This window comes from Acinetobacter sp. AB03, assembly GCF_058107045.1.
In genome coordinates, this window is sequence record NZ_JBUEBA010000002.1 from 2,278,041 (window position 1) to 2,335,711 (window position 57,671).

The 57,671-nt window shown below is 41.7% G+C and carries 50 protein-coding genes, 10 tRNA genes and 1 pseudogene (1 of these 61 only partly in view); 23 read left to right on the forward strand and 38 right to left on the reverse strand.

The genetic code is table 11. The features are described 5' to 3' along the window. A partial coding sequence (locus tag ACY3FQ_RS11550) for a YdcF family protein (RefSeq protein WP_489774082.1) occupies positions 1-708 on the forward strand: 708 nt, incomplete at its 5' end. A 17-nt stretch (positions 709-725) separates the two neighbouring features. Here the strand turns inward: ACY3FQ_RS11550 and ACY3FQ_RS11555 are convergent. From ACY3FQ_RS11555 to ACY3FQ_RS11615, 13 genes are all read right to left on the reverse strand, one after another. After that, positions 726-1,187, reverse strand: a complete 462-nt coding sequence (locus tag ACY3FQ_RS11555) for a DUF2750 domain-containing protein (RefSeq protein WP_004981136.1) — start codon at positions 1,185-1,187, stop codon at positions 726-728. A gap of 85 nt (positions 1,188-1,272) precedes the next feature. Next, positions 1,273-1,348 (reverse strand) — tRNA-Val (locus tag ACY3FQ_RS11560). An 88-nt stretch (positions 1,349-1,436) separates the two neighbouring features. Beyond that, a tRNA-Asp gene (locus ACY3FQ_RS11565) sits at positions 1,437-1,513 on the reverse strand. A 50-nt stretch (positions 1,514-1,563) separates the two neighbouring features. Beyond that, positions 1,564-1,639: transfer RNA gene (locus tag ACY3FQ_RS11570), tRNA-Val, on the reverse strand. Between the two features lie 63 nt (positions 1,640-1,702). Further along, a tRNA-Asp gene (locus tag ACY3FQ_RS11575) sits at positions 1,703-1,779 on the reverse strand. Between the two features lie 11 nt (positions 1,780-1,790). Further along, positions 1,791-1,866, reverse strand: a tRNA-Val gene (locus tag ACY3FQ_RS11580). A 68-nt stretch (positions 1,867-1,934) separates the two neighbouring features. Continuing rightward, a tRNA-Asp gene (locus tag ACY3FQ_RS11585) sits at positions 1,935-2,011 on the reverse strand. Positions 2,012-2,024: 13 nt separating this feature from the next. After that, positions 2,025-2,100: transfer RNA gene (locus ACY3FQ_RS11590), tRNA-Val, on the reverse strand. A 21-nt stretch (positions 2,101-2,121) separates the two neighbouring features. After that, a tRNA-Asp gene (locus tag ACY3FQ_RS11595) sits at positions 2,122-2,198 on the reverse strand. Positions 2,199-2,247: 49 nt separating this feature from the next. Next, positions 2,248-2,324 (reverse strand) — tRNA-Asp (locus tag ACY3FQ_RS11600). A 25-nt stretch (positions 2,325-2,349) separates the two neighbouring features. Next, a tRNA-Val gene (locus ACY3FQ_RS11605) sits at positions 2,350-2,425 on the reverse strand. 312 nt (positions 2,426-2,737) lie between these two features. Further along, positions 2,738-3,235 (reverse strand): cell wall-recycling L,D-carboxypeptidase ElsL, encoded by a 498-nt coding sequence (gene elsL, locus ACY3FQ_RS11610; RefSeq protein WP_010326245.1) that lies wholly within the window; start codon positions 3,233-3,235, stop codon positions 2,738-2,740. Continuing rightward, positions 3,235-3,627 (reverse strand): YbaN family protein, encoded by a 393-nt coding sequence (locus tag ACY3FQ_RS11615; RefSeq protein ID WP_058869166.1) that lies wholly within the window; start codon positions 3,625-3,627, stop codon positions 3,235-3,237. The genes elsL and ACY3FQ_RS11615 overlap by 1 nt, the downstream gene beginning before the upstream one ends. A gap of 97 nt (positions 3,628-3,724) precedes the next feature. Here ACY3FQ_RS11615 and ACY3FQ_RS11620 point away from each other — a divergent pair, with 97 nt between their 5' ends. From ACY3FQ_RS11620 to dapE, 3 genes are all read left to right on the forward strand, one after another. Continuing rightward, positions 3,725-4,603 carry a DUF1853 family protein gene (locus ACY3FQ_RS11620; RefSeq protein ID WP_078388414.1) on the forward strand — a complete coding sequence of 293 codons (879 nt, stop codon included), beginning with the start codon at positions 3,725-3,727 and terminating at the stop codon, positions 4,601-4,603. A 157-nt stretch (positions 4,604-4,760) separates the two neighbouring features. Further along, entirely contained in the window at positions 4,761-4,907 is a 147-nt protein-coding gene (locus ACY3FQ_RS11625) for an entericidin A/B family lipoprotein (RefSeq protein ID WP_010326244.1), read from the forward strand. 116 nt (positions 4,908-5,023) lie between these two features. Beyond that, positions 5,024-6,157: a succinyl-diaminopimelate desuccinylase gene (gene dapE, locus ACY3FQ_RS11630; protein ID WP_201950693.1), complete on the forward strand. Its 1,134-nt coding sequence runs from the start codon at positions 5,024-5,026 to the stop codon at positions 6,155-6,157. Between the two features lie 59 nt (positions 6,158-6,216). On the opposite strand, the gene ACY3FQ_RS11635 is transcribed toward dapE, so the two are convergent. From ACY3FQ_RS11635 to pilG, 6 genes and pseudogenes are all read right to left on the reverse strand, one after another. Continuing rightward, entirely contained in the window at positions 6,217-6,678 is a 462-nt protein-coding gene (locus ACY3FQ_RS11635; protein WP_201950678.1) for a hypothetical protein, read from the reverse strand. Positions 6,679-6,682: 4 nt separating this feature from the next. After that, complete coding sequence (locus ACY3FQ_RS11640; protein WP_201950676.1) at positions 6,683-11,161, reverse strand: hybrid sensor histidine kinase/response regulator; 4,479 nt, start codon at positions 11,159-11,161, stop codon at positions 6,683-6,685. Positions 11,162-11,326: 165 nt separating this feature from the next. Continuing rightward, a pseudogene (locus ACY3FQ_RS11645) lies at positions 11,327-13,397 on the reverse strand (methyl-accepting chemotaxis protein). Between the two features lie 50 nt (positions 13,398-13,447). Next, entirely contained in the window at positions 13,448-13,984 is a 537-nt protein-coding gene (locus ACY3FQ_RS11650) for a chemotaxis protein CheW (RefSeq protein ID WP_279691184.1), read from the reverse strand. Positions 13,985-13,989: 5 nt separating this feature from the next. Next, entirely contained in the window at positions 13,990-14,358 is a 369-nt protein-coding gene (locus tag ACY3FQ_RS11655) for a response regulator (RefSeq protein WP_004694491.1), read from the reverse strand. A 30-nt stretch (positions 14,359-14,388) separates the two neighbouring features. Further along, positions 14,389-14,772: a twitching motility response regulator PilG gene (pilG, locus tag ACY3FQ_RS11660; protein ID WP_004694493.1), complete on the reverse strand. Its 384-nt coding sequence runs from the start codon at positions 14,770-14,772 to the stop codon at positions 14,389-14,391. Between the two features lie 280 nt (positions 14,773-15,052). Here pilG and ACY3FQ_RS11665 point away from each other — a divergent pair, with 280 nt between their 5' ends. The 4 genes from ACY3FQ_RS11665 to ACY3FQ_RS11680 all read left to right on the forward strand — a co-directional run bounded on the left by ACY3FQ_RS11665 (position 15,053) and on the right by ACY3FQ_RS11680 (position 21,815). After that, positions 15,053-15,691, forward strand: coding sequence for a hypothetical protein (locus ACY3FQ_RS11665; protein ID WP_010326240.1), 639 nt, complete (start codon positions 15,053-15,055; stop codon positions 15,689-15,691). 57 nt (positions 15,692-15,748) lie between these two features. Beyond that, positions 15,749-16,876, forward strand: coding sequence for an efflux RND transporter periplasmic adaptor subunit (locus ACY3FQ_RS11670; protein WP_201950671.1), 1,128 nt, complete (start codon positions 15,749-15,751; stop codon positions 16,874-16,876). Positions 16,877-16,896: 20 nt separating this feature from the next. Next, positions 16,897-20,001 carry an efflux RND transporter permease subunit gene (locus ACY3FQ_RS11675; RefSeq protein WP_489774085.1) on the forward strand — a complete coding sequence of 1,035 codons (3,105 nt, stop codon included), beginning with the start codon at positions 16,897-16,899 and terminating at the stop codon, positions 19,999-20,001. A gap of 95 nt (positions 20,002-20,096) precedes the next feature. Then, entirely contained in the window at positions 20,097-21,815 is a 1,719-nt protein-coding gene (locus tag ACY3FQ_RS11680; protein ID WP_201950667.1) for a proline--tRNA ligase, read from the forward strand. 58 nt (positions 21,816-21,873) lie between these two features. Here the strand turns inward: ACY3FQ_RS11680 and ACY3FQ_RS11685 are convergent, their stop codons facing one another. The 6 genes from ACY3FQ_RS11685 to ACY3FQ_RS11710 form a co-directional block, all read right to left on the reverse strand. Then, positions 21,874-23,226 (reverse strand): hypothetical protein, encoded by a 1,353-nt coding sequence (locus ACY3FQ_RS11685; protein ID WP_201950663.1) that lies wholly within the window; start codon positions 23,224-23,226, stop codon positions 21,874-21,876. Positions 23,227-23,250: 24 nt separating this feature from the next. Continuing rightward, complete coding sequence (locus ACY3FQ_RS11690; protein ID WP_201950662.1) at positions 23,251-25,536, reverse strand: DUF6160 family protein; 2,286 nt, start codon at positions 25,534-25,536, stop codon at positions 23,251-23,253. A gap of 26 nt (positions 25,537-25,562) precedes the next feature. After that, positions 25,563-26,246 carry a hypothetical protein gene (locus ACY3FQ_RS11695; protein ID WP_078425392.1) on the reverse strand — a complete coding sequence of 228 codons (684 nt, stop codon included), beginning with the start codon at positions 26,244-26,246 and terminating at the stop codon, positions 25,563-25,565. A gap of 9 nt (positions 26,247-26,255) precedes the next feature. After that, a complete protein-coding gene (locus ACY3FQ_RS11700) occupies positions 26,256-27,698 on the reverse strand; it encodes a hypothetical protein (protein WP_201950659.1) in 1,443 nt (480 codons plus the stop codon). Between the two features lie 237 nt (positions 27,699-27,935). Further along, positions 27,936-28,505 carry a dCTP deaminase gene (gene dcd / locus ACY3FQ_RS11705; protein ID WP_004694514.1) on the reverse strand — a complete coding sequence of 190 codons (570 nt, stop codon included), beginning with the start codon at positions 28,503-28,505 and terminating at the stop codon, positions 27,936-27,938. A 114-nt stretch (positions 28,506-28,619) separates the two neighbouring features. Beyond that, positions 28,620-29,213 carry a LysE family translocator gene (locus tag ACY3FQ_RS11710; protein WP_201704000.1) on the reverse strand — a complete coding sequence of 198 codons (594 nt, stop codon included), beginning with the start codon at positions 29,211-29,213 and terminating at the stop codon, positions 28,620-28,622. A gap of 361 nt (positions 29,214-29,574) precedes the next feature. Between ACY3FQ_RS11710 and ACY3FQ_RS11715 the strand changes: the two genes are divergently transcribed. The 3 genes from ACY3FQ_RS11715 to ACY3FQ_RS11725 are packed head-to-tail and all read left to right on the forward strand — an operon-like array spanning position 29,575 to position 33,061. After that, positions 29,575-30,585 (forward strand): TAXI family TRAP transporter solute-binding subunit, encoded by a 1,011-nt coding sequence (locus ACY3FQ_RS11715; RefSeq protein WP_126035757.1) that lies wholly within the window; start codon positions 29,575-29,577, stop codon positions 30,583-30,585. Then, positions 30,582-31,055: a DUF1850 domain-containing protein gene (locus ACY3FQ_RS11720; RefSeq protein WP_201950657.1), complete on the forward strand. Its 474-nt coding sequence runs from the start codon at positions 30,582-30,584 to the stop codon at positions 31,053-31,055. Before ACY3FQ_RS11715 ends, ACY3FQ_RS11720 begins: the two co-directional genes overlap by 4 nt. Continuing rightward, positions 31,052-33,061 carry a TRAP transporter permease gene (locus tag ACY3FQ_RS11725; protein ID WP_201953877.1) on the forward strand — a complete coding sequence of 670 codons (2,010 nt, stop codon included), beginning with the start codon at positions 31,052-31,054 and terminating at the stop codon, positions 33,059-33,061. The genes ACY3FQ_RS11720 and ACY3FQ_RS11725 overlap by 4 nt, the downstream gene beginning before the upstream one ends. A gap of 55 nt (positions 33,062-33,116) precedes the next feature. Here ACY3FQ_RS11725 and apbC read toward each other — a convergent pair whose 3' ends face one another. Further along, positions 33,117-34,394 carry an iron-sulfur cluster carrier protein ApbC gene (gene apbC / locus ACY3FQ_RS11730; protein ID WP_201950655.1) on the reverse strand — a complete coding sequence of 426 codons (1,278 nt, stop codon included), beginning with the start codon at positions 34,392-34,394 and terminating at the stop codon, positions 33,117-33,119. A 316-nt stretch (positions 34,395-34,710) separates the two neighbouring features. On the opposite strand from apbC, the gene ACY3FQ_RS11735 reads away from it, so the two are divergent. Beyond that, positions 34,711-35,040, forward strand: a complete 330-nt coding sequence (locus tag ACY3FQ_RS11735; protein ID WP_201950646.1) for a hypothetical protein — start codon at positions 34,711-34,713, stop codon at positions 35,038-35,040. A 43-nt stretch (positions 35,041-35,083) separates the two neighbouring features. Here the strand turns inward: ACY3FQ_RS11735 and ACY3FQ_RS11740 are convergent, their stop codons facing one another. Both ACY3FQ_RS11740 and ACY3FQ_RS11745 read right to left on the reverse strand, forming a co-directional pair. Next, positions 35,084-35,548, reverse strand: a complete 465-nt coding sequence (locus ACY3FQ_RS11740) for a hypothetical protein (protein ID WP_201950644.1) — start codon at positions 35,546-35,548, stop codon at positions 35,084-35,086. A 149-nt stretch (positions 35,549-35,697) separates the two neighbouring features. Beyond that, the gene (locus tag ACY3FQ_RS11745) at positions 35,698-36,498 is read right to left on the reverse strand and encodes a hypothetical protein (protein ID WP_201950642.1); all 801 of its coding nucleotides are present in this window, start codon (positions 36,496-36,498) and stop codon (positions 35,698-35,700) included. Positions 36,499-36,838: 340 nt separating this feature from the next. Here ACY3FQ_RS11745 and metG point away from each other — a divergent pair, with 340 nt between their 5' ends. Then, on the forward strand, positions 36,839-38,896 hold the full coding sequence (gene metG, locus ACY3FQ_RS11750) for a methionine--tRNA ligase (protein WP_201950640.1): 2,058 nt from the start codon (positions 36,839-36,841) through the stop codon (positions 38,894-38,896). A 290-nt stretch (positions 38,897-39,186) separates the two neighbouring features. On the opposite strand, the gene ACY3FQ_RS11755 is transcribed toward metG, so the two are convergent. Further along, positions 39,187-39,864, reverse strand: coding sequence for a hypothetical protein (locus ACY3FQ_RS11755; RefSeq protein WP_489774088.1), 678 nt, complete (start codon positions 39,862-39,864; stop codon positions 39,187-39,189). Positions 39,865-40,209: 345 nt separating this feature from the next. Between ACY3FQ_RS11755 and ACY3FQ_RS11760 the strand changes: the two genes are divergently transcribed. Then, entirely contained in the window at positions 40,210-41,184 is a 975-nt protein-coding gene (locus ACY3FQ_RS11760; RefSeq protein ID WP_004694537.1) for an MBL fold metallo-hydrolase, read from the forward strand. Positions 41,185-41,292: 108 nt separating this feature from the next. Here the strand turns inward: ACY3FQ_RS11760 and ACY3FQ_RS11765 are convergent, their stop codons facing one another. From ACY3FQ_RS11765 to ACY3FQ_RS11780, 4 genes are all read right to left on the reverse strand, one after another. Then, positions 41,293-41,970 (reverse strand): DUF799 domain-containing protein, encoded by a 678-nt coding sequence (locus ACY3FQ_RS11765; RefSeq protein ID WP_078426404.1) that lies wholly within the window; start codon positions 41,968-41,970, stop codon positions 41,293-41,295. Continuing rightward, complete coding sequence (locus tag ACY3FQ_RS11770; protein WP_201950628.1) at positions 41,967-42,344, reverse strand: DUF4810 domain-containing protein; 378 nt, start codon at positions 42,342-42,344, stop codon at positions 41,967-41,969. The genes ACY3FQ_RS11765 and ACY3FQ_RS11770 overlap by 4 nt, the downstream gene beginning before the upstream one ends. A 13-nt stretch (positions 42,345-42,357) precedes the next feature. Continuing rightward, positions 42,358-43,029, reverse strand: a complete 672-nt coding sequence (locus ACY3FQ_RS11775; protein WP_201950626.1) for a CsgG/HfaB family protein — start codon at positions 43,027-43,029, stop codon at positions 42,358-42,360. A 111-nt stretch (positions 43,030-43,140) separates the two neighbouring features. After that, positions 43,141-43,764 (reverse strand): LysE family translocator, encoded by a 624-nt coding sequence (locus tag ACY3FQ_RS11780; RefSeq protein WP_078388386.1) that lies wholly within the window; start codon positions 43,762-43,764, stop codon positions 43,141-43,143. A 445-nt stretch (positions 43,765-44,209) separates the two neighbouring features. On the opposite strand from ACY3FQ_RS11780, the gene ACY3FQ_RS11785 reads away from it, so the two are divergent. Beyond that, positions 44,210-45,829 (forward strand): oleate hydratase, encoded by a 1,620-nt coding sequence (locus tag ACY3FQ_RS11785; RefSeq protein WP_419381071.1) that lies wholly within the window; start codon positions 44,210-44,212, stop codon positions 45,827-45,829. A gap of 470 nt (positions 45,830-46,299) precedes the next feature. Beyond that, the gene (locus ACY3FQ_RS11790) at positions 46,300-46,755 is read left to right on the forward strand and encodes a DIP1984 family protein (RefSeq protein WP_201950621.1); all 456 of its coding nucleotides are present in this window, start codon (positions 46,300-46,302) and stop codon (positions 46,753-46,755) included. Between the two features lie 207 nt (positions 46,756-46,962). Here ACY3FQ_RS11790 and ACY3FQ_RS11795 read toward each other — a convergent pair whose 3' ends face one another. After that, a complete protein-coding gene (locus ACY3FQ_RS11795) occupies positions 46,963-47,166 on the reverse strand; it encodes an NF038215 family lipoprotein (protein ID WP_010326228.1) in 204 nt (67 codons plus the stop codon). A gap of 546 nt (positions 47,167-47,712) precedes the next feature. Here ACY3FQ_RS11795 and ACY3FQ_RS11800 point away from each other — a divergent pair. From ACY3FQ_RS11800 to ACY3FQ_RS11820, 5 genes are all read left to right on the forward strand, one after another. Beyond that, on the forward strand, positions 47,713-48,261 hold the full coding sequence (locus tag ACY3FQ_RS11800; protein ID WP_058869137.1) for a TetR/AcrR family transcriptional regulator: 549 nt from the start codon (positions 47,713-47,715) through the stop codon (positions 48,259-48,261). Positions 48,262-48,273: 12 nt separating this feature from the next. Next, a complete protein-coding gene (locus ACY3FQ_RS11805) occupies positions 48,274-49,923 on the forward strand; it encodes an MFS transporter (protein ID WP_201950620.1) in 1,650 nt (549 codons plus the stop codon). A gap of 32 nt (positions 49,924-49,955) precedes the next feature. Then, entirely contained in the window at positions 49,956-51,116 is a 1,161-nt protein-coding gene (locus ACY3FQ_RS11810; protein ID WP_201950618.1) for an HlyD family secretion protein, read from the forward strand. A 63-nt stretch (positions 51,117-51,179) separates the two neighbouring features. Further along, positions 51,180-52,049, forward strand: a complete 870-nt coding sequence (locus ACY3FQ_RS11815) for a 1-aminocyclopropane-1-carboxylate deaminase/D-cysteine desulfhydrase (protein WP_201950615.1) — start codon at positions 51,180-51,182, stop codon at positions 52,047-52,049. 64 nt (positions 52,050-52,113) lie between these two features. Then, positions 52,114-53,313 carry a BaiN/RdsA family NAD(P)/FAD-dependent oxidoreductase gene (locus ACY3FQ_RS11820; protein WP_201950612.1) on the forward strand — a complete coding sequence of 400 codons (1,200 nt, stop codon included), beginning with the start codon at positions 52,114-52,116 and terminating at the stop codon, positions 53,311-53,313. Positions 53,314-53,334: 21 nt separating this feature from the next. Here the strand turns inward: ACY3FQ_RS11820 and ACY3FQ_RS11825 are convergent, their stop codons facing one another. The 4 genes from ACY3FQ_RS11825 to ACY3FQ_RS11840 all read right to left on the reverse strand — a co-directional run bounded on the left by ACY3FQ_RS11825 (position 53,335) and on the right by ACY3FQ_RS11840 (position 56,037). Continuing rightward, positions 53,335-53,487, reverse strand: coding sequence for a hypothetical protein (locus tag ACY3FQ_RS11825; RefSeq protein WP_201950611.1), 153 nt, complete (start codon positions 53,485-53,487; stop codon positions 53,335-53,337). A gap of 167 nt (positions 53,488-53,654) precedes the next feature. After that, positions 53,655-53,846 carry a hypothetical protein gene (locus tag ACY3FQ_RS11830; protein WP_201950610.1) on the reverse strand — a complete coding sequence of 64 codons (192 nt, stop codon included), beginning with the start codon at positions 53,844-53,846 and terminating at the stop codon, positions 53,655-53,657. A 60-nt stretch (positions 53,847-53,906) separates the two neighbouring features. Continuing rightward, positions 53,907-55,613, reverse strand: a complete 1,707-nt coding sequence (locus ACY3FQ_RS11835; RefSeq protein ID WP_201950609.1) for a mechanosensitive ion channel — start codon at positions 55,611-55,613, stop codon at positions 53,907-53,909. A 163-nt stretch (positions 55,614-55,776) separates the two neighbouring features. Next, positions 55,777-56,037, reverse strand: coding sequence for a hypothetical protein (locus ACY3FQ_RS11840; RefSeq protein WP_489774091.1), 261 nt, complete (start codon positions 56,035-56,037; stop codon positions 55,777-55,779). Positions 56,038-56,325: 288 nt separating this feature from the next. On the opposite strand from ACY3FQ_RS11840, the gene ACY3FQ_RS11845 reads away from it, so the two are divergent. Both ACY3FQ_RS11845 and ACY3FQ_RS11850 read left to right on the forward strand, forming a co-directional pair. Next, positions 56,326-56,748 carry a hypothetical protein gene (locus ACY3FQ_RS11845; RefSeq protein WP_004694572.1) on the forward strand — a complete coding sequence of 141 codons (423 nt, stop codon included), beginning with the start codon at positions 56,326-56,328 and terminating at the stop codon, positions 56,746-56,748. Between the two features lie 567 nt (positions 56,749-57,315). After that, positions 57,316-57,671: the start of a transporter substrate-binding domain-containing protein gene (locus ACY3FQ_RS11850; RefSeq protein ID WP_489774093.1), read on the forward strand. The gene runs 589 nt beyond the window's last position; 356 of the gene's 945 nt are visible here — the first part of the coding sequence; its start codon is at positions 57,316-57,318; its stop codon lies beyond the right edge, outside the window.

The window sequence follows — 57,671 nt, forward strand, 5'->3', positions numbered from 1 at the left end:
TTACAACTACGCTTTAATTTTGGCACGCTCCTGCCCTTATTGATTGGACTAGGTCTGATCATTTATGCACTGGCTTATCCTAAACTTATCGCCTATATTCAAAGCAATACAATCAGACAATCAATATGGCGTTGGGCTTGGGCGATTTTCTTTGTTTGGGTTTTTAGCTTAGTCATTTTCTTCGTCTTTTTAGGCTTTTCAAATCAACAAAATACCCCTCATGTCGCTGCACCCGCTATTGTAGTTCTTGGCAGTGGTCTGAAGCATGGAAAACCGAGTCCAACATTGGCCAGCCGTTTAGATCAAGCGGCAAACTATGCCAAGCTACATCCCAACAGCATTATGGTCGTCAGTGGTGGCCTATCTTTTCAGCAAAAAAATAGTGAAGCTGAAGCAATGCGGCAGTATCTGATTGATGTACACCATATCCCAGCACAGCGTATTTACACCGAAGATCAAAGCACCAGTACCGAGTTAAATCTGATCAATAGTAAAAAGATTTTAGCCAAGCAGCATATTTCCCTACAGCAACCGATTGCTATTGTGACCAGCGATTTTCATATCCCCCGTAGTCGTGCTATAGCCATACGTCAGGGTTATCAAACGCCTATCATGATCAGCGCTCAGACACCTCTTGCCACTCGCTATAATGCATGGTTACGTGAGTATTTTGCATATTGGAGTGGTTGGCTACTCAATGAATACTAAAATGAAATCCTCATGAATTAATGGAGGCGAATTGTCCGTGGCGATGGTAATTGTAATTGTTTAAATAATTCAGGCTTCTGCATTGAAAATTGATATAAATAGTTTTTGATATCTAATAATAATTTTTCTGGAGCAACCAAGACATTTTGCCCTTCGGGGCTTAAATTCATCGAGACCGTGGTTTTTTCTGCACGTAAGAATGGAATCACTTTTTCGACTAAATCGCTAAGACCAATACTCTGGATTTCGTAGCCCGCCCAATTATCTTTCACCAAAAGCTGTGCTAAACCTTTACTCTGCCACATCGCAAAGGAACGTTGACCGGTTGGCGTGGCACATAAAGCCCAGCCATCTTGATATAAGGCAATAACATGGCCTTGATGCACGATAGTTTCGATAAAAAGACGATAGATTTCAAGAGGATCGTAAGCAATATTTTGATTTTTAGACGCAGCTTTGCGTTGATATGGGTTTCTCATAAATCTGTCATATTTTAAAATTATTATTGCACAGAAGTGTATGAAAACAGCTTGAGATAAGCAAGGCTTTTACGATAAGGGAATATGGTGGGCGCTGACGGGATCGAACCGCCGACATTCTGCTTGTAAGGCAGACGCTCTACCAACTGAGCTAAGCGCCCTTGAGAAATAAAAATAGCGTCGCTATTTTTATGATGCAAGAAAGATATCTTGCTTGATTCCATTTACTAGCACAAGGGATCTAGAAAATGGCGCAGCGGACGGGGCTCGAACCCGCGACCCCCGGCGTGACAGGCCGGTATTCTAACCAACTGAACTACCGCTGCAACGGTAATTGCGAATGCAATTAGGGTCATTAAGCTTTACAGCTTGAATATGGTGGGCGCTGACGGGATCGAACCGCCGACATTCTGCTTGTAAGGCAGACGCTCTACCAACTGAGCTAAGCGCCCTGATTAAGATTGTCAATCTTAGTTTTCAAATTTAAGCTCAGGGACTTAAATTTATATTTTAAATGGCGCAGCGGACGGGGCTCGAACCCGCGACCCCCGGCGTGACAGGCCGGTATTCTAACCAACTGAACTACCGCTGCGTCGTAAAATATGGTGGGCGCTGACGGGATCGAACCGCCGACATTCTGCTTGTAAGGCAGACGCTCTACCAACTGAGCTAAGCGCCCTGATTAAGATTGTCAGTCTTAGTTTTTAAACTCAAGCTCAGGAACTTAAGTTTAATCGATTCTTTGAATGGCGCAGCGGACGGGGCTCGAACCCGCGACCCCCGGCGTGACAGGCCGGTATTCTAACCAACTGAACTACCGCTGCATCGCAAAAAATCTGGTGGGCGCTGACGGGATCGAACCGCCGACATTCTGCTTGTAAGGCAGACGCTCTACCAACTGAGCTAAGCGCCCTCATTAAGGATTCTGTATAAATGGCGCAGCGGACGGGGCTCGAACCCGCGACCCCCGGCGTGACAGGCCGGTATTCTAACCAACTGAACTACCGCTGCACTTACACAAAGTCACTAATGTGGTACAAACAATATTAAAAATCTTAAGTGGCGCAGCGGACGGGGCTCGAACCCGCGACCCCCGGCGTGACAGGCCGGTATTCTAACCAACTGAACTACCGCTGCACGTAAGATCTTTAACGTAAAGGCTTGGTGGGCGCTGACGGGATCGAACCGCCGACATTCTGCTTGTAAGGCAGACGCTCTACCAACTGAGCTAAGCGCCCTTAACGTCTTTATCGTTTGTGAGGTGCATTATAGAGAATCTTTACAGGCTGTCAAACGCTTTTCGGCTTGTTTTCACTTTTTTGCAATCGAGTGATTAAAAAATAGGTCAAATGGTATAAAAACAAGTATTTTCTGTATGTTATTTAACATATTTGCGAAAATTAAAATGATTATTCGCTAAATTTATTTTCCTCAAAATACACTTTTTCTATGATTAATCCCCTTCTTCTACTCAATATTCATATTTTAAATTACAGCGTTGAATACTCAATAAAATAAGCTTGCATATTTTTTAACAGCTATTTTTAGATTTAAAGTTTATGTTCGGAAATATAAACCAGTGCATTGCAATCAATTAGTTCAAATAACTCTATGACATCCGTATTACGCATACGAATACAGCCATGCGACATCGGCATCCCCATTGGTTCGCTATCAGGTGTTCCATGAATATAGATATAACGTTGATAGGTATCGCAGCCTTCCCCACGATTGAAGCCCTCTTCTAAACCACTCAGCCATAAAATCCGAGACAAAATCCAGTCCCGTTCAGGAAACTGGTTGGCTAAATCGGTGTCGTATACTTCCCCAGTAGGCTTTCGAGCAATAAAAACGGCATTTTGCGGTTGCTCAGCACCATGCTTTTCAGCAACCAGATGCCAACCTCGCGGCGTTTTACCACTATTTTCAGTTTCACCCATGCCATTTTTTCCCGATGAGATCAGATAAAATTTATTCTTTTTAGGCAGCGTTAAAGTTTGTTCAGCCAGATCAATCAAGACGTCTGCATCAGCAATTACATAAGACATCAGTTGTCCTCTATTTGTTTTTTATCTATTGATATATTGGGTTCTGGGCGTAACCATAACCATATTGCGACAAGCAGCATGGTGGTATTGGTAAATAATTTCACTAAAAATGGTGCATTGGTCAGTAGCATGATCATTCCACTGATCAACATCATGATACTGGCAAACCATTTCGCTTTACGTGGTACAGTTCCATTGGCACGCCATGCTCTTAACGTTGCACCATATTTAGGATGGTTGAGTAACCAAGCATCCATTTGTGGCCAACCTTTAGATGCAGCCCAAGCTGCCAAGATCAGAAAAACAGTTGTTGGCATACCCGGCAACAGTGCACCGATAAAGCCTAGGATGACAAAGATCACCACTAAACAACGCCAAAACAACGTTTTCATACCACTTTCCTGAGCACCGAATTGCGGTAGTATAAAGTGTTTTTTAATTTTATCCGTTGTCCTTCTGCATATTTAGCTTCTTTTTTAAGGCACTCACATGCATCTCATTTCACAGCATCAGTTGTTCGAACCTTGGCTCCAATTCAAACATCCATTGGTTCGCCAGTTAGCTTTTGCTGTAGCAAGTCCAAACATTTTGTCTGCGTTGCCATCAGAGCTCGATATACAACATACTTTTCATTTTCATCCCTCACAGATCTGGCAACAGCACTTTCAAACCTATTTACCTCGCCTTAAACAGCTCGATCAAGGCCCTAAAGAACTTGAAGACTTTATGGCTCAGTTGAAAAGTACCCGTCTAGGTCTACGCTTTGAAATGTTCATGTGGTTTTGGTTACGGGATCATCGCTATCATGCATATGAATTATTGGGGCATAGTATTCAAATCATTGATGGGGCACGGACTACAGGTGAGCTGGACTTTTTAATTAAAAATACCGAAACCAATCAAATCGAGCATTGGGAAGTCGCGTTGAAATATTATTTGGGTGAAACAGATCTGAGCTTAACCACATGGTATGGGTTGAATCGTACCGATACTTTAAACCGAAAACTAAAACACTTTACCCATAAACAGTTTCAATTCCAGCAAGCTTTAGACACAGACATTCAGACGCGCTTTTCCGTTTTAAAGGGGCAACTCTTTCTCCCTCTAACAAATGGTTTCACGGCAGTTGATGCTTTAAATCAATACTCCCTTCCCAATTGGCTCAATCCTGACCGTCGACTAGGTACTTGGGGTAACATCATTCCAACGACCGACTTAAATTACTATCGCCTACAGCGTCAAGAGTGGATTTGCCCAAATGCGGAAGTCAGCAGCGAAAATGCACATTGGTGGACCAATGGCCTGTACTTACAAAATCAAAACAATCAGTTTTATATGTACCGAAATCCAAATTTGATTTTAACTTGATTTTGCAGAAGTTAGTTTATACAAAAATACATAACGCAACATACGCTTACTCATCTCCTGTAAAACGATGCTATTGTTTAAAGTGTTTATTTTTTAATCTTAAACAACATCAGAACAAAATCATTTGATGAATACACTAAAAATTTTGGAGACAGCGATGAAAAAAATTGTTTTAAGTTCACTAGTGATGCTTTTTGTTTTAACAGGCTGTAATACCGTCAAAGGTATGGGTAAAGATGTCTCTTCAGCAGGTAATGCTGTATCACATACCGCTGAAAAAACCCAAGATGAAATCCGCAAGTAGTTAATATTTGCATAAAAACCTTATCAATAGATAAGGTTTTTTTATTGCTAAGTTTCGCATTCCAGAGATTAATCGCCTATTATAGTGCCGACTGTTTTATTGACTTTGAAATGCGCATGACCTCTTCTGCTACTCTCGATTTAAGCCTCCAACTTTTACGTCAGCCATCGGTTACACCTGTGGACCACAACTGTCAAAATATTATGGCTGAACGCTTAAAAAAAATTGGTTTCAACATTGAGTCTATGCGCTTTGATGATGTTGATAATCTATGGGCACGAAAAGGTACTGAAGCACCTGTATTCTGCTTTGCGGGTCATACCGATGTCGTTCCTACAGGTAATTTAGATGCTTGGAACTCAGACCCATTTGCCCCTGAAATTCGTGATGGCAAGCTTTATGGTCGTGGCAGCGCAGACATGAAAACTGCCTTGGCTGCAATGGTGGTTGCTTCTGAGCGCTTTGTTGCAAAACACCCAAATCATAAAGGCTCAATCGCCTTCCTCATCACCTCAGATGAAGAAGGTCCATCGATCAATGGCACAGTCAAAGTGATCGAAACACTCGAAGCCCGTAATGAAAAAATGAAGTGGTGTTTGGTAGGTGAACCTTCAAGTACCCATCAATTGGGTGATATTGTTAAAAATGGTCGTCGTGGTTCACTCAATGCAGTACTGACAGTGAAAGGAAAACAAGGTCACGTGGCTTATCCACATTTGGCTATTAACCCGATTCACATGGCGTCTAAAGCCGTTGCTGAACTTTGTGATACAGTTTGGGATCAAGGCAACGAATACTTCCCTGCAACCTCGTTCCAAGTGTCCAATATTCAAGCTGGCACAGGGGCAACCAATGTCGTCCCAGGTACCATGACCATGACTTTCAATTTCCGTTATTCAACTGAATTGACCGCTGAAGAATTAAAAGCACGTGTTTTAGAAATTTTGGATCGTCATGGTTTAGTCTACGACATTAAATGGACACATTCAGGCTTACCATTCCTAACACCAGTGGGTGAGTTGGTGAATGCGGCTAAAAATGCTATTCGTAATGTGACTGGTGTAGAAACTGAGCTTTCAACCTCAGGCGGAACATCTGATGGTCGCTTTATTGCTCCTACAGGTGCTCAAGTACTTGAACTTGGTGTTCTCAATGCCAGCATCCATCAAATTGATGAGCATGTGAATGTGGCTGATCTTGAACCGCTTGCTGAAATTTACGAACAAATTTTAGAAGGCCTTTTGGCATAAGCGTACAAACCCATATAAAAAAGGAACTCAATTGAGTTCCTTTTTTATTGCATTCAAACTTAAGTAGAAAGACCTAAACTCGCCTGAATTTTATTTAAATTCGGTATGTGGTAAGTCTCATCCCCCATACGCACTAGCTGGAAAATAGTGGGATCATTCACAGGACTTTCATCATCAACAATTTCAGAAATACGTAAACGAATCGACTTCGGCATTTCATTACACATCAAAGCAAAGCGCTGAGAAGCATCATCCCCTTCAATCACCAGCGCCACCCCTTCCATTTGGTCAGGACGGTTGATGGCATAAACAGGCAGATGAAGATCGTGCCATTCCACCGTTTTCACTTGCGTATCACTATCGAGCGCTGAAAGTACAATATTTTGAGGCAAGAGCATGGGTTTTTTACCATGACATTCAATGATATAAGCATCAATAAAACCCGTTGATACTGTAATCAGATATTGCAATTCTTGCTGACTGATTTGCTCATTCATGCTCTTTGAAACATTTGCATTCATTTATTTACCCCTGCTTTTCAGCCAATAACTGCTGAATGTTGGCAAGTAATTCTGCCTCTTGGAATGGTTTGCCCATGTAGTGTGTCACGCCCAAGCTGAAAGCACGTTCACGGTGTTTTTCACCCGTACGCGATGTAATCATAATAATCGGCAAGTTCTGGTGAATTTCGTGGTGACGAACCAAGTTCGTCACTTCGAAACCATCCATACGTGGCATTTCAATATCCAGTAACATCAAGTCTGGTTTAACGCTCTCAAGCTGCTCCATCGCATCGACACCGTCTTTAGCAGTCACAATATCAAAGCCTTGGCGCTCTAATAAGCGCGATGTGACCTTACGAACCGTGACCGAGTCATCCACAATCATCACTAAACGACGTGTATCCTGATGGCGACCAAAGTCACGGTGATCAGCTGCATGCGTCACACGCTTGGTACTTAAAATCTGACGTGCAATGTTCTGACCATCTAAAATCAAACACACATGGCCATCACCCAAAATCGTTGCACCAGCAATTGCACCAATGCTAGCAAACTGTTGTCCAACTGGCTTCACTACAATTTGCGCACGTGAACCAATCAGCTGATCGACCAACAATGCAATGGTTTGTCCACTATTGCCTTTAATCAATAGCACTGGCAATGAATGTCCAATATTACTCAAACGCGGAATCGGCTGATTGGATAAAAACTCAGATAAATAGCGCAGCTTATAACTCACGCCATCAATTTTGAATTGGTCATCCTTGCTGTGGAAATAGTGATCCAGTGCTGTTGGAGCAATACGCACAATACGATCAATCTGCGCCAATGGAATCGCATATTGTTGATCACCGGCTTTCACCATCAGGGCATCATTCACCGCCACCGTAGTCGGTACGCGAATAATGAAGGTTGTGCCGAATCCAATTTCCGATTCAACCGTGACATGTCCACCCAGTGCTTTAATTTCACTTTGCACCACATCAAGACCAACACCACGTCCAGAAATTTGCGTCACTTCTTTGGCCGTACTAAAACCTGGATGGAAAATAAACTGTAAAATTTCCTGTTTATCTAGTACTTGATCGGCTTTAATTAAACCTAAATTTAGCGCTTTCGCTTTAATCGTGCTTTCATCAATACCCTTACCATCATCTTTAAAGCTGACGATAACATCTGTACCTTGACGACTAATGTTCAGTTCAATTTGACCTGTCGCTGATTTTTTCGCAGCGCCACGTTGTTCCGCATCTTCAATACCGTGGTCGATTGCGTTACGTAGCATATGCTCAAACGGTGTAACCAAACGTTCAAGAATCGTACGATCCAATTCACCTTCGGTGTTATGGACGACCAGTTCTGTCGGACGGTTCAAGGTTGAGGCGGTCTGACGTACAATACGTTGCAAACGAGGCAGCATACGTGAGAACGGTACCAAACGTGTCCGCATTAAGCTTTCTTGAATCTCCGCTTGAATACGGGATTGTTGTAATAACAAGCCTTCCGCATCACGAATTTTCTCAGCCAAAGTGCTCTTGAAGTCGACCAAATCCGAAGCTGATTCGGCTAAGGATTTAGACAATTGATTTAGCGATGAATATTGGTCCATTTCCAAGGGGTCAAAGTCTGCGTAGCGCGAGTTTTCAGAACCATGCTTCGCAATAATTTGACTCTCAAGCTCGCCTTCCATTCGACGTAACTGATCCGCCAAACGCTTAATTGCAAGCTCCATCTCGTTCAACGTATTGCCGAGCTGACCTAAGTCCATCTCGATACGCGAACGGTTAATCGCATTTTCACCTGACAGGTCGATCATTTTTTCAACCAAATCAGCTGAGATACGGATCATCTCATTACCGCCATCCAAGTGAGTCGTTTCTTTCCACTCACCCAGCATTGCTGGCGGCTCCGTACCATCACCCTGCACAAACTCAAAACTTGGTACCGCATTGAGTAAATCAATTTGAGTTACACGCGTCGGTAATTGCGCAATCACATCCACATAATCAATAGATGCTAAGCTATTTTTCAAACCATCATAATTACTGAAATCACGTTTGAAGATGGCTTGTTTTAACCATTCAAATGCAGTTTGCAATAATGGGTCATACACGTTTGAACTGAAATTATGTACAGCAAATTGCTCAAATGTGGTTTCTAGTTCATAAGCAATCGCACCAACGGGTTCATTCTCCGCCATACGCGCGCCGCCTTTTAAGCTGTGCGCAGCACGTTGCAATTGTAGTAACACACTACGGTCACTACGTTGTTCAGTCCACTGTTTCAGTAAGCCATCCGTAGTCGCTAAAATTTCTTCAGCTTCTTCCAAGAAGGTTTCTTCAACAATTGATAAAAGACTAGCTGCTTCTTCAACAGCGTTGACTGCTTCTTCTTGGACAGGTGACGGAGTATCCAGCTGTTCAACGACAGTAACGTCAGTGTTATCAACTACACTCGGCTCTTCAATCGCAGTTGCTGACTCAACCGCAGCTGCCTCAGCTTCAATCGTTCTATCTATATTAGATAAAGGTTCTTCAACTGCCGCAACAAACGCTTCAACTAAAGGCTCGGATACTGTAGTTGTAACAGTCGTACCCTCAACTAAGCTCTGAATGTTATGCAGTACCTTAATGGTCGCTGTTGCTGGATAATCAACCTTCTCAGTACGAATAACCTGAATTCGGTCTGCGACGTCATCCTGTACTAAGCGAATAATGCTGATCAACTGTGGCGTTGTGGCTATTTGCTGACGAATCACACGTTCATAAATAGACTCTAATTCGTGTGCAATCGAACCAATAAAAGGTGCAGAAATCATATTGGCACCACCTTTTAAGGTGTGCAAATAACGCATTAAATTATTGAGCGCTGCGGTATCATTGCCATTTTTAGACCAAGTATTGAGATCCTGATCCATCCCCATCAATAATTCTTCGGCTTCTTCCAAGAAGATATCAAGCAAATCATCATCAAAATCGGTATTGGCCGTATTAGATTGCTGGTACTGATGATCCGATGCAATTTGCTGCGAAATCTGCGCAAGATCAAGGCTTGGTTGTAAAGTATTTCCAGAAACAATAGCCTCAGCAACAGGTTCAATTACCGTCGTCGAAGTCGATTCAACATCTTGCTGTACGAAGGCCATTAATTCATTCAGAACTTTATGCACTTCTTCAGTCAGAATGACACGCTGACCCGCAGCTAAAGTGTCAAATAAATGGATAAATTCTTGATGTGCCTGACCAAATAACTCATATGCATAGTCTACATTGAGTAATTCTGGCTTTTCCAGTAAGGCTTGATAACCCGCATATAGCTCAGAAGTAAAATCATGAATTCCTTGAGCAGCACGGTTATTGGTGAATTCCAGCAATTGTTTTGCTTGTTCACCTAAGTGCTGGATATAGTCTGGATATTCAACCTTAGCACGCTGATCAAACTCAAACTCGGCATCAAGCAGCAGATCAATATTTAACTCGATCAGCTTCGAGACCATACCTTGTGGGTTTAGCTCATCAGCTACGTCTTCAATACTGAAACCATAGTTATCCCAAGCCGTAGTGAACGTGGCGTAAATCACGTCAAGCTGTTCGTTCGTACCACGCCCAAGCACGTGTAAATAGTCACGTACAAATTCAGCATATTGGGTGAGTAACGAGATTTCCTTCGAGGTAGAAACGATCTCTTCTTGAACCAAGGTTTTAAATAGATTTTCGACTTTTGAGCTGGCATTAAAGACATGCTCAATTTGCGCCATAGACGAACTACCGCGCAATGTATGTAAAGCACGGATTAAACCATTGTAATCTTGTACTTTGGCTTCATCTGCATTTAAGAACCGATCGATAGTCGCTAAATGGTCTTCCGCTTCTTCAATGAAGATCGCTAAAGTTTCTTCAAGGACATCATGCACTTGATCATCCTGTTCAGAAGCAGCTGCAACTTGTGGCTCAGAGTCAACCACATCGATATCGATCAACTCTAATCCCGTCACGACATCATTACTATTTAGATGATTAGACAGTTGTAGCAACTCTTCTAGCGCCGGTTCTAAACTTTGATTTTGTTGTAATTGTTGTCCAATTAAAACCAGTGGACGAAGATCAAGATCAATTTCCTGCACCGCTTTAAATATCGAATACAGTTTAAATTGATACAGTTTGAATACCGTTTTAGCAAACTTTTGAACCGTTGCCGTGAGCGGCACAGCCCCTGAAATCACACGATTTAAGGTATCTTCAACCGCCCATGCTGTTTCACCTGCTGACTTTGCCCCCACCATACGACCAGAGCCTTTTAAGGTATGGAAGTGACGACGTATGCTCAACAAGGTTTCTTGATGGGTCGGTTCAGCGTACCACTTTTCAAATAATGGATCTAACTCAACGAAGATTTCTTCAATTTCTTCAACAAAAATTTCAAGAATTTCTGCATCTTGATCTAGATAACTATCTTCCGGAAGCGTTGTCGTTTCAACTAAATGTTTTAATATTTCTTTCATAGCTAAGGCTTCTTGCGTTGTCAGCTACCCAAAAAAGGTGCATAAACTTCATTATAACCATCATCCCAAACCAGCCTTTTGGCTCAAGCTAATTGAGTTGATGTGTATCCTGATTTTGGTATGCTACTCAAGCGATGAGCAGCATACCTCCCCCAAAGCAAGCGCTTAATCAGGCAGTTTAAAGTCTGTTACAGACTCACGTAACGCTTCCGCCATGTTCGCAAGTTCAGAGACTGAACGTGCTGTATCGAACGTCGCAGTGGTGGTTTGTGAGGTAATTTCTTGTACGACGTTCATCGTAGTGGCAATATGACCTGCAGACGCTGACTGTAGCTTTGCTGCATCCGAAATGTTTGCAATCAATTTCGCCAAATTACCTGATACGTTTTGAATCTCATCCAATGCAACACCCGCATCCTTAGATAAGTTCGCACCGCGTACAACCTCAGACGTGGTTTGTTCCATCGAAATTACAGCTTCGTTGGTGTCGGTCTGAATAGTTTTTACCAGTGTTTCAATCTGCTTGGTTGCTGAAGCTGAACGCTCTGCAAGACGCTGTACTTCATCTGCAACCACGGCGAAACCACGACCTGCTTCACCTGCCATCGATGCTTGGATCGCTGCGTTTAAAGCCAAGATGTTCGTTTGGTCGGCAATATCGTTAATCAAGGCAACGATGTTACCAATTTCTTGCGAAGATTCACCCAAACGTTTAATACGTTTAGAGGTTTCTTGAATCTGCTCACGAATGATATCCATACCTTCAATTGAACGGTTTACAACGTTCGCGCCATTTGCAGCAATTTTTACTGAACGTTCTGCTACCACCGCTGATTCTTCAGCGTTTGAAGATACTTGGTCAATTGACATTGCCATTTCGTTAATCGCGGCAGATGCACCCGCAATTTCTTGCGCTTGGTGTTCAGATGCCTCGGCTAACTGGTTGGTAATCCCCTGCGTACTTGCCGTATATTGTGCAACCTCTTGAGAGGTTTCAGTAATACGCGATACAAGGTCACGTAATTGGTCAATTGCGAAGTTAATCGAGTCGGCAATTGCACCCGTGAAGTCTTCAGATACCGTTGCATATGAACGTAAGTCACCATCTGCAAGATCGGCAATTTCATCCAGTAAACGTAAAATCGCGTTTTGGTTACGGTCATATTCATCTTGTAGACGAGATACACGTTTTTTATCAGATTCGCCACGAAGTACGAGTAATTTAAATACGCAGAATAAGAAAGCAATCAGGGCTAGAATTAGACCTAAGGCAGGAATTGCAATCGCTAAACCTGTACCACCTGACAATTTGTTCAAATTGCTTAACAAAGCATCCGACTGTTCAAAAATCGATGATGACGCTTGGCGTACTTTAACGATTTGTGATGAGTTCTTTAAGACGGTTGCTGCTGCTGACTTCAGTACATCATCATATTCAGATTGAATACTGGTTAAAGAGTCACGCATTTCAGGGTCATTAATACGCTCTACACCTAAATCCGCACTGCCATTTAACTGTGCGTTTAAGTATGACGCGAAGGTTTCTGTATCTGAGCTAAAGTCATCCGCAGATTCACGCGAGTTGTCTGAACCGGTTAATACCGAACCAATTGAACGTAAAATACGTTCCGCAATGAATACTTGGTTTTTTGCAATTACGACTTGGTTAGCTGGCACATTTTGACGTGCCATTTGGTCAACCATTAAGTTGTATTCGGCCTGAATCCCCGGAATACTTTCACTAATCGCAATGTTGGTATCGTAGAGTTGGTTAATGATTTTTTGTTGTGAAGCAATTAAATCAATATTTTCAGAAACTTTTTTCCACTGTGCATCTACTTCACGCAGTGCGTCTGTGCTCGCGTGAATATCTTTTACTGTTTCTAAATTTTCAGCAAAAGACTTGTGATTCTGTCAGTTTTTTAATGGCTTCTGGGGTACCTGATGCTGTTGCTTCAGTTGCCTGACGCGAAATCGTTTGTGATAAAAGACGTAAATCACCCAAGCTACGGGTGAATTCGTTATTTCGAGGTACACTATAGAATAGGTACAACAGTAAGAAAATTGCCAGTACGATACAAAATGCCGCACCCAAAATTAATGGCTTGGACTTTTCACTATCACCAAATACACGTGAAAACTGTTCCGTCTGTGATTGAAGTTTTGCTACTAAAGCATTTCCACCTGAGCGGTTACTGCTTCCATCCGTATTTTTCTTTTTAAGTTTAAAGCCCATGCAGCTTCTCCCCGATTTACGCCCTTATAATTTCGCGCGCGACAATGATATTAATTTATAAATTTTATAGATGCGTTCATATACTTTGGATTGTCTAATAAGCGACTGAATAAGAAAACATGCCATTGTTGGTTGTGTTGGTGAAAATACCCTTGGCAATATTCTTTTAAATTCCGATCTAAATCTTGATGTTTAGAAAAGAAACTTTTCTTATTAAAGTGCTGAATCCCCAGAACCTGATCTACAACTAAACCGACATAGTGGTCATTGTGACTAATACAGAGTACTTTTTGAGTTGGTGAATACGCACTGCGATGCCCTGATACATAGTGCGCTAAATCAGCAACAGAAAGTAAACGTCCCCGAATATTGGCCAAACCCACAACCCAAGGTTGAGTATTTGGCACTAAGGTATATTTTGGAGGATAAATCACCTCTGCAACTTCACCTAATGGCGCAACGAAATATTGCCCCATCATCTCAAAAGCAATGCCCGACCAGCGGTTTACCTCATTTTCGTTTGAAACGTAGTTTTTATTACCACGTTTAGCAAGTCGAAGTAATTCGATAAATCCATTTGCTGCCATAGAGCTTATCCTGCGTTCAGGTGTTGCTTAATCACATCAATCAGTTGGTTTTCATCAACAGGCTTGGTTAAATAATCACACGCACCTTGACGCTTACCCCATACACGGTCTGTAGCCTGATCTTTAGTACTGACGATCACTACGGGAATGTGTTTTGTTGTTGCGCCACGCGCAATTTGACGGGTTGCTTGAAAGCCATTAACGCCTGGCATCACCACATCCATCAAAACAAGATCAGGAAGTTCAGCTTGAGCCATGGTTACACCATCGGCACCATTCGACGCTTCAATCACTTCAAAACCGTGTTTCCCCAAAATTTCTTTAAAGCGGAATGTCTCTGTAGGTGAGTCATCCACAATTAAAATACGCGCCATAATTTTTTCCCCCAATTACACTTATATTATTTATGCTGAAACGTGATTACGAATCGCATTTAATAATTCATCTTTACTAAACGGCTTTGTTAAATATTCATCTGAACCGACAACACGCCCTTTGGCTTGGTCAAATAGACCATCTTTGCTAGAGAGCATTACGACAGGAATATTTTGATAATTTTGTGAATTTTTGATTAATGCACACGTTTGATAACCATCTAGTCGTGGCATCATAATGTCGACAAATACGATATCAGGATTGGCTTGAGCAATTTTTGACAATGCGTCAAAACCATCGACTGCAGTCACCACTTCACAACCTTCACGTTGCAATAATGTTTCAGCTGTGCGACGAATGGTTTTTGAATCATCAATGACCATTACTTTTAGATTCTGGAATTTATCGTCCATTTAATATGACCCTTCCCATTTTTAGAATGTTTGTAGAAACAGATTCGTAGACGCTTTACAAGTTACGTACACTTTTAACATATATTTACTTATATTTTCAACGAACAGTTTCCGCATAAAACCACACTTCATCTTCTTTTTAAGAACGGCTTCACACTTTCCTATACCCGTCGATTTTTTTTTGACTGATTATATTTTTTATTCCTAAATTTAGGACTAATATAGCACTATTTATTGCTTGTAAATAAGTAATTTAGTCAACTTTAAACTGGGGGTATCGATGCTTAGGGAGTTTAATCACAAACTTGCTTTGATCGTGAAAAAAAGGATGACTGCGAAAGTCATTTTGCTGGCTTTGCTAAGTTTGCAGACCATCTCGATTATGGCCGATCCACCTAAAGCGGTCTGGTATCGATATTACGACAGTAAAGGCATCGCGAACGTCAGTAGTAGTGTCACCCCCAACCATATTCGTTATGGTTATGAAGCACTCGATAGCAACATGCAAGTGATTCAACGGGCTCGTCCATACAACGCAGAAAAAGATGCGCAATATGCGCCGCAACGTGCAGCAGCAGCCAAGCAACGCGAGTCAGATCTTAAATTAAAACGCGCTTATACCAGCAGCCAAGTCGCCACTCAAAAACGCAATACTGCCCTTTCCTATATTTTAAAACAGATTAAGTTCCAGCAAGATGAATTAAAACAATTACAGAATGACCGTATTGGATTCTTACGCCAAGAAAAAGAGAACATGCGTAAAGGCAAAAGCAATCCGAAACCGCTCCAAGATATGATTGATTATAATTCCAAAAATATTGTGATGAAAAAAGAGCAAATACAATCGTTACAAAGTCACTATCGTAATACCAAGGCTGAATACGACAGAATTATTGCTCGTTTAAAAACACTTGAATAATCTGCGTCTTATTTACAGTGTGCTGACTTTCGCCGCTAGACCAAAGGATTTGACTCAATGCAGGCTGCACTACGTATAAAAAACAAATTAAGCCGCCAAGTGCTCCCTATTTTAAAACTCAGTCCGCTGTGTTTGTGCTTACTCCTCTCTGCCTGCCAAAAACAAGACGAGGCCACAGCTCCTACTTCGTCTACAGCTAAAATCGAGCTGATAGCAGAAGACTTAGTCCAGTTCCAAGAAGGGCCTTCTATCCAACGTACATCCTTTACTGGTACTATTCGCACCGTCAATCAAAGTTCCATTCAGGCTCAAGTGACAGCGACAGCAACCGCCGTCTCCGCTCAAGTTGGACAAGCCGTTCAAAAAGGGCAAGTGCTGGTTCGATTGAATAATCAAGATAATGCTGCGCGTCTTGCCCAAGCTCAAGCCAATCTTGCATCAACCCTAGCCCAAGCCAATCTTGCAAAAAGCATGGTTCAAAGGAAAAAACGTTTACTCGATCAGGGCTTTATTTCTAAAGTGGAATATGAACAAAGCCTTGTAGACTATCAAGCTCAATTAGAAAGTGTTCGCGCACAACAAGCCAATGTCGATATAGCCGAAAAAGCAGATCGCGATGGCACTATTGTAAGCCCGATTTCAGGGTTTATTACTCAACGTCAGGTAGAACCTGGACAAACAGTATCCGCAGGACAAACCCTATTTGAAATCATTGACCCGAGTCATTTAGAAATACAGGCCAAAATTCCAAGTGATCGACAAGCAGCTTTAAGTTTGGGAGAAAAAATTGAATATCGGCTGCAAGGCAATCCCCAAAAACTGACAGCCAAACTTATTCGTATTTCCCCAATTGCTGACCCCGCAAGCCGTCAAATTGAGTTTTTTGCTCAGCCAAATGAAAGTATTAACTCATTAAGTATTGGAACCTTTGTAGAGGGGGATCTCCTTGGTTCACAGTCCATCTCAGGGCAAATTATCCCGCTTGATACCATTCAGGATATACAAAACTCACCTTATGTTTGGGTGATTCGCCACAATAAAATTGAACGTGTTCATATAAAAGTATTGGAACAACACTATAGCAATAACAGCGCTGTGGTACAGGGACTACAAACCGGCGACCGCATCAGTCGTATAACGTTTAATGAAAAAGATTTGCATCAAATGGTGACAATCAATCCATAAAATAAGAAAAGGTTGTTGCTATGTGGTTAACCCGTATTAGTGTGAAATATCCTGTTTTTACCATCATGATGATGTTCTGTCTGATGGTTTTAGGCTTAGCCTCTTGGCAAAGAATGGGAGTTGAGGAGTTTCCTGATGTCGATTTCCCCTTCGTGGTGGTTTATACCACTTATCCAGGGGCATCGCCTGAAACAGTTGAGTCTGAAATCACCAAGAAAATGGAAGATCAAATCAATACTATTTCAGGTTTAAAACAGGTCATCTCTCAATCTAGCGAAGGCTTGTCGACCATTATTGCTGAATTTGATCTCGATGTTTCTTCCGCTATAGCCGCGCAAGATGTCCGTGATAAAATTGCACCGGTCACCGCTGAGTTTCGAGACGAAATTCAAGACCCAATTGTTGAACGTTACGACCCTTCTGCCAATGCCGTGATGTCAATTGTATTTGAATCACAAAACATGTCACTAAAAGAGCTCAGTTCTTATTTGGATCAGCGCATCGTTCCACAGTTTAGAACCGTTTCTGGTGTAGGGATAGTCAACTTATTGGGTGATGCCAAGCGACAAATTCGCATACAGATTGAACCCCACAAATTACAAAGTTTTGGGATTGGTATTGACCAGATCATCAACACGCTAAAAGCTGAAAATGTCGAGGTTCCGGGTGGAACGTTGAAACATGGTAACAGTGAACTTGTGGTCGAAATTAAGTCTAAAGTGATTCATCCTTTAGCCTTCGGCGATTTGGTGATTGCCAATAAAAATGGTGTACCGATTTATTTACGTCAAGTTGCAAGCATTTCAGACAGCCAAGCCGAACTTGAGTCAAGTGCCTATTTAGATGGTAAAACCGCGGTTGCGATTGATATTTTACGCAGTTCCGATTCAAATGTGATTGATGTAGTCGATGGTGCTTATGAGACCTTAGCAGATATCGAAAAACAGTTGCCTGAAGGCACCACAGCAAAAGTGGTGGTAGATTCATCCAAAGGCATTCGTAACAGCATCACCGATGTTGCACGTACAATTATTGAAGGTGCAGCACTTGCCGTTTTGATTGTCCTGCTGTTTTTAGGCTCGTTCCGTTCCACCGCCATTACAGGCATGACGTTACCAATTGCTCTCCTTGGCACTCTGACGTTTATTTGGATCTTTGGCTTTAGCATCAACATGATGACCTTACTGGCATTATCACTCAGTATTGGTCTACTGATTGATGATGCGATTGTGGTCCGTGAAAATATTGTGCGACATGCAGACATGGGCAAAGACCCTGTCACAGCAGCCCTTGATGGCACCAAAGAAATTGGACTCGCTGTTTTAGCCACCACCTTAACCATTGTTGCGGTGTTTTTACCTGTGGCATTTATGGGCGGTATTATCGGTCGCTTTTTCTATCAGTTTGGCGTAACCGTCAGTACTGCTGTGCTGATCTCCATGTTTGTCAGCTTTACTTTAGATCCAATGCTATCTGCACATTGGGCTGAACAGCATAATCCACATAAACCACCCAATCGAGTCAAACATTTCTTTAATTGGATTTCTGGCAAACTAGATAATCTCAGCCATGACTATGAGAAATTACTCAAGCTTGCTCTGCGCTTCCGATTCATCACCCTCATGATTGCTGTGGCTTCGCTATTCGGTGCATTAGGCTTATCTAAACTAATTGGAACAGAGTTTGTCCCTGTTCCAGATATAGGTGAGATTCGGATTAAGTTCGAAACACCTGTCGACGCCTCTTTGGAATATTCACAAGCCAAACTGCTGCAAGTCGATAAAATTATTCAGCAGCACCCTGACGTTCGAGCAACTTATGCGGTGATTAATGGCGTTACGGATCGTGGTAAAAACCATGTCAGTATTCGCGTAACCGTTACGCCACGCACAGAGCGTAAGAAAAGCTTAACCGACTTAAACAATGAGTTCCGCCAACGCCTACAACAAGTAGGTGGCATTACTGTGACCTCAATTGCCTCCGCAGATGAAACGGTATCGGGCGGACAAAAACCCGTGATGATTTCCATCAAAGGTCCAGACTTAGCCGAACTCCAGAAGATATCAGACCGCTTTATGACAGAAATTGCGCAAGTCAAAGGCATTGTCGACTTAGAAAGCTCACTTAAAGCCCCTAAACCGACTTTAGGCGTGCATATTAATCGGGTCTTAGCCAGCGATTTGGGCCTATCGGTCAACCAAATTGCCAATGTCATTCGCCCACTGATTGCAGGGGATGATGTCACCACATGGCAAGATGACAAAGGCGAAACCTATGACGTTAACCTGCGCTTAACTGAAAATGCGCGTAGCTTACCTAGTGATGTACAAAACCTTTACCTCACATCGCAAAAAACGGATGCCAATGGTCAAGCTTTATTGATTCCCCTTTCTAGCGTTGCGCATTTAGAGCAAAGTCTGGGGGCATCGCAGATTAATCGTCGCGATCTAGCACGGGAGGTTTTAGTCGAAGCCAACACCGCAGGTCGCCCTGCAGGCGATATTGGCGCCGATATTAAAAAAATTGAAGACAACTTTGACCTTCCAGCAGGTTATAGCTTTGACACGCAAGGTTCAAACAAAGACATGGCTGAATCTGCAGGTTATGCCATGACCGCAATCACCTTATCGATTGTGTTTATTTATATTGTGCTAGGTTCGCAGTTTAATAGTTTTATTCACCCTGCGGCGATTATGGCTTCCCTGCCACTATCATTGATTGGGGTGTTTTTAGCGCTCTTCTTATTTAACTCCACCATGAACTTGTTTTCTATTATCGGTATTATCATGTTGATGGGTCTGGTGACCAAGAATGCAATTCTATTGATCGATTTCATTAAAAAAACCATGGATCACGGCGTTGATCGTTATCAAGCGATTATTAATGCGGGTAAAACACGCTTACGACCTATTTTGATGACTACTAGCGCTATGGTAATGGGCATGGTACATCTGGCTTTAGGACTAGGTGAAGGAGGTGAACAAAGCGCACCGATGGCACATGCAGTGATCGGCGGTGTCATTACATCGACACTGCTGACCTTAGTGGTGGTTCCTGTGATCTTCACCTATTTAGATGACTTTAAGAACTTTATGCTGCGTCAAGTACGTAAAATCATGTCATAATAATCGACATTTTTCTGAGGTGGTGTCGACATGCCTCCTCATTTTTTATCGTATAATCTTTGACTTTCAAAGTTTAAAATTTTAGGACAGTTTCCATGCGCGCGAGTCGCTTTTTATTTGCAACGTTAAGAGAAACCCCAAATGACGCAGAAGTGATTTCACATCAACTAATGCTACGTGCTGGGATGATTCGTAAATTGGCTTCAGGTTTATATACTTGGCTGCCGATGGGCGTTCGCGTATTAAATAAAGTTGCAGCGATCGTTCATGAAGAAATGAACAATGCGGGTTCACTAGAAGTCCTGATGCCCGTAACTCAGCCAGCGTCTTTATGGGAAGAATCTGGTCGCTATGTCCAATACGGCCCTGAATTGCTTCGTTTCAAAGACCGCCATGGCAACCCTTTCGTACTTGGTCCTACCCACGAAGAAGTCATTACCGATCTTGCGCGCAATGAACTCAAAAGCTATAAACAATTGCCTGCAAACTTCTATCAAGTACAAACCAAATTCCGTGATGAAATTCGTCCACGTTTCGGTGTAATGCGTTCACGTGAATTTATTATGAAAGATGCTTATTCTTTCCACGCAAACCAAGAATCACTGCAAGAAACCTATGACATCATGTACGGCGCGTACTGCAAAATCTTTAGCCGTTTAGGTTTAGATTTCCGTCCAGTACAAGCCGATACAGGTTCAATTGGTGGTTCAGGCTCACATGAATTCCACGTGTTAGCATCAAGTGGTGAAGATGATATCGCCTTCTCGACTGAATCTGACTATGCGGCAAATATTGAAATGGCTGAGGCCATTTTAGTCGGTGAACGTGCAGCGCCAACCAAAGCTTTAGAAGTGGTCGATACACCAAATCAAAAAACCATTGCAGATGTCTCTAACTTCTTAAAATCTGATCCTGCACACTCTGTAAAAGCCTTGTTAGTGCAAGGTATTGCAGCCGAAGAAGGCCAAGCAACACCGGTAGTGGCATTGTTCTTACGTGGCGATCATGAGCTAAATGAAATTAAAGCCGAGAAGCATCCGCGCATTGCATCACCATTAACTTTTGCAACAGAAGAACAACTTGCTGCACTGGGTTTAACCGCTGGTTTCTGTGGACCACAAGGCTTGGTAGAAAAAGGCTTAACGGTCATTGTCGACCGTGCTGCATCAGTACTGTCTGACTTTGTTGCGGGTGCAAATGAGGTTGATAAACACGTGACTGGTCTAAACTGGGAACGTGATGCACAGTTCACCGAAGTTTATGACTTACGTAATGTGGTTGAGGGTGATCCATCTCCAGACGGTAAAGGTACGCTGCAAATTAAACGTGGTATCGAAGTGGGGCATATTTTCCAACTCGGTCAAAAATACTCAGAAGCTTTGGGCTGTAAAGTCCTAGGTGAAGATGGTAAACCATTTACGGTAACCATGGGTTGTTACGGTATTGGTGTAACACGTGTAGTTGCCTCTGCAATTGAGCAAAACTTTGACGAAAAAGGCATTATTTGGCCTATGGCAATTGCACCGTTTGAAGTTGCCATTGTGCCGATGAATGCACATAAGTCTCCACGCACTTTGGAAGCAGCTGAAGCACTGTACGTTGAACTTACGGCAGCAGGTTATGATGTTTTACTGGATGATCGTAACGAACGTCCAGGCGTGAAATTCTCAGACCTTGAGCTTACAGGTATTCCTCACCGTATTGTGATTGGTGAGAAAGGCTTGGATGCAGGTACTTTTGAATATAAAGGCCGTCGTGATGCTGAATCTGTAAACATTTCTAAAGAAGAGTTATTGGCGAAAATTGCAAAATAATTCATTTTAGATTAAAAAATCCCGCGTATATCGCGGGATTTTTTATTAGATCATATATCTAACAGAACTTTAAACCACCGTAGCAGTTTGATCTAAAGTTTTGCCCTTGTAAGCTTAAATTGGTCAGTGGAAAATCCAAAGTCGTCGTATTCATTGGAACATTCCCAACAACTAAGGCAGAACCACCGACACATCCTGTTAAAAGATTACCGCAATTTCGAGGATTGTCCGTTAGATCTTTATTAATACCCGCAATGGTTTGTTTTAATACTTCATTGGTAATTGCCACTTTGGTCGTTGGGCTTAAGCTACCCAGTTCGACTTCATCTTCCATTGCCAGCCACCAACCTTTATTCGCACCAACCGCAGCACCCGTCCATAGGATATCTTGTGATTGCAAAGATAATGATGCTGGGTTGTTTAAATACAGTGCATGAATTAAGCCTAAACTTTGGTTCACAGTGATATCTGTTTTAAGCCCAGTAATATTGCCGGACACCTGTTTATCTAAGTTTAAAAAACCGAGTACTTTAGCTGTTAATTGTCCACTAAAATCAATTTGCCCAACAGTACCCGTCCCTTTTAAAGTTACATCCTTCATTCGAGTCCCCGACACAACTGTCGAATTAATCGTAAAAGGCGCTGTAGTCGAAGATAAATTTAAATTATAAGTATCAGACGTATATGAAATATCATAACAAGGGTCTAAAAAACCACCTACACAAGTTGTCCCAGAACTACTTCCGAGTAATCGTCCTTGCACAATACCATTCATAGTTAATCCTGTATCCGCAAAGGTCATGCTACGAGCTGCTGTCACTGCAGTACCGGATGCAGTTTTGGTTTTCATATATCCACTAAAGGTATTAATTCCATTGGGTATCGCATTATTATTTGCATCTACATCATTATTGGTACCTAATGTCATCAAGCCTTTAATCTTTTCAGCACTCACACGAAAGCCTAACACCTCACGTGTTGCAGCTGAAGTCGGATTTTTAATCGCAAACTGAATAAATGGATTTGTGATTAATGCCGAAGTTGCTGCACGCTGATCCGATGTATAGTTTGGATCATCAGGTAGTCCACTTAAACCAATATGATCAATATCAATATCACAACTGTTGGCTCGAATGGAATTGTTGTCGCCACCACATCCCAATTGAAGCTTCTTAATATTGGCATTCAGCTCCAATTCTGCACTTAGGGCCAACTTATAAAAACCAATGTTTGATTGATTATATGTTTTCCCTTGTGCATCGGTTGTATTCGTCCCCTGCTGAAACTCTAGATTCATCAAAGATTGACCTTCAACTTCTGACAACTCCTCGTCATTTAAAGCGGTCATCGCATAACTTTGACTCAAGTCTAATGTTGCTGTGATTAGAATTGAAATTAAAGACTTATTCATTTTATTTATTCCTTGTCATTCTTTTTAACGCGGCGTAATCCCTAATGTGCTACGCATAGCCCCACCCGTAATAGCAATATCTGCAACCTTCTGCATGGTACCCGTTGGAGACAATGCAACTTCCGTTCTAAAGGCAGTTCCTTGTCCACCTGCTAATGCCTTATGGTTAAATTGCACTTGATTGTCTATGACAACTGAGTCCTTTTGCATATGAATTTTTCCATTCAAACCTAAGTGACCTTGCATTTTGTTTAAGTTAAAACTTGAGGTTTTTGTTGTTGTTCCATTGCTATCGGTATTACTGAGGCTAATAAAACTGCCTTTTTTACTTTCATTACTCAGGTCTGTACTACTCAACGTATTAAATTCAAAATTAGACTTAAATGAGAGGTAATTGCTTTGTGGTGTCCCACCTACAGCCTCAAGCCCTGGAATAATAAAGAGTTCGCCTTTACCATCTAACATAAAAGCAATCGATGCGAGAACATCATCTTTTTTTGCAAAGTTATTAATCGGCACGACTTCTTTGGCGCAGCTATCCACCCCTGCTGGACAGTTATATAGTGCACCCGGAAGCTGCCCGATTGCGATTTCCGCATTGGCAGCAAACAATAAGCTATCGGCTTTGATATAGATTTCATTTTCATTAAAACCAATCACACCATTGGCTTTAAAATATGAGTCAATATTACGTAAGCCTGTATAGTAGTTAACTTCTTCACCATGCTTACTCATCGCACCATCAATGACGATAATAGACGTTGTTTTAGGGTTGCCTTGACTATCTTCACCGTAACCATCAGTTGATACCGCGATGTCATAGCCCAACCCATCCTTCACTGTTCCAGCGGTATTGGTATATTTCTTGGCAAAAAATGCTGCATTGGCATTTAGGTTATAAATTGGAATACCTAAACCCCATGTTCCTTCGTTAGTATTGTTTACTGCAATCGAATTATCTGAAATAAAACGGGCTTTACGTGCAATAGCTTGAAAATCGAGCCCACGTACAGCAATAAAAGCCATATTTGAAGCATTGCCCGTTGGTGATGGGTTATAAATTAACTCATAGTTTTGTGCACCCAATATCGTCTTAATTTGGTCATTGACCACAAAACCCATTGAGTTAGTGCGAATGTTATTGATATAAATCTGGCCAAAATCAATATAAGCATTTTGACTGTTTATTGCTGAATTGGGGTCAGTAGAAGTACGTACATTGAGCGGTGATAAATTTGAAAACTCGATGGCGTAACTACCTGTACCAGTGTGTCCTAATTCAAACGTTGTTGGTGTGCTAGCACCAAGCAAACTATTCCCTGCACGGGTAAAGTCAGCCGATACATTTAAATGTAAGCCGCCCGCATTCTTAAAACCATAACCTGCAGATGCAACCACCTCATTTTCTTGAACATTACCGTTAACACGATTGACCGTATTAAACTTAGCAACACCAGTTTGGTCAGCATTCAACGCGATCTTGCCATTGGTTAATGCACCCGATGCCCCTATCCGAATTAAGTTCCGGTGAGTCGAGTTTACTGAGCCATAACGTAAATCGACGTTTAACCCGGGATTTGTGGCATTGCCTACACGGCTGTCATGTACATCAGTTTTATCTTCCACTCGACCTAAAACAACAATATTATCGCCAACACTGCCCTTTGAAGTGAGAACCACACCTTCCGTTTCATCGATATAAAGATATCCATCAGCAGATAAATTGAAATTGAAATCTTTTAGGGTTAAATCTTGATTATTCTGTCCATAACTAATACTAGCATTCTGCAATTTAAAATCTAAATGCACCTTTGAGTCGCGGTTAAACAGCCCATTCGTCGTTGTCAAGTACACTTCAAAAGGTGAAATAGTCGAAAGCTTAAAACTTCCTAAATTTTGATCCGTTTCACCCGTTGCACAATTTGGTGAACACATCAGCATGATTTGGGCAGCCGTTGCGGTAAAAGGTGACACACTGGCAGAGAGCTGAATGCCAACCCCTTGCGTACCATTGGCTAATTGTGTTGTTCCCACATCAAAATCGAGTTTGGTTTTAATGTTGTTATAACCAGTCGCCGTTTTAACGTCAATATTATGTAAACCCAGTTTAATCGGTGTTTTTCCGACTTCCGCTGGATCGACCCAATTCAATTGTTTAATGTCAACTTTTGAAGCTTCATGGGTAATTGAAATACCATCTTGACCCGTTACATCACTTAAAATCTGATCATTCAAAGCTTGTAATGCATAACTTTGATTCGCTGCACAGATACACAGTGTCAGAAGGTTTAGTTTTATTATTTTATGCATCTCAATATCCTTTTGAAACTATGTGTCTAACAGCGGCTACCCGCAGTGCCCGAGCAGTTATAGCTAAAGATTTTTAGATTTCCATCCAGATGTAAGTTTCCGTGAACATTTAAGCCCATAAAACCTTGTTCTTGACCTTTATCAAAAGTGGGTACAGTTTTACTCGTACCATAATTGTTATATGTTGAGGTATTGAAATATCCATTTTCACCACTTTCTACTGAAAGGCTGGCAAAACCTAAGTTACGAATTTTAAGGGGTTTATCATCGAAAAATTTTAACAGCATCGCAGTTTGTGGCTTACCTTCTTTATTCAGAATTGTGGTACCTTCCAGCGAAAATTTATCAATTTGCATGGTGCCTTGGAACTGTTTAAACACCAGCCATTTTCTTTGCCCATTTTCCTTATGATTATTTGGGGAAATGGCGATACGACACAGTTCTAATAAAGCGCAATCTTGATTTGCACGCATTTGATAATAGGCTTCAGTGACAATAGCTCGCCCATTTGCATCTACACCATTGGTCCTAGAAATCGTATTTAAACTCATATCATTGGCATATTGGTGGTTGATCGATAGGGTTAAGCTCAAATCTGCACCACCCTGTCCAGTCACACCGACCAGTTCCTTATTATCCAAATCTACCAAACCCGCTTGAGACAACATGGATACCGACATCAACATGGTTACACATAATTTTTTTATCATGTCAGTATCCTATAACCCTGTGGTCTTAATTTTTAAGTGTTGGATCAATACACCATCTATAGCAACTGAACCGAGATTCACAGGAACAGCTGTCCCAGTTCCCCGGAATACCACACCAGTAGATTGTGTTGCCGTATTGGCTTTGAGCGTATTAGTGGTCGGGTCTCGTGTCACGCTACCAATCGAAATACTGCTATGTGTTGCGTTATTCCCTTGGTACTGAATTGCGGTACTCCCTGTCCCAGTTTGAACAAAATTCGAACCACAATAGGCCACATTACAAGTTGATCCTTTATAGTCAGCATTGTTTCCACCTTGTACATCTGGATAGTAGGTATAAATCTGCTTATAAATCTCAGGCACATTCGGAATACGCGTGACTTCAAGAATAATATTGCGTCCTTCCGAACCTACAACAAAAGGCTGATACATATTACCCAAGACCAAGTTAATATTTGGGCTGTATAAATAAAGTCCCTCGCTAGCATCAAAAATTGGAGCCAATGAACGATCTAATGCGGGTGTGACTGCCGTACCGTCGTTGGTCGCAGCTGTGCTCAGTCGAAGGACTTTAGCATTCAATAGCGCTTTATTTGCGTCGTTGTTGGCATAGACCAATCCAGATGGATCATCATTGGTATTGATCCGAAGTAAGGCTGCCATCCCAAAGGTTTTATTTTGCTGGTCTAAGGTAGATGCTTGAGTTTGAAACATACGAACCTGTGAACCATTTAAACTCAATCCGTTGGCAACCGCTTGTAAACGTATTCTTTGATTTAAACTTAAATCAGGATCTGCTGCCGCGTTGGTTGTTGTTGGTGCACCAGTGATAGGGTCCACTTTATTTTGGGAGTTCCAACTTCGTGAAAAAGCATCCCACCATAGACCTAATTTAATATTATTATCTGCGTCACTGGCGAGAACGGTCGCTAAAGGCGCTTCAAGCCCCAGAAAACTTACATCTGAACTTGCATTCGACTGATGAAACTGTTTAATCCCCGTGACTGTACCAGCGCGAAATAACCAAGGGTTAACATCGCTGCCCCATGTAAAGCCCTGATTACTGAAACGACTGTTGGCATTATTATCAGACAGTGAAAGTGCTAAACCATAAATAAAGATGTCCGCTTTGGTTCGTTTCGTGCTCAGATCATCTGCGTCGGTATACTTGGAATAGTTCTCACCCACAGGAATAATACGAATAAAGCCCGTGTCGTATTGTTGTGGATTGGCCACGCCACGGTTGTAGCTAGATGCCGTGGAGAGATCATTGGCCCCTTGAAACACCATCTTGAAGTTTTCAGGAAGTAACGCAATGCCTTCACCCGTAGTATCCGCTAGATATTCATCGGAAAGTGACTCAAGGGCAAATGTAGGCTGCGCAAGCATGAGTCCGACAAGACTAGCTAAACAGGATTTTTTCAATCCTGCGGGATATATACGATTCGTCATCTCGACCATCCTTATTATTCGATGCTCCGCATCTTTATGTACTGCATCCTTTGCTTGGCATTCTACTCTGCGCACTATAATTTTTATTTGCGTCAACCAAAGCACTCTAATTCACAATTGATTATGCTGAAACTCAGCACAAATGCAAAACCAACTGTCCGATAATATTTATTTTCCGATGAATGAATTGACATAAAAAAAGCGGATCAATGATCCGCTTTTTTGAATATCAAAAACTTAGGTCTTTGGTAAAGTCACACCTGTTTGACCTTGGTACTTACCACCACGGTCTTTATAGGATGTTTCACATACTTCGTCAGATTCGAAGAACAACATTTGTGCAACACCCTCACCTGCATAAATACGTGCAGGTAGATTGGTTGTGTTCGAGAACTCTAAAGTGACATGACCTTCCCACTCAGGCTCAAGTGGTGTGACGTTTACGATAATACCGCAACGTGCATAAGTCGATTTACCCAAACACACAGTCAACACATTACGTGGAATACGGAAATATTCAACGGTACGTGCTAAAGCAAATGAGTTCGGCGGAATAATACAAACATCAGCTTCAATATCGATAAAACTTTTATCATCAAAGTTTTTTGGATCTACAATTGCCGAGTGAACATTGGTAAAAACTTTAAACTCACGTGCACAACGAACGTCATAACCATAGCTCGACACGCCATAAGAAATGAGTTTTTGACCATTTTCATCTAAACGAACTTGGTTTTCTGCATACGGTTCGATCATGCCGTGTTTTTCGCTCATTTCGCGAATCCAACGATCGGACTTAATAGCCATTTATTCTTTCCAAAAAAGCTTAATTTCAATAATTGCGTTGTACTTTAACTGAAATCGCTTTCAATGAAAATAAGCGCGTTTAAGTTCGCAAAATTTCTGTCTTTAATTACTAAATTAAAAGCTTAAAATCGCAGAATAGCTCAGCGGAATCGAAAAACTCATCAAAACCAGTGATGCTGTTTTTTGCAGGTTAGATTGGTTCAGCCAACGAATTTTATTGCTCGCTAAAATTGATCCGATAAAAGTCCAAAAGAAAGCAATTGGAACAATCAAAACCAAAAACAGCGACATATGTGACAGATAATAATCTAGTTTTGTCCACGCAATGGTTGGGAAAATGGCTGAAGCAAACAATAATGCTTTAGGGTTCAATAATGTTGCAAAAAACAGTTCACGTGCCCGAATAGTCGGTTGATTAAAACTCACTTCAGCATCGGCTGTACGCCATAATTTGATGGCCAAATAAATGATATAGCTTGCACTGAACAGTTTTAAAATAGTCGGCAATAAAGGCAAGTGTACGGACACTTTTCCAATAAGGAAGCCCCATGCCGTGATTGAAATGAGATAGCCAAAAGCTTCTGCTGGAATGAGACGCAAAGATTTACGAATACCGACTTGAATGCCCGAAGACGCAAGTAGGGTATTGGTTGGTCCTGGAGTTAAAAGAATGGTTATCACTAAACCAATAAAAAACCAAGTGACCATATTCACAGACCCACATATATATAGCTATAAGCGTAATGACTTGCCTTGCTGAAAGCAATCAAATTTAGTGAACCGTGATAACAGTTTTTTTAATTTTCATTCAATACTTAACATAAATAACGTATAAGACCCTTACCCAATCTAGCATTCATAAAAATGATGCCACATGCTTTATTCTTTTTTCAAATCAATGATTTTATAAATCAAATAGACATGCCTAATGAAAAAAAACTATTCAAATGATTTTTAATCAGTTACTTTTTAAAACATGCGTATTTTTATTCATCAATCTGATCACGCTAAGTCAAGGATAAAAGAGCCAAGTGAATGGCTTTGAAGATAATAAAACGAGGAAAAGTATATGAAAAAATGGACTCAACTCACGCTACTTTCAATTGCACTTGCAGGTCTAGGAGCATGCTCAAGTGATAATAAAACCGCAACTTCAGCCGATGCTCAAACCGAAACCAGTGCACAAGCATCCGACAAACTCCAAAGTAAATTTGTCAATATAGCGACAGGTGGTGCATCTGGGCCATACAACGTAATTGGCACCAGTTTGGCTGAAATTTATAATAAAACCTATGGTGTAAATTCAAAAACTCAAACCACAGGCGCATCAGTAGAAAATCTTAACTTACTCAAACAGAAAAAAGTTGAAATGGCTTTTGTCATGAGTGATAGCTTAACCGAAGCACTAAATGGCACAGGTAGTTTTGCCAGTGGGAAAATTGATAATGTCCAACAAGTGGCGGCACTTTACCCCAACTATGTGCAAATTGTGGCATCAAAAAAATCAGGCATTAAAAAGCTTGAAGACTTAAAAGGTAAACGCATTGCCGTCGGTGCGCAAAACTCAGGGGTTGAAGTTAATGCGCGCACCCTCTTAAATGGTTTTGGTATTACTTACAATGACGTGAAGGTCGATTATCTAGGCTATGCAGAAGCCGCGGATGCTTTAAAGGGTGGAAAAATTGATGCTGCATTCTTAACCAGTGGTATCCCCAACTCATCCTTGATGGAACTGCAACAAGGTTTCGATTTACAACTGGTCGGGATCGATCCTGAGAAAGTGAAACAAATCGCCAAAAACCAAACCTATTTCCTATCTCTGAATATTCCGAAAGGCACTTATGGTAATGCAGAAGATATTCCAACTGCGGCCATTATGAATGCTTTAGTGGTCCGTTCCGATCTTTCTGAAGATGATGTCTATAAACTGACTAAAACCTTCTTTGATAGTTTAGGACAGTTGGCCAACTCACATCAGGCAGCGACAGAAATTAATCTGGAAACGGCCCAAAAAGGCGTGGTTGCTCCGCTACACCCTGGGGCTAAGCGTTATTACGACGAACTCGCAGCGAAAAAATGAAGCTGAAAAAAAGTGCAGTGTTTACTGCACTTTTTCTACTCGGTTTATGCGGGCTGTTGTTCTTACCTGTTCGCTATAGCGAAGTGACTGTTGCTCACATGCAGTGCCGAATTTCAACAGCACAATTTAGTTTGCAGTGGAAACATTCAGTCGAAAAAACCCGTTGGATTGAAAACTATCAACGAGAGCAACAGCACTTTATATTGCGCTATACCGACCTGATTTCTTTCGGTGCAGGCACACCGAATGACTATCCCATCATCTTTCAAAAAGACGGTATAGTCAGAATGAAAGTTAATCGGCGAATTGATCAAATCAACTGGATCATTTCCAAGAATATGCAAGGCAGTATCATCATTCACCAGAGCGTCTGGCCTATTTTTCAACAATATCCAGATTACACCTTGGTTCAAATTACAGCACAACAACAGCCCTTGTTGAAAGCATGGCAGATCGGAGAATGCCGATGACTCAAAATGAAGACAAAGTTGCCCCTGAACAATTAGATGAGCAACAACAAGCCATTTTAGAAAAATTTGATCGTGAGTCAGTGACTCGTTCCCCAAGCAACAAGTCTGTGGCATGGTTCATAGCGGCGATTGCTATTTTCTATTCCTTATTTCATTTATTTATTACATTTAATCCACTACCCGAACTGATTCAACGTTCCGCCCATGTCGCTATTGGTTTGGTTTTAATCTTTCTACTTTATCCTGCGCGTCAGTCCAGTTCACGACAAAGCATCCCTTGGTTGGATTGGTTACTTGCCTTAGCCTCTTTAGCAACCTTTTTATACCTTTGGAAAGAATATCAAGCCATTATGACCACACGTGGGGGTATTCCAAACACTTTAGATATTGTTTTTGCCATTTTAGCCGTGGTGCTGGTGGTTGAAGGTGCTCGGCGGGTCATGGGATGGATGCTGCCTATTTTAGGTTTAGTCTTTCTGTCTTACCCGTTTTTTAGCCACTATGACTGGGTCCCAGATCGTTTATTGACGCGTCCATATAGTATTAGTGATATTTTCGGGCAAATGTATTTAAAAACCGAAGGGCTTTATTCTTCCGCAATTGGCGCTTCAGTCACTTTTATTTTCCTGTTTATTTTGTTTGGTGCTTTTCTGGCGAAATCAGGCATGGGCAAATTGTTTAATGATCTTGCGATGGCACTTGCGGGACATAAACAAGGTGGTCCTGCAAAAGTTGCCGTCATTTCCAGTGGATTTATGGGCAGTATTAATGGCACAGCGGTGGCCAATGTCGTAGGGACCGGTTCATTCACCATTCCCCTGATGAAAAAAATTGGCTACCACAAAAATTTTGCAGGTGCTGTTGAAGCCAGTGCCTCTGTAGGTGGACAAATTTTACCCCCGGTGATGGGAGCCAGTGCCTTCATTATGGCTGAAACCACGGGTGTCAGTTATGGCACCATTGCCCTTGCAGCCACCCTTCCAGCTTTACTCTACTATTTAGGTGTGATGGCGCAGGTTCATTTCCGTGCTGGTAAAGACAATTTAAAAGGTGTCCCGAAAGCGGATTTGCCACGGGTTAAAGATGTCCTAAAGGAACGAGGACACTTGCTTATTCCGATCGTAGCTTTGGTGTTTTTCCTCTTTCAATCCATTCCTGTCAGTTATGCCGCGGTCTATACCATTGTCTTAACTGTGGTCGTGGCGAGTTTCCGCAAATCGACCCGTATGGGCTTCAAAGAAATATTAGAAGCGCTCGCCGATGGTGCAAAACAATCCCTTTCGGTCATGGCAGCCTGTGCTGTGGTGGGGATTATTATTGGTGTAGTGAGCCTGACCAGCTTTGGCTCTGTCATGACCTCCTCGATTATGAGCATCGGTGCAGGCAGCCTATTTCTAACGCTATTCTTTACCATGATTGCATCGATGATTTTAGGTATGGGGCTTCCGTCGATTCCAGCCTATATCATTACCGCGACCATGGCTGCACCCGCTTTGGCAAACTTTGATATTCCCACACTGGTGGCGCATATGTTTGTGTTCTACTTTGGTCTGTTTGCCAATATTACGCCACCTGTCGCCTTAGCCGCGTTTGCAGGTGCGGGAATCGCAGGGGGTGATCCAATGCGCACAGGTTTCCAAGCCTTGAAACTTTCTTTGGCAGGTTTCATTGTCCCGTTCCTGTTCGTCTATAACCCTGCCATGCTGATGATTGATACGGCCAATGTCGCAGTCAATGCACGTGAGTTTGCTTTTCCTGCTTGGACGACTATTGTGAGTATTGTCTTTACCTCAGTGGTTGGGATTTTGGCACTGGGTGCTGCAGTTGAAGGTTACTTTAAAGTTAGTTTGAACTGGTTCTGGCGGATTTTCTTAGGTGCAGGTGCGTTATGTATGATTATCCCTGAAACTGTGACTGATATTATTGGGATTGTGATGGTGGTGATCGCCATCAGCATTAATATTATGCAAGCCAAAAAACAAAATCAGTCCTATTCACTGTCCTAAAAAAGCAAAAAAAGCCCAGCTTAATGTGTTGGGCTTTTTTTCATTTATGGCTGATTTAGAAAATACGGGTCTGATCTTTTTCAGCCGGAGGCAGTGCGGCTGCAATTTTTTCAGCAATTTGCATATAGCTGTCTGCTGCACTGTCTTCCACTAAAACAGAAGGCTTGCCCGCATCCGCATTTTCACGTATTTGTACATTTAAAGGTAAACGTCCCAAAAGCGGAATAGCATATTGCTCAGACAGTTTATCCCCACCGCCCGTACCAAAAATTTGCTCTTCAAATCCACAATTTGAGCAAATATGGGTCGACATATTTTCCACAACGCCCATGACTGGAATGTGTACGCGGTTAAATAGCTCAATGCCTTTGGTCGCATCCATAAGTGCCACGGTTTGCGGTGTGGTGACAATCACCGCACCTGTCACAGGAATACGCTGCGCAAGCGTCAACTGAATATCACCTGTACCCGGTGGCATATCAATCATCAATACATCTAAGTCAGGCCATAAGGTTTGATTGAACAGTTGCATCAACGCACCTGTCGCTTTCGGCCCACGCCAAGCCACAGGAGTATTATGATCACCTGTTAAATGCCCAATCGATAACACTGCCAAACCATAGGCATCTAAGGGTACAAAATTTTCCGCTTCAATCATCGGCGTTTTGCCCGCATTGCCCAACATGGTCGGAATACTTGGACCGTAAATGTCCGCATCTAAGACCCCAACTTTTAAGCCAAGCTTTTGCAAAGCAAGTGCAAGGTTTACCGTGGTGGTGGATTTGCCCACGCCCCCCTTGCCCGAGGACACCAAAATCACATTTTGAATACGCGGATGCTTCGGCACATCACGTTGTTGTGGCGCTGCTTTTTGGATGGGTGGATTGTTCAGATCAGTTTCAACGGCTTGTGCAGCAGCTTGGGGGGCTGAGCCTGAAGCATCAATCACTGGGGGTAAATTGTTTTTCGGTGCAGCCTCTTTTGCTTGGCTTGAACAGCTCTCACCTTCAGCATGCTGATGTCCACAGCCACCGGACTTTTCTTTATGTCCCGTTTTTTGTTGAATCACATGCATGTTTAATTCTTTGATACCGCATGCTTCAAGCGCAATCGCCAAATCATCATGAATCTGTTGTAAATCATCTGCTTCGGCAGGAAAAGTATTGATGGTAATTTGCAGAATATTGCCCTGCACATTCACTTGAGTAATGCGGTCTTTCAACGCATGGTTTGAATTGGGCAAGATATAGTTTTGCAGTACTGTTTGGATTTCTTCTTCCTTTACCTCCTGCGCAGGAGAAAAAACTGATTTAAGAGAAGAAAGCCACGACATATATGTACTCCAAATTCGAGTATTCAGCTGAATGCTATAGTTTAACCACAAAACGAACTTAGGTTAAGTTCAGTATTTATGGATTATGCCATGAAATTTAGTATTCCTAGCTTTTTAGTTGGTTTTATACGCTGAATATCAAAGGGCGAAGCTTAGTCGCTTAAGCTAACTGAAAAAATAAAATCGGTGAATTAGATCAAATTTGAACGTAAAGAATTGTAAGTACAATCCAATCTCCCCATTTAAGGTGATGTTATTGCATAGCAAAATATCTATATTCTGTTGTTCTATCTTTACGCGATTTGGGGAGAAAATAATGAAACTTTGGACCGTGGTTGTTTTGGCTTGCACCATATCTATCTTTAGTTTTGCAGGTACATCAACCAATTCATTTAAAACCCCTGCGGGTCAAACGGTAACTATCGGTGATCAAGTTCAAGACATGCAGAAAAAAATCGATTTATCGCCGATTTCTATGTCCTCTACCCCAATCAACAGTGCACCGAATAGCCCACTTGAGACGGTATATGTATATGAAATTGCAAACTATCGTTACACCATCCGCACCGTGAACAATCAAATTCAGAGCATCATGTGGTTTAACTTGGACGCAGACCCTGCACTCAGTACACAGTCTACGCCATAGTATTAGCGAACATTTAAGGCCGACATTCGCCATCTCGGACACATTAAGCTTGGTCGTCTTTTTTAAACTTTTGCAGTGTCTCTGTGGCTTTCTTTTTCAACTCGTCAAACTTTTCAGTGGCTTGCACTTTAAATTCTTCCAGTTTAATTTCAGCCTCATGCTTTAACTCTGTGGCTTTAAGTTTTGCCTCATCCAGTTTATGCCCTGCTTCAACTTTAAAATGATCCAATTTTTCCTGCGCGACTTGTTTCGCATGCTCGGCTTTGGCTTGTGCAGACTCCAACTTTTGCTCAAAAGCTGCATCGCCTTCGGCTTTACTTTCTGCTGCGTTCTGCTTTAAGTCAGTCAGCTGCTTTTCAGCATCAAGCTTGGCTTCAGTGGCCTGATGCTTAACATCTTCCAGTACTTTCTCGCCTTCGAGTTTTGCCTCTTGAGCTTTCAACTTCAAGTCTTCACCCAACTCAGTCGCTTTGGTTTTTAAATCATCGAGTTTATTGTCATTCGTCATGTCACAGCCCTCTTTCGTACTTAAAATTTTGCTTAACTAAGAGTTATACCTTGCTTTTTAAGTACTGACCTCATTTGCATCATTTGGAAACAATAGCTGTACAGGATGCAGCAATTTAAACACCATCCTGTACCACTCAACGGAAAAGACTAACGCTTTAACGTACTGATAAAGCTCATAACTGCAAACAGCCAAATAAACAAAATGAAGCTGCGTGCTTGAGTGAAATGGGTCACGTCTGCGCCATGTACCATGTTATGACGGCTGGCAGTGACACTTGAACTCGCATCCATTTTCAAGGCTTCAAGGCTCAGAAAATACGGATTGATTTCACTGGCAATTTTGACTTTATGCCATAGGCTTTTGACTTCATGGCCTTTCAAGCCTGGTACAATTTTATAGACATCGACAAACTTGGTTTGATTTTGCTGTAAATAACCATGCTCAATCAACGCATCAGTCAAAATTCCTTCAATTTGACCATAAAGAACCGTAATACAACCTGCATAACACTGCTGTTGATACAGTTTTAAGGTTTCTTCAATCACGCTGCGGCGTTGGGCTTGGAATGCCCCCAAATCCATCGCGTCGTAAGCGTCAAGCAAAGTCGCTTGAAAATAGTCTGTTTGGATTAAATCGGGCAACTGAAACTTAGATATATCTGCTTCTTTTTCATTGGCCGTTTGCCAGAAAAACAACAAATTGAGCACGTCATTGGCCATTGGTTCATCACTTTCATACTCAAGCTGATCGGCCATTATTGCAAAGTACGGGTCTTCAGACTCGAGCTGACGGAGCGACTCAACCAATTGTGCATGTGGTCGACTGCCCATTGAAGCAAGATATTGTTCAGCTTGTTGTAAAAGTCGATTGCCCAGTAGTTTAGTCGCTTGTGGATTTTGCGGAATTCGGGTCACGGGTTGGTCGAAATCAAAATCATCATCGATCATGGACGGCATACTCTTAAAAACGGGCTGAATGTACGTATTATCGCTGTTAATGGCGCATGAATATAGAGAAAATATGCATTAGTTTTAAGCTCCATGACTTGAGTTCTGAACAATCCCTTCAATCTTTCATTAAAAGATGAACAAGCTGCTTTAGACCATGCATTTCCCATGATTTTTTCAGTATTTTGCTCAAATTAGCGATGGATGCTCAATCTAGCGATCAATTCCTATGGGCTTTAGTCTCATTTGAAAACTTTTCACCGATTCACTTGTGCAAGTCGCGGCTATCTAAGGTAAAATCGTTGACCTTATATAAAATACGAATGAGAGAGTCATATCCGTGCGTAATATTTTAGTCACTAACGCCCTACCATACGCCAATGGCCCCATCCATATGGGACACTTACTCGGTTATATCCAAGCAGATATTTGGGTTCGTGCCATGCGTGCAATGGGACACGATGTGACTTATGTATGTGCGGATGATGCTCACGGTACAGCCATCATGCTACGTGCCGAAGCCAATGGTATTTCACCTGAAGATCAGATCGCCAATGTACAAAAAGAACACATCCGTGATTTTGACGGTTTCGGTGTGCATTTCGACCATTATGATTCAACCCATAGCGATGAAAACCGCTCTCGTGCCTCTGAAATTTATGTGAAAAACCGTGAAGCAGGTAATATTGCAATCCGTCCTGTCAACCAGCTTTTTGACCCTGAAAAAGGCATGTTCTTATCGGATCGTTTCATTAAAGGTACGTGCCCGAAATGTAAGTCGGAAGATCAATATGGCGATGCGTGTGAAGTCTGCGGTACAACCTACAATGCGACTGAGCTTTTAAACCCGAAATCGACTTTAAGTGGTGCGACGCCTGTAGAAAAATCTTCAGATCACTACTTCTTTAAACTGCCGAATTTCTCAGAATATCTACAAAAATGGACGCGTGACCAAGGTCGCTTACCTGTCTCAATTGCCAACAAACTGGATGAATGGTTTGAAGCGGGTTTGTCTGATTGGGATATTTCACGTGATGCACCGTATTTCGGTTTTGAAATTCCAGATGCACCCAACAAGTATTTCTACGTTTGGGTAGATGCGCCGATTGGCTATATGTCGAGTTTTGAAAACTATATCAAAGCTAAACGTCCTGATTTAAGTTTTGACGACTTTTGGAAGAAAGACTCTGAGAAAGAAGTCTATCACTTCATTGGTAAAGACATCGTTTACTTCCATGCGCTGTTCTGGCCTGCAATGCTTGAAGGTGCAAACTACCGTACGCCATCCGGTTTATTCGTCAATGGTTTCTTGACGGTGAACGGTCAGAAGATGTCGAAGTCTCGCGGTACATTCATCAAGGCTGAAACGTATTTAGAGCACTTAAACCCTGAATACTTACGTTATTACTTCGCGTCTAAACTGTCTGATAAAGTTGAAGACTCTGATCTGAACTTGGATGATTTCGTTCAGAAAGTAAACTCAGATTTGGTTGGTAAAGTGGTCAACATTGCCAGCCGTTGTGCAAAATTCATCAATACCAAGTTTGATAATAAATTATCAGCAACTTGTGCAGAGCCTGAATTGGTTCAAAGCTTTATTGATGCGGGCGACTCAATTGCGAAAGCCTATGAAGCACGTGAGTTCTCTGCCGCGATTCGTGAAATCATGGCGCTTGCAGATAAAGCGAATCAATATATCGATGAGAAAAAACCTTGGGCTTTAGCGAAAGTTGAAGGCGAAGAACAACAAGTGCATGACGTTTGTTCGGTGGGAATTAACCTATTCCGTCAATTGGCTGTGTACCTTGCACCTGTACTTCCAACTTTAGCAGCTCAAGTGCAAGAGTTCTTAAAACTAGACCGCTTTGACTTTGCTTCTGCTCAAACTGCATTGGTGGATCATGAAATTGCATTGTTCCAACCGTTAATGCAACGTGTAGACCCGAAAGCTGTTGCGGCAATGGTCGATGCATCTAAAGACTCTTTAGCGGCTGCAGCTGAACCTGTAAAAGTTGAGAAGAAAAAAGAAAAGAAAACTGAGAAAAAACCAGAACCAAAAGTTGGCGAGGCAGAAGTGATCGGCATTGAAGACTTTATGAAAGTTGACCTTCGTGTTGCTGAGGTTTTAGATGCAGCTCACGTTGAAGGCTCGGACAAACTTCTTCAATTGACTTTAAATGTCGGTGAAGCTGAACCGCGTAATGTATTCAGTGGTATTCGTGAGTTTTACCAACCAGAAGATCTTAAAGGTAAATTGGTGGTGATGGTGGCTAATCTTGCACCACGTAAAATGCGTTTTGGTATTTCAAACGGTATGGTACTCGCTGCGGGTAATGGCGAAGGTGTCTGGGTGATTTCACCTGAATCTGGTGCTAAAGCTGGTGATAAAGTATCTTAAGGTTTAATCATTAAAAGAAAAGCCTCTACGTTGTAGGGGCTTTTTTATTATTTGCTGTTTCTCCCCCCTCATCCTAGCTTTCTCCCTCAGGGAGAAGGAACTTTCATTAGGGAATAATTTAATTACACGCTCTCTTTTAATAAAAAAGATGAGAAAACCATTATCTAATCAAATGACCAGCGACATGGATGTCGCCCGTTCACTAGGGGGCACATGGATGTGCCCTCTAGTGAACAAAGGGGTTTTGTTACTTTTGCTCATTCAAAGGTAAAGGTAATTAAATAAACAAACTATTCTGCCATTACTTTTTCATATCTATTTCGACAAGCGCTACAGAACTTACTTTGAAAACTAATTTCATCTCCAGTTAAGCTAGACTCACATACATCACAAATCTGTTTTGCCTGATATTGACATGAAAAACAAAAACAACTTTCTATCGAGTAGGCATTCGTCCAACATGATGGACATGTGCAAAATACTTCGTTTAATGAGTCTCCAAACATTGAATCTCTTCTCTGTTGATAGTCAACTTCTTGCTCTATAGCGGAGACAATCAATTCGTGATAATCAGTTTCTTTAAAGCAAGATAAACATCTATATTCAATTTGATGGGAATTAGTATTGTTCTTCAGAGGTTTAATGACATCAAATCCACATTCTGAATAATTAGACTGTTTGATAAGCTCTAAAATCTTAAAGTTATAGTATGTATTTGAATCTAAATCATTAATACACTGGTTCCTTTCAATCTGATACACCCGATCTACTTCTATTAAGATCGACCAAATTTCTTCACCAAAAATTTCTATAGGATCTCGTTGTAAATATTTTCGAACAAAATCATTTATTACATTAAAGCTTACTGCTACTAAGCCTAAAATTATCAAAGGATTTTCATCGCTATATTTATGCTCAATATCATTTCTAATTTTTTGAATTTTTTCTAACTCACCCCATTCTATCAAAACTTGACTTTCATCTAATTTATCCTTGAGCTGCTTAAAGTCTAATGTTTTTTTCCTTCCCTTTTCTTTTGATTTTAAAGGTATATAAATTAAATCTGGGTTAACTGTGTATAGATTTAAAAAGTAACAAAATCCCTGAAAATAGATTTCTTGTACAGGAAATTAATCTTTTCGGATTTTCTTTAATTAACTCATAGTCTTCTATTCCAAGCTGAATTGAGTCAATTGCATTTTGTAGTATCGTCATTCAAAAGTTACCATTTTAATTTTTATAACGTTCATCTAGTCACTATACCAAGCTTATGCTAGAACAAACATATCACTATCAAATCTATAAGAATTCCTATGAAAAAATTGAAATCTAAACTCACCGTTCTAGGCTTATTAGCTACTGCATTTTCATCAACCTTCGCCCTTTCCCCACCTGCCCCCATCCCCCAACAAAAACAAGTCGCTGGCTATTATCAATACCAAGCGGGTGATGTACAAATCACGGCCCTGCTCGATGGCACCAATTTCATGTCGCCTAAACTCTTTCAAAACATTCCAGAAAAAGATGTGCATGAAATATTAAAGAAATACGCTGCCGACCAAGCCAAAGGCGTTCAAACCTCTGTCAATGCCTTCCTCGTGAATACAGGTCATTCACTGGTTTTGGTGGATAGTGGTGCTGCGAGCTGTTTTGGCGCACATTTAGGTTCAGTGTTAAGCAACTTAAAAGCATCAGGCTATCAACCAAAGCAAGTCGATACCATCTTACTGACGCACCTGCACCCAGACCATGTCTGTGGCATTAGTCAAAATGGCGTGGCAAACTTTCCAAATGCAACGGTTTATGTTTCGAACGATGAAGCAAACTATTGGCTAAACCCGAAACAGGTCGAAAAGCTCCCGAAAGAAAAGCAAGCAGGCTACTTAGGAACTGTTGAAAAAATTAAACAAGCCATTGCACCCTATCAAGCCAAAAACCGCTTCAAAACGTATCAATTGGGTGATCAAGTTCAGGGTTTTAAAGTCATTAATACCGCGGGGCATACGCCGGGACATTTTAGCTATGAGCTGAAAACCAAAGACGAAACGGTGATCTTTATTGGTGACATTGTGCACTCTCATACTGTGCAATTCGACAAGCCAGAAACCGCAATCGATTATGATATCGATCCGAAAAAAGCAGTTCAAACCCGCTTAAAGCAATTTGCTGAATATGCAAAAGGCGGGCAAACCATTGCAGCACCACACTTGCCATTCCCTGCTATTGGACATATCTATTCAGCAGATGGGAAAAGCTATCAATGGATTCCTGTGCATTTTAAGGATTAATTTATACGAAAATTACCTCTTCTTTGGGCTGAGAGTTAAAAGTCTCTTCAAAACAAATAGAAGTTTGTTAAATCATAAAAAATCCCCTCATTTGAGGGGATTTTTTTACTACTGTGGACTCATCGAGTTTTGTACAAAATGCGGAGAGCGAGGTCCATATAGCAACCCTTTTTGCTGCATCAACTGTGGAGCATACAACTGCGTACTCACACTGTTAGACAGCACATAGGCTTTGTCCGATAGGTGATTGGAAATTTGGTCAATCAAAGCACCGACTAACATCCCGACCAGACCCGCGTTGCTATTATTATTGGCTTGTTGGATTTTTTCCTGACCTTCCCATAATAATGCTCCAGTTTTTAAATCCACCAATTTTGCCTCGACCGCAACGGTCGAAACGGATTGAATCACCTGATACTTAGAACCATATTCTTTAACTTTGACATACAGTGCGGCATCCGCTCCAAAAATTTCATTGAGTTTCTGAATTGGAATTTGCTGCGCATCATAGCCGTTGGTTACGCCATTTTCTTTAAATAGCGTATCGACCACAGAAATGGGAAACACATAATAGCCCGCTTCTGCTACAGGTAAAGTCACTGTAGACCAATACCCATAGGTTGCCCGTGTATCGGGTGACTCATTCACAGGCGGCAACACCAAAATGGATTTTGGCATATTGGCATGATATGCAGATAGGTCACGATTGCTTTTTGGTGTCGTAGTACAACCTGTGAAGAGTGTCACAGCAAGGCCAAGTACGCATAGTTTTTTGAAATTTTTCACTTCACACTCCCTGCCGCAGACTGGGATGTCATTTTTTTCAAAAGACGATCCATTAATACTGTCGACTCTGGGTAGGTTTGACGTTCAAGTTCAAAATACTGAACAGCACGTGGCCCATTATTGATATTTAAATTCAACAAACCCAAATGTGCATACAATCCCGGAGGCACTGCTGCATTTTTGGCTTTGGCTTTTTCAATATCTTTTTCAAGTTTGCCAATCTGTTCTTGTGGAGAAGTCTTTTCTGGCAGACTCAACATCAGATAAGTTTGCTGTGGATATTCACCCCAGCTGTATAACGATTTTGGCGCTGAAACACAGCCCACCAAAGTCATGGTGCAGATCGCACCTAAAACCAATACGATTTTTTTCATTGATTCAAACCAATTACTGCGCAGACCACTTATTGGTTTGAATATCCAACACCAAATTATTAACCGCTTCACGCACAGCCAAATCTAGAACTTTACCGTTTAAAGTTGAATCATAAGAAGCGGTAGAACCAAAACCTAAGATTTCACGTTCACTGAGTGCATACTCGCCTGCGCCTTGCACAGAGTGAACAATTTCTGCTGTTTTTACATCGACAATATTTAAGTTCACTTTGGCATAAGCAATTTGGGTTTTACCACGGCCCAATATGCCAAATAGCTGGTGATCACCAACTTCTTTACGACCAAATTCAGACACGTCGCCAGTTAATACATAACGTGCACCTTTAATGGCTTGAGATGATTTGGTGAAACCTGCTTCTTGTTGTAATTCAGCAAGGTTGTCACGGTTTAGGACAGAGAAATAGCCCGATTGCTGTAAATGCGTTTCTAAAATGGTTTTTGCTTGACCACCTAAACGGTCAACATTGTCTGAGAAAATGCCACGCATGTAGCTCGAGCGGTTGTCAAATTTCCCTACAGAAACGGGCGTTTTAGTGCCAGCGTATTTAACTGTCGCCACTGCCGCTGTTACTTGCGGTGCTTGAATTGTTTTTGACGTTTCTGTTGTTGAACATGCAGATAATGCTAAGCTACTCAAAACGGCCAAAAATATAGATTTATTCAAAATTTATCCCTCAAATCTTTAATTTAAAAATCATTAAAAAAATCAAAGGGATTATAACCATTTAGCTTTTAGTTACCTATACAAAATCCAGTTTTGTTATTGTAACCCTTATCACTTCATTCCAAAAATCAGTTTTAAACCCAACACCGTCATCACCGCCCCTGCTGCGCGGTCAAATACTGCTTTAAACTTCAAATACACACGGCGCGGCTTTTCAGCAGACAATGCCACTGCAACCAACGAACACCAACCCGCATCAATAAAGAAACACAGGATAGGCAGTACATAATAGTAATAAGTTGGGATTTCTTTGGGTAAAAGTGCAGTAAAAATACTGGCTAGAACAATCGCAATTTTAGGGTTGGAGAGCTGAGTAATTAAACCAGTCATAAAGGCACGGCGTAAAGTCATTGCTTTCGAGCTGGAATGATCTGCCTCAATTGGCTCTTTGGCATGTTTAATAATTTTAAACGCGAGCCAAAGCAAATAGATCCCACCACAAATTTTTAAGGCCAAATACGCTGACGGCACTGCCAACAAAAAGGCTTGTAAACCAAGTACAGCCAACAGACCAAAAACAGCTGCGCCTGTTCCTGTCCCCAGTGCGGTAAAGAGGCCATGCTTTCGAGAAATCGCAATCGAATTTTTTGCTACATAAATCGACGTCGGTCCAGGGCTCATTGCGCCTAACATTAATGCAAAGGCAATCGAGCCCAAAATCCAAAATGATTCCAAGAGTGACCTCTAAATTGAGAGAATTTGATCAGCTGCGATTTTACGCTAAACAAAGTTTTTACGATATTCACTTTATCAGTTATTTTTCACATTTATATCGTGATCAAGCCACAGCTTGTACGCCCATTATATTTTTTAATGATAAATAAAAAAGCCTATTTTTAAGGAAATTTAGCATAGGCATAGTGAAAACAACAATAGAGCAATTACTCAACAATAAACTGCAACATCAGTTATTTAGATCATATTCAATTTTAATGAAAAGACAAATGTGTATTAAAAATAGCCATCATATGCTTATTTTTGATTACAAAATATAATGGGGGAGTTGCTTCCCTTTTCATACATTTTTCATATATAAAAAGACTTACTATTTATAAGGTTTTATTTCTCTAAACCACATTTTTAACTTCATAATTTTTAACATCATAATTAAAGGTGAACCATGCAAAATAAGAAGCGCACCCCATTAGACGCACAACAGTCCCATCTTTGGATCATTGGTGGTGGTATTGCAGGTATGGCTGCTGCTGCATTTGCGATCCGTGATGCCAAAGTCCCTGCCAAAAATATCCATATTTTAGAAGAACTCGATATTTCAGGCGGCTCGATGGATGGCGGACATACACCGCATGCCGCGCAAGCTTGGGTAACACGTGGTGGGCGGATGCTGACCGATGAAACCTATCTGTGCCTATGGGACTTATTTTCCAGTATTCCATCCTTGGAAAATCCAGACATTTCAGTGCGTGAAGAATGTCGTGAGTTTAATGAACAAGTGAAAACCCACGCCAATGCACGTTTAATTGATGCCAAACATGTCATTGCGGATGCGGCAAAGCTTGGTCTGAATACGCTACATCGTGCACAGATGCTGCGCCTATTGGCTTCAAAAGAAGAAAAAATTGGCAGCCGCCGCATTGATGAGTTTTTTGATGAGGCCTTTTTTGAAACCAATTTCTGGCGCATGTGGCGCACCACTTTCGCTTTTCAAAAATGGCACAGTGCAGCAGAGTTAAGACGCTATTTCTTGCGTTTTATTCAAGAATTGCCACGCATTCATACCTTAGCGGGTGTCAAACGGACCAAGTACAACCAATATGATTCGATGATCCTGCCCTTACAGCGTTGGCTAGTCGCACAAGGCGTCGATGTGCGTTTTGGACACTATGTCACAGATGCGGACTTCATTACCAATGCTGAAACTCAAGAACGCCATGCGTCGCGCCTATATGTACAACTGCCTGAAGGCGCAGAGCAAATTAATCTAAAAGCCAATGATTTAGCTATTTTCACTTTAGGTTCCATTACTGCGGACTCACGTTATGGCGGTAATCATGACGTGCCTGCCCTCGTTCGTAATCGTGAAGACCATGGCTGGACACTTTGGGAAACTTTGGCACAAAAAGCCCCAGACTTTGGCCGTCCAATGACTTTTTATGGCAATGTCGATGAACATAAGTGGGAATCTTTCACACTAACTATGAAAGATGACGTGCTGCTTAAACGTATTATTGACTATACGGGAAATGAACCAGGCACTGGCGCACTGATGACTTGGTATGAGTCGGGTTGGCATTTATCCATAGTGGTTCCCGCACAGCCGCACTTTGCCGACTTACCTGAAGGCCTGTATACCTTATGGGGCTATGGCTTCCAAATTGACCATATGGGCGATTACATCAAGAAACCAATGTCCGAAGCCACAGGGCAAGAAATCCTAACAGAACTGATTAAACAGCTCGGTTTTGACGACATTTTAGATCATGTTTTGGCAACCACCCATGTAACCACTGCCATGATGCCATATGCTTCTGCCCTGTTTGCCTGCCGTAAACCGGGGGATCGTCCACAGGTAATTCCACAAGGCTCACAAAACTTTGCCTTCCTTGGACAGTTTGTGGAAATTGAAGATGACGTGGTCTTTACTGTGGAATATTCAGTTCGTGGAGCGATGCTTGCCATTTATGAATTCTTTGGGGTCGAACGTGAAATCCCTGAAATTTACAACGGTCTGCTTGATCCAAAAGTCGGTTTGAAAGCTTTGGAAACCGTGTTCCACTAAGCTTTTAATCTATAGCGATAAAAGCACCTTTATGTCGCTACTATACATAGTTTAATTTAAGCACCGTTTAGATACGCGAGTGTGGCAAGGATGCCACACATTATCCATCATAATAGGGATGTTATGTATGGATAACAAAGGCTTTTGCTTACTTTTGGCCTATCAAAAGTAAGGGTATTGCCTACACAAACACCTTTTATACTTTATTGAAAGTTGAGGCCGTGTACGCACCTAATTTTAAATTGGATAAAAAGAAAAATTAGATAAAACTTTATACCTCATTAGTAAATAAATTGACTAATCAACATAGGAAAAACATCTCCACGTTTTAAATAAAATACCGAAACTGACTAAATGCTTTTCTATCATTTTCTCATGATTTTAGATTTCATAAAAATTACAAAACTCACTTGCAGCTTTGATTGCACAGATGCAACATAAGACTCATCTAAAACTTTAAAAATAAATCTATGAAACTAGCAGAAGCACTTTTATTGCGTAGTGACTTACAAACCAAACTCGCCTCTTTACAACAACGCATCAACAATAATGTGCTAATTCAAGAAGGCGATGAACTGAGTGAAGATCCGAATGCGCTGATGGGTGAGGCTTTTACTGTGAATACAGAGTTACATCATCTGATTGAAAAAATTCATGCGACCAATGCGCAAGCTAAAACTAGCACGGGCCAATCCATGCTCAGTGTTTTAAACACACGTGATTTGCTCACACAACAGCATCGTATTATTCAACAGGCCATCGACAGTTCACGACGTGAAAATGGTCGTTATAGTTCCAGTGAAATTCGCTGGGTAAAAACCATTACGGTTGCAGACTTGCAAAAACAAGCCGATGCAATTAGCCAGCAACTCAGGCAAAATAACTTAGAGATTCAAGCTTCAAATTGGCAAATCGAACTGATCTAGCCAATTTGAGCCACAACAGTTTGGGCATATTGGGCGAGTACAAGGCCTTTTATACGTTTGTAAGGCTTTAATTCAACAAACGTTTGCAGGAAGTAAGACGTCTACTTCACATTTTTACAAATCTGACGTAGCACAATGCATCTTTTATACTGCACATCGCACCTTGCACTACCATGTACTGACAATATGCCTCCCTATTTTCACCTATTAGTACGCATCAGCCTGTGTAGGCGTTTTCTGATTAAAAGCCATTTCTTGTGATGGAAGTTTATAGTCACGATCATGTACAGGAACACCACCAATAATCATGGTACGAGCCTCAGTTCTAGGCTGATTCAAATCCTTTTTTGCATCACATGCGGTCAGTTGAGTGAGCAATAAAACCAATACTAGGGTAGATAAGGTTTTCATCATATCCCCTCATTTATCATTATTGTGCTTTCAGCATAGCACTTTTATTTTTCCAATCCTATCGACTTTGTTACAACTCTTATCCATCTACATGAGGGTTCTCTGCGTATTTCCTTTATTAAAATAAATATCAATCATTCATAAATAAAACAATAACATGAATGATTTAAGTTAACCAAAATTCGATCTAAATATTTATTCGGCGTATTGAAAAAACTATCTTGGCGGAGTCTTATCTTGTTTTTTTCAATTTCTTCATCAGCCTGCGGCTCGCCCTACTTTTGTTTCGACAAAAGTAGGCAAAACCATTGTCATCTGCAAAACCTGTTCATTCCTTGGATTTATTCAAATATAGCGAATAAAACATTATCTTATTTACACCATGCAGGTTGCAGATGACGTTTCCGAGTCGCCTATTTCTTATCGAAATTAGATTAAATTAGAAAAAGACAACCTGATTTACAAAATCTTACAGGATTGAATATTTACAACGGACACTTTTGTCCGTTAAATAATAGCACCCCCAAATCAAATGAAATAATCACCATGACCAGTAGGCAACAGCGTGCTGCACAAAACCGTGAGGAATTGCTGGAAGCCGCAGTTCAGGTTTTTCGCACACATGGGATAAATGCGCCCTTACAACAGGTAATTGATGCCGCCAATGTCGGGCGGGCGACGTTTTATCGTAATTTTGATGACCGTCGTGCCTTGGTGATTGCACTCATGGAACAAGCTTTGGAACGTCTCGCAGTTCGTGCAGAAGCGTTTTCGCAGTATGAAGATGGTTTTATTCGTTTAATTGAAAACCATGTCTATAACTTACCGTATTTAACTGCGCTGATGGAATATTGGCGGGTGATTGAGCGGAATGACCCCGTCATGGTCGATATCTACGCACGCCGCGATGCGATTTTACAGCCTTTAATTGATCAAGCCATTCGACACGGCGTATGCCGCCCCGATTTGACCACTCAAGATTACGCCATGATTACGGCCATTTTAAGGACTTCATTCCAAGGGCTGACCGATATAGAGCAACAACAACTTGCACAACGTGCGATTGAGCTCTTACTCAATGGTATTCGGGCATAAAGGTCACCACTCATGACACAGCCACCGCGTTTACTCGAACCTGCACCAAACTGGACTGCTGAAGAAAAACCAACCCTACCCGGCTCTCCTGCCGTGATTGCGCACTCCACGCCTAAGCGCTTCATATATTTTTTTATTGGTTTATTTGTCGCACTGTCTGCAAGTCTCAGTAACGGTTTCATTACCGCAAATTTGCCCTTAATTCAGGGTGAATATGGACTAACACCCTCTGAGGTAGCATGGATTCCTGCGGCTTATGTGATGGCCAATGTCAGTGCGAACCTGATTCTATTTAAAGCCCGCCAGCAATACGGTCTACGTCTATTTTCTGAAATTGGCCTACTGATTTTTATTGTGGTTTTGGTTCTACACGTCTTTGTGCATACCTTTGAAATGGCGGTATTGGTACGTTTTATTAGCGGCATGGTTGCAGCACCACTTAGCTCTTTGGGCATGTATTACATTATGCAGGCCTTTAAGCGGGAAAATTTTGGTCGCAGTATCTATTTGGCTTTAGGCTTTCAGCAGCTTGGTATTCCCTTGGCATGGATCATTTCGCCTTATCTCATTGACGTCAATAACTGGAATGTCCTGTATACCTTTGAAATTGGTTTAGCGCTGTGCTGTTTCGCAATGGTGGTGTCGCTGAAGTTGCCCCGCAGCCTAAGAATTGCTGTTTTTGAAAAGCAAGACTTCTTCACCTTTGCCCTGCTTGCGCCCGGTTTTGCTTTTTTGTGTATTGTGCTGACCCAAGGGCCTATTTTGTGGTGGTTTGAAGTGAAATGGTTAGCCTATTTGCTCATTGCAGGGTTTAGCCTAATTGTGATTGGTTTGGTCTACGAGCATTATCGGGTCAATCCATTGATTATGACGCGTTGGCTGGGGACATCATCCACGCTTCGTTTTATCATCGGTGCCTTTGCAATTCGCTTCTTAATGTCGGAGCAAAGTTATGCTGCCGTGAGTTTTCTCAAAACTATGGGCATGGGCCCCGATCAATTTGTCCCACTCTATGTCGTGATCTTTTTAGGCATCGTGTCTGGTACCTTATTTAGTGCCATCACTTTTTCACGTGAACGGATTATTTGGCACTTACTATTAGCAGAAGCTTTGGTGTTGATTGCTTGCGGACTAGATTTTCACCTTACCAGCGATATTCGCCCTTCCAACTTCTACGGCAGTCAGTTTTTGGTGGGCTTTGCCAGTGGTATGTTTATTGGTCCACTCTTGATCACGGGTATCTTAAGCGCCATGCAAAAAGGCCCCACCCATATTGTCACGTTTATTGTTTTATTTTCAGCGACTCAAACATTTGGTGGCTTAGTCGGTTCATCGTTTTACTCCACCTATCAACAAGTCCGAACCCAAAACTATCGTGCTGAGATGATTCAACAACTTCCCGAAACCAATCCATTGATTGCACAGCGTCTTTTAGCGTATCAACAAAGTTCGCATACTTACACGCTCGATCAGCAGTTAGAGCAACAACAAGCCTTAAAAAATCTCAATCAAGTGGTGACTCGAGAGGCTCAAGTTCGTGCCTATAACGATGTGATTAGCTTTAATGGCGTTGTTGCTATGCTGCTGTTGCTGTGGGGGACATTCCTGATTGCGCGGAATCAATATCAACTGCGACAACAAGCGAAAATCGGTCCTGCCTAATGCCACTGTTCCCTATTTATTGAGAAATTGTTATGTCTGAAGATCAAAAACCAGTAGCACCCACTGAAACCACTGCAACGTCTGAAAATGCCTCTCAGCCTGAACAGCCCGTGGCAGCAGCAACACCGATTACGCCGCCTTCGAGTAAACTAATTCCAACAGCGAAACGTACGCTGATCTTGATGTTTATTGTGCTGATCATCGGTATTGGCATCATTTTATGGGCATGGAAAATTGGGCCCTTTGACAGTGCTATTGAGTCAACAGACAACAGCTATGTCAAAGGCAAAACTACAGTGCTTTCTTCGCAAATTAATGGCTATGTCAAAGATGTATTGGTCAGTGATTTTGATCATGTCAAAAAAGGACAGGTGTTGATGCATATTGATGCCACGACTTATGACCAAAAAGTCACTCAAGCAGAAGCTGGGGTTGATCAAGCGCAGAATGCTCTGTCTAATCAAAGCCAAAATATTGCACAGCGTAAAGCCGATATTGTGGCGGCAGAAGCCAAGGTCGAACAGGCTCGAGCAGCGTACCAACTGTCATTGGCACAACAGCAGCGCTATCAACAGTTGGGAGACTCTGGCGCAGCGTCTAAATCAGAACAAGACAAAGCCTTTGCCGATACCCAAAATAATTTAGCCTTACTGCAACAAGCACAGGCCAATGTATTGGTGGCAAAAGAAGCGCTCAAAACCGCGCAAGTGGCTGAAACAGGACTCAAAGCACAAGTGACCAATGCCGCTGCGCAACTGGATCAAGCCAAAACCACCAAAAATTACAGCAGCATTATCGCCCCGATGGATGGGCAACTGGGTGAAGTCAATCCACGTGTGGGACAATATGTGGCCGCAGGCACACAGTTGCTCTATCTGATTCCACAGCAGACTTGGGTCACCGCAAACTTTAAAGAAACTCAAATTGCCAACATGAAAATTGGGCAAAAAGCATGGTTCACGGTGGATGCCCTCAATCATCAGAAATTTACAGGTCATGTCGAGCAAATTTCCCCAGCGGCGGGTTCAGAGTTCAGCGTGCTTAAAGCTGATAATGCGACAGGTAACTTTACCAAAGTGGTACAACGCATTGCGGTACGGATTGCAATTGATCCGAATCAAACGGGCATAGAAAATTTACGTCCTGGCATGTCGGTGATTAGTTCGGTCGATACCCACTCTGCACAGCGTTAATTCTGTGCAGAAACCACGACTTTTCACTTACACTATGCCTTGAGCCAAATTGATAAAAATCCTATGTTTAACCAGATTGCCCAAACCATTCCTTATCAGCAAATTACTGTCGAAGGATTTGAGATCAGCATCAAACGTTTAGACCTAGTCCATCCGCAAATCTCAGGCAATAAATTTTTTAAACTCAAATATAATCTGTTAGCGGCACAGCAACAAGGCTATAAAAAACTGCTGACCTTCGGTGGCGCTTATTCCAATCATATTGCCGCAACGGCTTATGCAGCACAGTTATTTGATTTTGAGAGTCTGGGTATTATTCGAGGTGAAGAGCTGGCCAGCAAACCTTTAAACCTCACTCTAAATACGGCGCAACAATTTGGTATGCAGTTGCAGTTTGTAATGCGTGAAACCTATCGACAAAAGCAAAGCCCAGCATACTTAGCGCAGTTACAACAAGATTATCCTGAGTATTACGTCATTCCTGAAGGGGGAACCAATCCCCTTGCCATTCAAGGCTGTACAGAAATTCTCTCTGATGCGGATCGACAAAATTACGCTCTGATTTGTTGTGCCGTAGGAACGGGTGGCACCATTGCGGGTCTGATCGAAGCCAGTCATTCACAGCAGCAAGTTTTGGGTTTCTTTGCACTCAAGGGCGATTTTTTGTGCCGAGAGATCCAGCAACTGACTGAAAAACGAAATTGGCAAATTACCGATCAATATTGCTGTGGTGGTTATGCCAAAACTACTCCCGAACTCTTACAATTTATCCGTACCTTTGAGCAGCAATATAACATTCCACTGGAACAAATTTACACAGGTAAAATGCTGTTGGGCTTAATCGATTTAATTCAACAAGGTACATTCCCCAAAGATCATCGTATTTTGGTGATTCATTCAGGTGGGCTACAAGGTCGTTTAGCCACACTTTAGATAGTCCTGAAAAAGCAAAAAAGATGGTCTATAATGCCCTGCTTTATTCTCCCGTGAGTGTGTCATGTCCGCAAATCAATATGATGTCTTAGTTTTAGGTGCAGGTGCATCTGGCTTAATGACAGCCTATATGGCAGCTCAACGCGGACGAAAAGTGGTCATTGTAGAAAAAGCCAATAAAGTCGGCAAAAAAATTCTCATGTCGGGTGGGGGTAAATGTAACTTCACCAACCTCTATGTCGAACCAAGCAACTTTATTTCACATAATCCACACTTTGTGATTTCAGCCCTCACTCGCTATACCAATTGGGACTTTATTGGGATGGTTTGTGAATACGGGATCGAATATGAAGAGCGTAAACACGGACAGCTGTTCACCCTAAAAGGTGCCAAAGAAATTTTAGCTATGCTGTTGAGCGAGTGTGAAAAAACAGGTTTGGTCGACATTAAAACCAACTGTGAAGTAAAAGCCATTACCGCACTCGATGAGCAGAGTTTTCAAATTGACACGACACTAGGGTATTTTGAAGCCGAATCTGTGGTCATTGCGTCGGGTGGTTTATCTATTCCGACCTTAGGTGGCTCAGGGATTGGCTATGAAATTGCAAAGCAATTTGGGCATCATGTTTATCCAACCCGCGCGGGTTTGGTGCCTTTTACCTTCTCGGATAGCTTTAAAGAAGTGACCACACGCTTAAGTGGCAACGCGGTCGATGCAACTTTATCGAATGACTTAAACGCTTTCACCGAAGCCCTTTTATTTACTCATCGTGGGCTCAGTGGGCCAAGCTCGCTACAACTGTCGAATTATTGGGATGTAGGACAAAGCTTCAAAATTGACTTCTTGCCAAGTGTGGATTTGCACGACTATTTAAAAGCCAAGAAACACAGTCAACCCAAAGCCCTGCTTCGCACTTTACTTGGTGAACACTTTCCAAAAAGTGTGGTGGTTGAACTGCAAAACCTCATTTGGCCTGAACTGGCTGAAACAGCGATTGGCCAACTGTCAGATGAGAAACTGGAGCACATTGCCACGCGCTTACATGCGTTTGAAGTCAAACCATCAGGAACCGAAGGCTACCGTACTGCTGAGGTGACTTTAGGTGGTGTAGATACCACAGAAGTTTCATCGAAAACCATGGAAAGTAAAAAGCAAAAAGGCTTGTACTTTGTTGGCGAAATACTGGATGTCACAGGACATTTGGGCGGATTTAACTTCCAATGGGCATGGTCATCTGCACATGCCGCATCAGAATATGTCTAAGCCATCTGCTTAAATGATAAATTATTCTAAATAATCAGTGCGTAGCAGTACGCACTGCTTTTGCTTCTGCTGACGGGCAAGCGCTAAGTCCATTTTCGCAATGGCAATATGGACATGGCTCGGCTGAATCACTGAACGTTTCATCATCAATGTTTTTTTTAATATTTGCATCATCTGTTTTTTCCTTTTTAAATTGCAATTTATAAAAATAAATCGTGAAATGTCCATGCAGCTATCACAAAAGTATAGGCATGTAAGTATTTCTAATTTATGAAATATCCATATTCCACATGCATCAAACATACCAAATTAAAGTTCATTCCACACTATAGACTTTTGTATTATTTTTCATCAGATTCATCCGCATCACAACCTTCAATTGCCGCAGTCGGTATTCTTTCAGCATTAGCGTGTGTTGTTGTATCGATTTTCGGTTTTGCAAAGACAAATTTATAAGCACTCACAAAAAATCCAACCGTAATACCCGCGATGATGATTGGGGCAAAATATTTATTTGGGGCTTTTTTTGACATCAGTTTACTCCAATAAAAAACACCAACCGCCATCAGCGGTCGGTGTTTAGTGTGATTAATTTAGTCTGGATCTTTGGGGTGAACATCAATATCTTGTTCGGCCTCACCCGTTGAACCAAAAGGTTTATTTAAAGGTTTATGTGCAGGATCGACCTCTGCTGTAGTTGGAATATCATCTGCATGTTGATATTCCTCTGCAACCGTTGGTGTATCCATTTGCTCTTTCAGTGAGGCATGTTCTTCTTTGCCTTGTGCGGATTGCGTGCTTTCAGCTTTGGCCTGATAAAGTGGATTCGGTTGCGCACCTTCTTTTTTGGCTTTATCCAACAAATCGGTCAAAACCCGTTCCGCAGGTTGACGCCCACCGAGACCAAAAGCCAGTGCAAATGCAATGGCAACCGCACCCAGCGTTAAGCCAAAGGCCAAGTTTACGATTGAATCTGCGATACCCATTGCACGCAAGCCCATCGCCAACACCAAGCCAATGATCAAGACACGTACAATGTTCGCCACCCAACGAGAACTATTGTATTCACCACGCTCAATCACCTGTGCAACCAAGTTCGCCAACCAGAAGCCCACACCCAAAATGACTGCACCCAATAGGATGTTTGCACCAAACTGGATAAACATCGCAATCAAACCACTGATCTGTTCAAAGCCGAGTCGATTTGCTGCTTCAGAGACCGCAAATAACATGGTAAAGAACACAATGAAATAACCCACGACGCAAGACGCTTTGGTGTTTCCTAAGAAACGTTGCAAGCCAACTTTGTTTGGAATGTCATCTACACCTGTTCCCGACAAGACTTCAACCACAAGACTTGCGACAAAACGTGACACCACATAGGCCAAAATTAAAATTAATGCCGCTGCAATGATGTGCGGAATTGCATTCATGATTTCATACAGCATGGCCGTCGCTGGTTGAGAAATTGCATCAATGCCTAAAGCTTCAAACGCAATAATCAGCGCTGTGATAATAACCATTGCAAAAACAAAAGATCCGAGCACTTTAGCCAAATCTGAGTTTTTAAACAGTCCTACTTTTTCAACCTGTTTTTGTACATCTAGGCTTCTCAATAAGCCCTCAATAATGCCCCGTACAATTTTGGCTAGAATATAACCTGCAAAAACAATTACACCCGCAATAAAGATATTTGGTAGATACAGTACGGCTTCATTGACCATATTTTGGATCGGAAAGAGCAGCCCAGTCAGACCGAGTATCGACAAAACAATGGGTAAGAATAGTAATAAAATCAACCAATAGACAATTTCACTGATGTTTTGACTCAGCGTACTGACTCCGACATCCTGACTGAGTTTTTCATCTAACTGAGTTCGATCCAATCCTTTTTGTAAACCCACTTTGACCAGCTTTGCCACAATCCAGCCAATAAAGCCCACAGCAACAGCAGCCAACAATTGTGGTATAAACAACAAGAACTGTTGAACCATATTACTAAATGGCCCACTTACACTGGTGAGATTGAGAACATTAAGTGCACCGATCACCGCAATAATCAAGATGAGCCAAAACACAACTCGAGAAATAATATTTTCAATATTCGAGCGATGGCCAGTAGCACTGGAAAGTTTTTGGTTGGTCCCGAGTTTGGTTAAAACCTTTTTCACAGCACCTGCAATCAATAATGCAATAATCCAACCAATGATCAGGATGGCGATTGCGGACAGGATTGGGTGAAACTGGTCCCAATAATACATCGCATCAAATCGACCCTGATGCCCTACATAATCATTCATTTTGTTCTCCCTCTTGTTGTGTCTACATCACAGCGACCTTTGCTCAACTACAGATTTTAGTTTTGAAGTGATTGTCTGCCATGAGGTATGAATGAGAAATGGAATACCTTTTGATGACTGCTAAAGAAAAAACCCCTGTACATTACAAGGGCTTTAGTCACATTTAGCGGTCAGTTGCAGTCGCCGTATTGCCGTCACCTGCTGTTGCAGTGGTGCTATTATTCGGTGTTGCAGGCTCTGCGCTCGGATTCGGATGACCTGGAGGCGCCTCATTCGGATTTGGCTTGGTATCTGCAAACATATAAAATAATAATGCGATTAAGAAAATTCCGACCAATGCCAATATATACAAGGGCACGCGTTTTTTCTTCTGTCGCTCCTCTGGCGTTTGTACATGGGACGGTTTATTGAAATCATGTGGCATATGTTCCCCCTCAATTTTCTATTATCAAGTTGTCGAATTCTCATACTAACAACTGCTTGTGTAGCATTGTGTTTCAAAGCATAGTGAGATAGTAAACAAGCGCTTTATTTTAAGTTAAATTGTTATTTTTTATGGTTTTAAAAAAAGTCACTCTTCTGTCAAATCAATGTTAAAGGTCATATAAAAAGTATTTCATATAGGCGTAGACAAAAAGAGTCTGGCGAACAGCGCTCTTCAACTGAATTTGCGCTATAATTATGCACCTTGTTTTAGCTGTTTTTGGACTTTATGGCATATCGTCAACAAAGTGTAACGCTTGATTTAGACACTGATGTTACGCACCAATGTCATTTGCACTACACGCGAGACCAACATCTTATTGGTATTATTGAATTTTCTAAGCCTAGTTATATTCTAAAATGGGGCGATCTGGAGTTTTTCCGTCGTCGTACTGAAGAGTTTTCAGTGATGCCTTTTCCTGAATGTGTCAATGCCATGATTATTGACATTCGAAATGTGCAAGCCTTTTTAGACAATGAAACACCCATCATTCCTTGGCGCTTACTGGAAGAAGAATGTCCTGTGCGTTTAGTTGTACCTCAAGACCGTTTAGATCACTATATTGGACTGTTTGAGCCAACATGGCTGACGACGGATATTGAAACGGCTATTTCTGAAATCCGTGAATATATGGATATGTTTGTGCACTAAGCACTTCTTGATACACATCTGCTCATATCCTCTCATTGCGATTGTGCCCTATCATTTGTTCATAACGTACAGTCGCTTTTATTTTTTAGTTTTTAATCCCCTGCGGAAAGTGTAGGACAGTAAACCGAATCTAACTGACCTTTATATACTGCGTCATAAAACGGATCATCTTCAAAATAAAGCACTTTTCTTTGCTATTGCAGTTTTAGCATATTCTACACGAAAAAAATCCATTCTGTCATGCATCCATAACGAAACGCATAGCCAACCCTGTGGCATTAGACATTAGCCTAATAAAATGAATTAGAAAACTTGAAATGGCACGCATTATGCATAATTTTCTTTTTAATATCAGAGGAATATAGCGATGCACTTATTTAAAGCATTATTAACAAAATATTAAAAATCCCTCTTGAGCAGCAAAAGCAATCTCGATTAAGATGCAGACTAAGCTGTAAAAAAATACCATAAAAAGAACATCTTTTGCACAGAATAAAGCTTTAACCCGATTCTGACGTTTTTGATAAAAACAATGCAATTGATGCTGCAAACAAAAGGAGTTTGTACATGACCATGCAACGTAATCTTTCTGCCCTATTTTGTGCAAGTGCACTTGCGCTGAGCCTCAGTGCATGTAGCGACAACAAAGCACCTGCAACGGATGCAGCTAGCACTGGCGCAGATGCTTCACAGTCAGGCACTTTAGATAAGATTAAAAAATCAGGAACCATTGTTTTAGGTTACCGTGACTCCTCTATTCCATTCTCCTATATCGCAGACAATCCAAATCAACCTGTCGGTTATGCACATGATTTACAGCTCAAAGTGGTTGAAGCTGTTAAACAAAAGCTGAATATGCCTGATTTAAAAGTTCGCTATAACTTAGTCACCAGCCAAAACCGTATTCCATTGGTTTCAAATGG

Bases quoted from the DNA above. Each gene is read 5' to 3' on its own strand.
- ACY3FQ_RS11555 (WP_004981136.1), bottom strand. From the start codon at position 1,187: ATGAGAAACCCATATCAACGCAAAGCTGCGTCTAAAAATCAAAATATT.
- elsL (WP_010326245.1), bottom strand. From the start codon at position 3,235: ATGTCTTATGTAATTGCTGATGCAGACGTCTTGATTGATCTGGCTGAA.
- ACY3FQ_RS11615 (WP_058869166.1), bottom strand. From the start codon at position 3,627: ATGAAAACGTTGTTTTGGCGTTGTTTAGTGGTGATCTTTGTCATCCTA.
- ACY3FQ_RS11620 (WP_078388414.1), top strand. From the start codon at position 3,725: ATGCATCTCATTTCACAGCATCAGTTGTTCGAACCTTGGCTCCAATTC.
- ACY3FQ_RS11625 (WP_010326244.1), top strand. From the start codon at position 4,761: ATGAAAAAAATTGTTTTAAGTTCACTAGTGATGCTTTTTGTTTTAACA.
- dapE (WP_201950693.1), top strand. From the start codon at position 5,024: ATGACCTCTTCTGCTACTCTCGATTTAAGCCTCCAACTTTTACGTCAG.
- ACY3FQ_RS11635 (WP_201950678.1), bottom strand. From the start codon at position 6,678: ATGAATGCAAATGTTTCAAAGAGCATGAATGAGCAAATCAGTCAGCAA.
- ACY3FQ_RS11640 (WP_201950676.1), bottom strand. From the start codon at position 11,161: ATGAAAGAAATATTAAAACATTTAGTTGAAACGACAACGCTTCCGGAA.
- ACY3FQ_RS11650 (WP_279691184.1), bottom strand. From the start codon at position 13,984: ATGGCAGCAAATGGATTTATCGAATTACTTCGACTTGCTAAACGTGGT.
- ACY3FQ_RS11655 (WP_004694491.1), bottom strand. From the start codon at position 14,358: ATGGCGCGTATTTTAATTGTGGATGACTCACCTACAGAGACATTCCGC.
- pilG (WP_004694493.1), bottom strand. From the start codon at position 14,772: ATGGACGATAAATTCCAGAATCTAAAAGTAATGGTCATTGATGATTCA.
- ACY3FQ_RS11665 (WP_010326240.1), top strand. From the start codon at position 15,053: ATGCTTAGGGAGTTTAATCACAAACTTGCTTTGATCGTGAAAAAAAGG.
- ACY3FQ_RS11670 (WP_201950671.1), top strand. From the start codon at position 15,749: ATGCAGGCTGCACTACGTATAAAAAACAAATTAAGCCGCCAAGTGCTC.
- ACY3FQ_RS11675 (WP_489774085.1), top strand. From the start codon at position 16,897: ATGTGGTTAACCCGTATTAGTGTGAAATATCCTGTTTTTACCATCATG.
- ACY3FQ_RS11680 (WP_201950667.1), top strand. From the start codon at position 20,097: ATGCGCGCGAGTCGCTTTTTATTTGCAACGTTAAGAGAAACCCCAAAT.
- ACY3FQ_RS11685 (WP_201950663.1), bottom strand. From the start codon at position 23,226: ATGAATAAGTCTTTAATTTCAATTCTAATCACAGCAACATTAGACTTG.
- ACY3FQ_RS11690 (WP_201950662.1), bottom strand. From the start codon at position 25,536: ATGCATAAAATAATAAAACTAAACCTTCTGACACTGTGTATCTGTGCA.
- ACY3FQ_RS11695 (WP_078425392.1), bottom strand. From the start codon at position 26,246: ATGATAAAAAAATTATGTGTAACCATGTTGATGTCGGTATCCATGTTG.
- ACY3FQ_RS11700 (WP_201950659.1), bottom strand. From the start codon at position 27,698: ATGACGAATCGTATATATCCCGCAGGATTGAAAAAATCCTGTTTAGCT.
- dcd (WP_004694514.1), bottom strand. From the start codon at position 28,505: ATGGCTATTAAGTCCGATCGTTGGATTCGCGAAATGAGCGAAAAACAC.
- ACY3FQ_RS11710 (WP_201704000.1), bottom strand. From the start codon at position 29,213: ATGGTCACTTGGTTTTTTATTGGTTTAGTGATAACCATTCTTTTAACT.
- ACY3FQ_RS11715 (WP_126035757.1), top strand. From the start codon at position 29,575: ATGAAAAAATGGACTCAACTCACGCTACTTTCAATTGCACTTGCAGGT.
- ACY3FQ_RS11720 (WP_201950657.1), top strand. From the start codon at position 30,582: ATGAAGCTGAAAAAAAGTGCAGTGTTTACTGCACTTTTTCTACTCGGT.
- ACY3FQ_RS11725 (WP_201953877.1), top strand. From the start codon at position 31,052: ATGACTCAAAATGAAGACAAAGTTGCCCCTGAACAATTAGATGAGCAA.
- apbC (WP_201950655.1), bottom strand. From the start codon at position 34,394: ATGTCGTGGCTTTCTTCTCTTAAATCAGTTTTTTCTCCTGCGCAGGAG.
- ACY3FQ_RS11735 (WP_201950646.1), top strand. From the start codon at position 34,711: ATGAAACTTTGGACCGTGGTTGTTTTGGCTTGCACCATATCTATCTTT.
- ACY3FQ_RS11740 (WP_201950644.1), bottom strand. From the start codon at position 35,548: ATGACGAATGACAATAAACTCGATGATTTAAAAACCAAAGCGACTGAG.
- ACY3FQ_RS11745 (WP_201950642.1), bottom strand. From the start codon at position 36,498: ATGATCGATGATGATTTTGATTTCGACCAACCCGTGACCCGAATTCCG.
- ACY3FQ_RS11760 (WP_004694537.1), top strand. From the start codon at position 40,210: ATGAAAAAATTGAAATCTAAACTCACCGTTCTAGGCTTATTAGCTACT.
- ACY3FQ_RS11770 (WP_201950628.1), bottom strand. From the start codon at position 42,344: ATGAAAAAAATCGTATTGGTTTTAGGTGCGATCTGCACCATGACTTTG.
- ACY3FQ_RS11785 (WP_419381071.1), top strand. From the start codon at position 44,210: ATGCAAAATAAGAAGCGCACCCCATTAGACGCACAACAGTCCCATCTT.
- ACY3FQ_RS11790 (WP_201950621.1), top strand. From the start codon at position 46,300: ATGAAACTAGCAGAAGCACTTTTATTGCGTAGTGACTTACAAACCAAA.
- ACY3FQ_RS11795 (WP_010326228.1), bottom strand. From the start codon at position 47,166: ATGAAAACCTTATCTACCCTAGTATTGGTTTTATTGCTCACTCAACTG.
- ACY3FQ_RS11800 (WP_058869137.1), top strand. From the start codon at position 47,713: ATGACCAGTAGGCAACAGCGTGCTGCACAAAACCGTGAGGAATTGCTG.
- ACY3FQ_RS11805 (WP_201950620.1), top strand. From the start codon at position 48,274: ATGACACAGCCACCGCGTTTACTCGAACCTGCACCAAACTGGACTGCT.
- ACY3FQ_RS11810 (WP_201950618.1), top strand. From the start codon at position 49,956: ATGTCTGAAGATCAAAAACCAGTAGCACCCACTGAAACCACTGCAACG.
- ACY3FQ_RS11815 (WP_201950615.1), top strand. From the start codon at position 51,180: ATGTTTAACCAGATTGCCCAAACCATTCCTTATCAGCAAATTACTGTC.
- ACY3FQ_RS11820 (WP_201950612.1), top strand. From the start codon at position 52,114: ATGTCCGCAAATCAATATGATGTCTTAGTTTTAGGTGCAGGTGCATCT.
- ACY3FQ_RS11825 (WP_201950611.1), bottom strand. From the start codon at position 53,487: ATGATGCAAATATTAAAAAAAACATTGATGATGAAACGTTCAGTGATT.
- ACY3FQ_RS11830 (WP_201950610.1), bottom strand. From the start codon at position 53,846: ATGTCAAAAAAAGCCCCAAATAAATATTTTGCCCCAATCATCATCGCG.
- ACY3FQ_RS11835 (WP_201950609.1), bottom strand. From the start codon at position 55,613: ATGAATGATTATGTAGGGCATCAGGGTCGATTTGATGCGATGTATTAT.
- ACY3FQ_RS11840 (WP_489774091.1), bottom strand. From the start codon at position 56,037: ATGCCACATGATTTCAATAAACCGTCCCATGTACAAACGCCAGAGGAG.
- ACY3FQ_RS11845 (WP_004694572.1), top strand. From the start codon at position 56,326: ATGGCATATCGTCAACAAAGTGTAACGCTTGATTTAGACACTGATGTT.